At 71.2% G+C, this 56,160-nt stretch carries 51 protein-coding genes and 3 pseudogenes (1 of these 54 only partly in view); 16 read left to right on the plus strand and 38 right to left on the minus strand.

Annotation, left to right across the window (positions count from 1 at the left end):
- Positions 1–919 precede the first annotated feature (919 nt).
- Complete coding sequence (locus tag ACZ4MF_RS25265) at positions 920–1,264, plus strand: MerR family transcriptional regulator (RefSeq protein WP_467494203.1); 345 nt, start codon at positions 920–922, stop codon at positions 1,262–1,264.
- An 80-nt stretch (positions 1,265–1,344) separates the two neighbouring features.
- Here ACZ4MF_RS25265 and ACZ4MF_RS25270 read toward each other — a convergent pair.
- The 4 genes and pseudogenes from ACZ4MF_RS25270 to ACZ4MF_RS25285 all read right to left on the minus strand — a co-directional run.
- Positions 1,345–1,548 (minus strand): annotated as a pseudogene (locus ACZ4MF_RS25270) (DUF2267 domain-containing protein); the annotation flags it as partial.
- A 175-nt stretch (positions 1,549–1,723) separates the two neighbouring features.
- The gene (locus tag ACZ4MF_RS25275; RefSeq protein WP_467494204.1) at positions 1,724–2,941 is read right to left on the minus strand and encodes an alpha/beta hydrolase; all 1,218 of its coding nucleotides are present in this window, start codon (positions 2,939–2,941) and stop codon (positions 1,724–1,726) included.
- Positions 2,931–3,818 (minus strand): hypothetical protein, encoded by an 888-nt coding sequence (locus ACZ4MF_RS25280; RefSeq protein ID WP_467494205.1) that lies wholly within the window; start codon positions 3,816–3,818, stop codon positions 2,931–2,933. The genes ACZ4MF_RS25275 and ACZ4MF_RS25280 overlap by 11 nt, the downstream gene beginning before the upstream one ends.
- Positions 3,815–4,123 carry a PadR family transcriptional regulator gene (locus ACZ4MF_RS25285; protein ID WP_467494206.1) on the minus strand — a complete coding sequence of 103 codons (309 nt, stop codon included), beginning with the start codon at positions 4,121–4,123 and terminating at the stop codon, positions 3,815–3,817. The genes ACZ4MF_RS25280 and ACZ4MF_RS25285 overlap by 4 nt, the downstream gene beginning before the upstream one ends.
- Before the next feature lie 343 nt (positions 4,124–4,466).
- Between ACZ4MF_RS25285 and ACZ4MF_RS25290 the strand changes: the two genes are divergently transcribed.
- Positions 4,467–4,853, plus strand: a complete 387-nt coding sequence (locus tag ACZ4MF_RS25290; protein ID WP_467494386.1) for a hypothetical protein — start codon at positions 4,467–4,469, stop codon at positions 4,851–4,853.
- Positions 4,854–4,934: 81 nt separating this feature from the next.
- Here the strand turns inward: ACZ4MF_RS25290 and ACZ4MF_RS25295 are convergent, their stop codons facing one another.
- Complete coding sequence (locus ACZ4MF_RS25295) at positions 4,935–5,477, minus strand: hypothetical protein (protein WP_467494207.1); 543 nt, start codon at positions 5,475–5,477, stop codon at positions 4,935–4,937.
- A 295-nt stretch (positions 5,478–5,772) separates the two neighbouring features.
- Positions 5,773–7,149 carry a serine hydrolase domain-containing protein gene (locus tag ACZ4MF_RS25300; protein ID WP_467494208.1) on the minus strand — a complete coding sequence of 459 codons (1,377 nt, stop codon included), beginning with the start codon at positions 7,147–7,149 and terminating at the stop codon, positions 5,773–5,775.
- 105 nt (positions 7,150–7,254) lie between these two features.
- Here ACZ4MF_RS25300 and ACZ4MF_RS25305 point away from each other — a divergent pair, with 105 nt between their 5' ends.
- Together ACZ4MF_RS25305 and ACZ4MF_RS25310 are read left to right on the plus strand one after the other, a co-directional pair.
- Positions 7,255–7,950 carry a TetR/AcrR family transcriptional regulator gene (locus ACZ4MF_RS25305; protein WP_467494209.1) on the plus strand — a complete coding sequence of 232 codons (696 nt, stop codon included), beginning with the start codon at positions 7,255–7,257 and terminating at the stop codon, positions 7,948–7,950.
- A gap of 164 nt (positions 7,951–8,114) precedes the next feature.
- Positions 8,115–8,366, plus strand: coding sequence for an NUDIX hydrolase (locus ACZ4MF_RS25310; RefSeq protein WP_467494210.1), 252 nt, complete (start codon positions 8,115–8,117; stop codon positions 8,364–8,366).
- A gap of 380 nt (positions 8,367–8,746) precedes the next feature.
- Here ACZ4MF_RS25310 and ACZ4MF_RS25315 read toward each other — a convergent pair whose 3' ends face one another.
- Positions 8,747–9,262 carry an EF-hand domain-containing protein gene (locus ACZ4MF_RS25315; RefSeq protein ID WP_467494211.1) on the minus strand — a complete coding sequence of 172 codons (516 nt, stop codon included), beginning with the start codon at positions 9,260–9,262 and terminating at the stop codon, positions 8,747–8,749.
- 238 nt (positions 9,263–9,500) lie between these two features.
- Here ACZ4MF_RS25315 and ACZ4MF_RS25320 point away from each other — a divergent pair, with 238 nt between their 5' ends.
- A complete protein-coding gene (locus tag ACZ4MF_RS25320; RefSeq protein ID WP_467494212.1) occupies positions 9,501–10,034 on the plus strand; it encodes a hypothetical protein in 534 nt (177 codons plus the stop codon).
- 219 nt (positions 10,035–10,253) lie between these two features.
- Complete coding sequence (locus ACZ4MF_RS25325) at positions 10,254–10,430, plus strand: hypothetical protein (RefSeq protein ID WP_467494213.1); 177 nt, start codon at positions 10,254–10,256, stop codon at positions 10,428–10,430.
- A 188-nt stretch (positions 10,431–10,618) separates the two neighbouring features.
- Here ACZ4MF_RS25325 and ACZ4MF_RS25330 read toward each other — a convergent pair whose 3' ends face one another.
- A complete protein-coding gene (locus tag ACZ4MF_RS25330) occupies positions 10,619–11,416 on the minus strand; it encodes an AAA family ATPase (protein ID WP_467494214.1) in 798 nt (265 codons plus the stop codon).
- A 160-nt stretch (positions 11,417–11,576) separates the two neighbouring features.
- Between ACZ4MF_RS25330 and ACZ4MF_RS25335 the strand changes: the two genes are divergently transcribed.
- Entirely contained in the window at positions 11,577–12,260 is a 684-nt protein-coding gene (locus ACZ4MF_RS25335; protein WP_467494215.1) for an IS630 family transposase, read from the plus strand.
- Positions 12,230–12,619, plus strand: a complete 390-nt coding sequence (locus tag ACZ4MF_RS25340; protein WP_467494216.1) for a transposase — start codon at positions 12,230–12,232, stop codon at positions 12,617–12,619. The genes ACZ4MF_RS25335 and ACZ4MF_RS25340 overlap by 31 nt, the downstream gene beginning before the upstream one ends.
- Before the next feature lie 34 nt (positions 12,620–12,653).
- On the opposite strand, the gene ACZ4MF_RS25345 is transcribed toward ACZ4MF_RS25340, so the two are convergent.
- The 7 genes from ACZ4MF_RS25345 to ACZ4MF_RS25375 form a co-directional block, all read right to left on the minus strand.
- Positions 12,654–14,579, minus strand: coding sequence for an NHL repeat-containing protein (locus ACZ4MF_RS25345; protein ID WP_467494217.1), 1,926 nt, complete (start codon positions 14,577–14,579; stop codon positions 12,654–12,656).
- A gap of 191 nt (positions 14,580–14,770) precedes the next feature.
- A complete protein-coding gene (locus tag ACZ4MF_RS25350) occupies positions 14,771–16,018 on the minus strand; it encodes a glycosyltransferase 87 family protein (protein WP_467494218.1) in 1,248 nt (415 codons plus the stop codon).
- A 226-nt stretch (positions 16,019–16,244) separates the two neighbouring features.
- The gene (locus ACZ4MF_RS25355) at positions 16,245–16,886 is read right to left on the minus strand and encodes a DMT family transporter (RefSeq protein WP_467494219.1); all 642 of its coding nucleotides are present in this window, start codon (positions 16,884–16,886) and stop codon (positions 16,245–16,247) included.
- Positions 16,868–17,239, minus strand: a complete 372-nt coding sequence (locus tag ACZ4MF_RS25360; protein WP_467494220.1) for a copper resistance CopC family protein — start codon at positions 17,237–17,239, stop codon at positions 16,868–16,870. The genes ACZ4MF_RS25355 and ACZ4MF_RS25360 overlap by 19 nt, the downstream gene beginning before the upstream one ends.
- Positions 17,236–17,454, minus strand: a complete 219-nt coding sequence (locus ACZ4MF_RS25365) for a hypothetical protein (protein ID WP_467494221.1) — start codon at positions 17,452–17,454, stop codon at positions 17,236–17,238. Before ACZ4MF_RS25365 ends, ACZ4MF_RS25360 begins: the two co-directional genes overlap by 4 nt.
- Positions 17,455–17,809: 355 nt before the next feature.
- Complete coding sequence (locus tag ACZ4MF_RS25370) at positions 17,810–18,415, minus strand: hypothetical protein (RefSeq protein WP_467494222.1); 606 nt, start codon at positions 18,413–18,415, stop codon at positions 17,810–17,812.
- 484 nt (positions 18,416–18,899) lie between these two features.
- Positions 18,900–19,178: a hypothetical protein gene (locus ACZ4MF_RS25375; RefSeq protein WP_467494223.1), complete on the minus strand. Its 279-nt coding sequence runs from the start codon at positions 19,176–19,178 to the stop codon at positions 18,900–18,902.
- Between the two features lie 626 nt (positions 19,179–19,804).
- Between ACZ4MF_RS25375 and ACZ4MF_RS25380 the strand changes: the two genes are divergently transcribed.
- Together ACZ4MF_RS25380 and ACZ4MF_RS25385 are read left to right on the plus strand one after the other, a co-directional pair.
- Positions 19,805–20,008, plus strand: a complete 204-nt coding sequence (locus ACZ4MF_RS25380) for a cold-shock protein (protein ID WP_467494224.1) — start codon at positions 19,805–19,807, stop codon at positions 20,006–20,008.
- A gap of 194 nt (positions 20,009–20,202) precedes the next feature.
- Positions 20,203–20,541, plus strand: coding sequence for a nuclear transport factor 2 family protein (locus ACZ4MF_RS25385; protein ID WP_467494225.1), 339 nt, complete (start codon positions 20,203–20,205; stop codon positions 20,539–20,541).
- Positions 20,542–20,689: 148 nt separating this feature from the next.
- On the opposite strand, the gene ACZ4MF_RS25390 is transcribed toward ACZ4MF_RS25385, so the two are convergent.
- The 9 genes from ACZ4MF_RS25390 to ACZ4MF_RS25430 form a co-directional block, all read right to left on the minus strand.
- A complete protein-coding gene (locus tag ACZ4MF_RS25390) occupies positions 20,690–21,187 on the minus strand; it encodes a GNAT family N-acetyltransferase (RefSeq protein WP_467494226.1) in 498 nt (165 codons plus the stop codon).
- A 448-nt stretch (positions 21,188–21,635) separates the two neighbouring features.
- Positions 21,636–22,010 carry a hypothetical protein gene (locus ACZ4MF_RS25395; RefSeq protein ID WP_467494227.1) on the minus strand — a complete coding sequence of 125 codons (375 nt, stop codon included), beginning with the start codon at positions 22,008–22,010 and terminating at the stop codon, positions 21,636–21,638.
- Positions 22,011–22,101: 91 nt separating this feature from the next.
- Positions 22,102–22,533 carry a peptidase inhibitor family I36 protein gene (locus ACZ4MF_RS25400; RefSeq protein ID WP_467494228.1) on the minus strand — a complete coding sequence of 144 codons (432 nt, stop codon included), beginning with the start codon at positions 22,531–22,533 and terminating at the stop codon, positions 22,102–22,104.
- Positions 22,534–22,774: 241 nt separating this feature from the next.
- Positions 22,775–23,164 (minus strand): hypothetical protein, encoded by a 390-nt coding sequence (locus ACZ4MF_RS25405; RefSeq protein WP_467494229.1) that lies wholly within the window; start codon positions 23,162–23,164, stop codon positions 22,775–22,777.
- Between the two features lie 401 nt (positions 23,165–23,565).
- Positions 23,566–24,090, minus strand: coding sequence for a hypothetical protein (locus ACZ4MF_RS25410; protein ID WP_467494230.1), 525 nt, complete (start codon positions 24,088–24,090; stop codon positions 23,566–23,568).
- 148 nt (positions 24,091–24,238) lie between these two features.
- A complete protein-coding gene (locus tag ACZ4MF_RS25415) occupies positions 24,239–24,670 on the minus strand; it encodes a hypothetical protein (RefSeq protein ID WP_467494231.1) in 432 nt (143 codons plus the stop codon).
- A gap of 232 nt (positions 24,671–24,902) precedes the next feature.
- Positions 24,903–25,307: a hypothetical protein gene (locus ACZ4MF_RS25420; protein WP_467494232.1), complete on the minus strand. Its 405-nt coding sequence runs from the start codon at positions 25,305–25,307 to the stop codon at positions 24,903–24,905.
- A gap of 88 nt (positions 25,308–25,395) precedes the next feature.
- Positions 25,396–25,821, minus strand: coding sequence for a hypothetical protein (locus tag ACZ4MF_RS25425; protein WP_467494233.1), 426 nt, complete (start codon positions 25,819–25,821; stop codon positions 25,396–25,398).
- A gap of 308 nt (positions 25,822–26,129) precedes the next feature.
- Positions 26,130–26,636, minus strand: coding sequence for a hypothetical protein (locus tag ACZ4MF_RS25430; RefSeq protein WP_467494234.1), 507 nt, complete (start codon positions 26,634–26,636; stop codon positions 26,130–26,132).
- Positions 26,637–27,106: 470 nt separating this feature from the next.
- Here ACZ4MF_RS25430 and ACZ4MF_RS25435 point away from each other — a divergent pair, with 470 nt between their 5' ends.
- The gene (locus tag ACZ4MF_RS25435; RefSeq protein WP_467494235.1) at positions 27,107–30,043 is read left to right on the plus strand and encodes an AfsR/SARP family transcriptional regulator; all 2,937 of its coding nucleotides are present in this window, start codon (positions 27,107–27,109) and stop codon (positions 30,041–30,043) included.
- A 119-nt stretch (positions 30,044–30,162) separates the two neighbouring features.
- Here ACZ4MF_RS25435 and ACZ4MF_RS25440 read toward each other — a convergent pair whose 3' ends face one another.
- Positions 30,163–30,588, minus strand: coding sequence for a hypothetical protein (locus tag ACZ4MF_RS25440; protein ID WP_467494236.1), 426 nt, complete (start codon positions 30,586–30,588; stop codon positions 30,163–30,165).
- Between the two features lie 549 nt (positions 30,589–31,137).
- Between ACZ4MF_RS25440 and ACZ4MF_RS25445 the strand changes: the two are divergent.
- From ACZ4MF_RS25445 to ACZ4MF_RS25460, 4 genes and pseudogenes are all read left to right on the plus strand, one after another.
- Positions 31,138–31,626 (plus strand): annotated as a pseudogene (locus tag ACZ4MF_RS25445) (transposase); the annotation flags it as partial.
- Between the two features lie 188 nt (positions 31,627–31,814).
- Positions 31,815–32,834 carry an AraC-like ligand-binding domain-containing protein gene (locus tag ACZ4MF_RS25450; RefSeq protein WP_467494387.1) on the plus strand — a complete coding sequence of 340 codons (1,020 nt, stop codon included), beginning with the start codon at positions 31,815–31,817 and terminating at the stop codon, positions 32,832–32,834.
- Between the two features lie 90 nt (positions 32,835–32,924).
- Positions 32,925–34,721, plus strand: coding sequence for an RICIN domain-containing protein (locus ACZ4MF_RS25455; protein ID WP_467494238.1), 1,797 nt, complete (start codon positions 32,925–32,927; stop codon positions 34,719–34,721).
- A 306-nt stretch (positions 34,722–35,027) separates the two neighbouring features.
- Positions 35,028–36,338 (plus strand): annotated as a pseudogene (locus ACZ4MF_RS25460) (IS1380 family transposase); the annotation flags it as partial.
- Positions 36,339–36,509: 171 nt separating this feature from the next.
- On the opposite strand, the gene ACZ4MF_RS25465 reads toward ACZ4MF_RS25460, so the two are convergent.
- Positions 36,510–37,202 (minus strand): hypothetical protein, encoded by a 693-nt coding sequence (locus ACZ4MF_RS25465; RefSeq protein WP_467494239.1) that lies wholly within the window; start codon positions 37,200–37,202, stop codon positions 36,510–36,512.
- Positions 37,202–37,810, minus strand: a complete 609-nt coding sequence (locus tag ACZ4MF_RS25470; protein WP_467494240.1) for a hypothetical protein — start codon at positions 37,808–37,810, stop codon at positions 37,202–37,204. Before ACZ4MF_RS25470 ends, ACZ4MF_RS25465 begins: the two co-directional genes overlap by 1 nt.
- Before the next feature lie 270 nt (positions 37,811–38,080).
- Here ACZ4MF_RS25470 and ACZ4MF_RS25475 point away from each other — a divergent pair, with 270 nt between their 5' ends.
- Entirely contained in the window at positions 38,081–38,455 is a 375-nt protein-coding gene (locus ACZ4MF_RS25475; protein WP_467494241.1) for a peptidoglycan-binding domain-containing protein, read from the plus strand.
- Positions 38,456–38,554: 99 nt separating this feature from the next.
- On the opposite strand, the gene ACZ4MF_RS25480 is transcribed toward ACZ4MF_RS25475, so the two are convergent.
- The 11 genes from ACZ4MF_RS25480 to ACZ4MF_RS25530 form a co-directional block, all read right to left on the minus strand.
- Positions 38,555–40,291, minus strand: coding sequence for an immunity 49 family protein (locus tag ACZ4MF_RS25480; protein WP_467494388.1), 1,737 nt, complete (start codon positions 40,289–40,291; stop codon positions 38,555–38,557).
- A 124-nt stretch (positions 40,292–40,415) separates the two neighbouring features.
- Positions 40,416–41,936, minus strand: a complete 1,521-nt coding sequence (locus tag ACZ4MF_RS25485; RefSeq protein WP_467494242.1) for an AMP-binding protein — start codon at positions 41,934–41,936, stop codon at positions 40,416–40,418.
- Complete coding sequence (locus ACZ4MF_RS25490; protein ID WP_467494243.1) at positions 41,933–42,955, minus strand: NAD-dependent epimerase/dehydratase family protein; 1,023 nt, start codon at positions 42,953–42,955, stop codon at positions 41,933–41,935. Before ACZ4MF_RS25490 ends, ACZ4MF_RS25485 begins: the two co-directional genes overlap by 4 nt.
- Positions 42,940–44,655: a 2-isopropylmalate synthase gene (locus tag ACZ4MF_RS25495; RefSeq protein WP_467494389.1), complete on the minus strand. Its 1,716-nt coding sequence runs from the start codon at positions 44,653–44,655 to the stop codon at positions 42,940–42,942. The genes ACZ4MF_RS25490 and ACZ4MF_RS25495 overlap by 16 nt, the downstream gene beginning before the upstream one ends.
- A gap of 118 nt (positions 44,656–44,773) precedes the next feature.
- Entirely contained in the window at positions 44,774–47,203 is a 2,430-nt protein-coding gene (locus tag ACZ4MF_RS25500) for a non-ribosomal peptide synthetase (RefSeq protein WP_467494244.1), read from the minus strand.
- Positions 47,204–47,498: 295 nt separating this feature from the next.
- Positions 47,499–48,836, minus strand: a complete 1,338-nt coding sequence (locus ACZ4MF_RS25505; RefSeq protein ID WP_467494390.1) for a serine hydroxymethyltransferase — start codon at positions 48,834–48,836, stop codon at positions 47,499–47,501.
- Between the two features lie 86 nt (positions 48,837–48,922).
- Complete coding sequence (locus tag ACZ4MF_RS25510) at positions 48,923–49,609, minus strand: thioesterase II family protein (RefSeq protein WP_467494245.1); 687 nt, start codon at positions 49,607–49,609, stop codon at positions 48,923–48,925.
- 8 nt (positions 49,610–49,617) lie between these two features.
- Complete coding sequence (locus ACZ4MF_RS25515) at positions 49,618–50,946, minus strand: condensation domain-containing protein (protein WP_467494246.1); 1,329 nt, start codon at positions 50,944–50,946, stop codon at positions 49,618–49,620.
- A gap of 5 nt (positions 50,947–50,951) precedes the next feature.
- Entirely contained in the window at positions 50,952–51,800 is an 849-nt protein-coding gene (locus ACZ4MF_RS25520) for an SDR family oxidoreductase (protein WP_467494247.1), read from the minus strand.
- Positions 51,797–53,164, minus strand: coding sequence for an MFS transporter (locus ACZ4MF_RS25525; protein ID WP_467494248.1), 1,368 nt, complete (start codon positions 53,162–53,164; stop codon positions 51,797–51,799). Before ACZ4MF_RS25525 ends, ACZ4MF_RS25520 begins: the two co-directional genes overlap by 4 nt.
- Positions 53,161–56,160, minus strand: the 3' portion of a protein-coding gene (locus ACZ4MF_RS25530; RefSeq protein WP_467494249.1) for a condensation domain-containing protein. Its footprint extends 138 nt past the window's final position; the window shows 3,000 of its 3,138 coding nt (coding positions 139–3,138); the start codon falls outside the window, past its right edge; its stop codon occupies positions 53,161–53,163. Before ACZ4MF_RS25530 ends, ACZ4MF_RS25525 begins: the two co-directional genes overlap by 4 nt.

Consider the following 56,160-nt stretch of genomic DNA (forward strand, 5'->3'; position numbering starts at 1 on the left):
CCGCTACGAACGGAAAGCCGACCACTTCCTCGCCTTCACCAGCATTGCCTGCACCCTGATCTGCTACCGCAGACTCACCAAATGAGATGAGCTCTTAGAACAGGTCCAATTCGGACATCGGTGCGGCTGCTGGCACGCGGTCGGCGGCGCGCGTGACGGGCAACGTGACAGGGTGCGTGGCGCCCCAGGCATCACGCACGGTGAGCGTGGCACTGGTCGAAGGCACGCCGCCTCCCCTCCGTCCGGTCCCTGGAGCGGTACGCCCGCCCCGGCGTCGACGCGGTCGCACGGCACGTTGCCGAGCGCGACCCCGCCGCCCGGCGGAAGGGCTGATGTCTCCAAGATCGCTGCGGGTGGCTTCTGGGCTCACCTCTGCGCACAGCTCGATTGTGCCGCCGGCTCAGCGCGTGCCTGCCCGGGCTTCAACCCGGGACAGCACTCTTCCGAGTGCATTTGCGGAAGAAGCCGCACATAGGCTCGCAAGAAAACCTGTCGCGGTCATGGTAGACATTGGCTCGCCGCAAGGTTATTATTTCTGGCGTACTCAGGAAGTCGATGAGGTGCGGCAGAGATGAACTGCCGTGCATGCAGGTCAAGCAGGACGCGGCCCCCTCCCCCGTGGGGTTGCGAGCAATACCCGCGTTATCCAGCAGTACAACCGTGTCACCGAATGAGGTAAGGAGCAGACGCCATCGGGATCGCCCGGGCGAGGAAGAAGTCCGCCCGGGTACCGCAAGGCCCCGGATTGGAAGGTGGTCCCCGGTCACGCATACGCGATCCCCGCAGCCCCGCCCTCCCACGCGGACCTGCGGAAAAAGAAGGCCGGCACAGTTGGCCGGTAGATGGTGTTGAAAGCTCGGGGCCCGGGTGCCGTACGGCGCCCGGGCCTCCCGACGTGTCCCCCTGGAAGAAGAGGTCTATGCCCCTTGCCAGTCCCCGTCCCGTCGACAATCTCGACGATGACGACTACCCCGCCTACACGATGGGCCGGGCCGCCGAGATGCTCGGCACCACCCCCGCCTTCCTCCGCACCCTGGGCAAGCACCGCCTGATCACCCCGCTGCGCTCCGAAGTCGGCCACCGCCGCTATTCCCGCTACCAGCTGCGCATCGCCGCCCGCGCCCGCGAACTCGTCGACCAGGGCACTCCCGTCGAGGCCGCCTGCCGCATCGTCATCCTCGAAGACCAGCTCGAAGAAGCCCAGCGCATCAACGAGCAACCGCGCACCCAGGACGGCGAGGCCCAGCCGAAGACCACGGCCTGAAACTCCACACCGGGCGGCAGGCGGACGACACCGACCGCCGGCGAGCGAAGCCGACTTCATCAGGCTTCGACGGCACGCGCTCAGGCCGCCTGGGTGAGTTCGGCGCGGCCGAACAGCAACACGTAGCCGCCGGGGAGCCGGCGCAGCATGCGGGTAAGCAGGTCGGGGCCGGCCAGGGCGGCGACGACGGCGAGGACGGAGCCGGGGTCCCAGCGGGTGGTGGCCAGGGTCATTTCGCTGCCGGTGGCGAGATCTTTGACGAAGGCCCAGCCGGTCAGCGGCTGGATGATGTTTCCTAGCCTCGATCATTCATGAGGGGTCAGTTTGCTGACGGACCCTCATGAACGATCGAGGCTAGGCGTCTGAAACTCCCTCATGAAACGAACCGGGGTCGTGAGCAGCGACCTCTGGCGATGTCCGGAGCCGGCGGCACGGATATCCAAACTCCTGTGCGCAGGCTCACGACGCGGTGCGCTGTACCTCGACCTGGGGGTACGGCGAGGACCGGCCGGCCAGCAGCGGTTCCGGCAGGCCGTGGGCCACATGGTCGACGAACGCGGCCAGGTAGGCGTTGGTGATGGTCAGCGCGTCGTCGCTGTCGATCGACCCGAGCCCGACCACAGACCGGATCGGCGCGGCCAGGTAGTAGGCGCCGTAGTCGCTGAAGTTGAAGTGCTCGGCCCCGTTGAGCCGGTAACTCCAGACGGGACCGGTGCTGGCTGCCAGCAAGGCGCGGGCGGCGTCGCGTTCGGACTGCTCGTCGCCATTGCTCGGCCGGCAGGTTCCGGTGATGCAGGAGCTCTGGCTGGCCAGCAGCATCATCGGTTTGCCGAGTCCGGAGTGGACGACCGTGCCGAACTGGGTTCCGTCCAGGTCGGCTGCTCCGGCGCAGTGCGGGTCGTCGTGGCAGGCTTGCAGCGCGGCGGCTCCGCCGAAGGAGTGGCCCAGGTACATGGTGGTGGCCGCGTCGACGTGCCCGGCGAAGGGGCCGGTGGCGTCCAGCGCGGCGACCCGGGTTGCGGCGAAGCGGTCGTCGGCCGCCCATACGCTGACCAGCCGGTCGTTGGCCGGGCGCATGGCGGCCGCGTCGGAGTCCTGCGGGTTACCGGCCGGTGTCGCGTTCACCGGCCGTCCGTTCAGCACGGTCAGGTTCGCGCTGTAGGTGGGGGTGATCCCGGCCACCAGGTATCCGTGGCTGGCCAGGTTCTCCGCGAGCGTGGTGTACTGCGGCGCGGCCAGACCCAACCCGGGTTCGAGCACCACCACGGGGAACCGGCCGGCGGCGACGGGGGCGTCGGCGACGGCGTGCACCCGGATGTCGTCGAAACTGGTCTCGCCCAGCCCGGGCAGGCCGCCCATGTGCAGTCCCGACCAGGCGCCCGGGGCGTAGGGCGCGGGTGGCGCGCCGGGGGCGGGTACGGCCGGATACCACAGCCACGCGGACAGCTCCCGCGGCATGCCCGGGTGCGGGGCGAGTGGATCGGTGCGGGCGTGGTCGGTCCAGTCGGCCGTGGTCCGGCCGACTGGATAACGGCCGGTCGGGGCGGGCAGGGTGACCTGCTGCCCCTGCCGGACCGCCACATAGCCGATGTAGCCGCCGAGCGTCACCACCAGCACGGTCGCCAGGACGAGCAGGGTCTTCAGGGTTCGGCGTGGCCACCGACGGTCAGTGCGCATCGACGCTGCCCCGGGTACGTGCGATGGCGGCCCGCAGGCCGCGTGCGGAGGAGGTCGCCGCGACCACCAGCGTGACCGCCACGACCGTGCCGTAGCCGGCCAGTGCCGTGAACGCGGGCCGGTCGGCGAAGGTGACCAGGCCCCAGCCGACGCTGGCGGTAACGGCCACCGCCATGAGTGCTGTGGCGACCGCGCTGGCCACGGTGGCGACGCGCAGCCCCGCACCGCTCGGCGTGACGCGCCGCAGCGCGGCGGCCGGTCCGGCGGCGAAAGCCGCACCGGCGAACAGGCCGAGCCCGACCAGGACCAGAAACCCGGTGGGGCCGACACCCACCCCGTGGGTGATCAGCCGGAGGACCGCCGCAGCACCCAGGAAGGCCGATACGGCGACCGGTGGGACGAGCAACAGCACGCGGGCGCGGCGGCGTCCGGGATGGCATTGCGGGGCGCGGAGGACGGCAACCACCGGGGGCAGCCAGCCGACCGCGGTGGCCAGCGCCGACGTGGCCGAGGCCAGCGCGTAGACGTTGTACCACCCTGCGGCCGGGTCGGTGTGCCCGGTGACGTACCAGGCCCCGTCCCGAGTGGTCTTGGCGAACAGGACGGCACCGGCCGCCAGTGCCGTCCACGCGCACAGGGTCACCGCGACGGTGGTGCACATCCGTCCGGTCCGGTCGTGCAGGTGCCTGCTGGGACGGGCCCAGACGCGCACCGCCGCAGCCGCGACGTCGACCACCTGCCGAACCCCGACGCCACCGTCCTCCAGCAGGGCCGCGAACTCCGTGGCGTAGCGGTGGCGCCACACGGGCGGATACAACCCGACCAGCACGCGCACCCGCCAGTCGGGCCTGCCCTCGGCGGCGTTGGGGATTTTCACGGCATGGCCCCCGCGGCCCGGAGCCGGCGTAGCCCCAGATCGGCCACCCGCCGCATCTGCTCCGCCTGCTCGGCCAGCGTGCGCTGGCCGAGACCGGTGATCCGGTAGGGGCGGCGACGCCCCTGCGCGGGCAGCGCCTCGATCAGCCCGTCGGCTTCCAACCGGGCCAGCACCCCGTACAGAGTGCCGGGGCCGAGGACAACACCGACCGAGTCCGCGATGTCCTGAGTGATCGCGTAACCGTGCCTGGGTTCGTCAGCCAGGCTCGCCAACACGAGTACGGCCGGATCGGTCTCGGACGCCATGATTCCCCTCTCCGTCGACCTCCGCGAGAGGATATAACGCGTCACGATGTATCGCCAGGCATAGTAAGCGATCCTTGGTCGCAGGCTTCTGGAACGAGTCCCACGCTGTGGCGTTGAGGTACGCACGTGCCTCAACCGCACTCCAGTCCCTCGCTGCACAACCCGACCCACTCGCCGAGGCCGGCGTGACGCGCGTCTTCCCGGAGGAGATCTCCACGCGTGCCACCAAACGCCCGGAGCTGGAGGCCATCGTGAAACTCGCCGGGAGATCCGCCCCTCCGGCGTCACCGTCACCCTCGTCGTCCACGAACACAAACGGCTCGGCCGCGGCATCGAACTCGCCCTGCTCGCCGAGGAACTGAAGGCCAGCGACGTCGGCCTGAGTGTTCCTCACCGGCGAACTGAAAGGCTCGCACGACCCGTCCGGCATCGTGTCGCCGTGCTCGCGGCCATGTCGGGCATGGAGCGCGCGTACATCTGCGACCGCACCCTCGAAGGCCACGAGTCCGCCCGCAAACGTGCCAAAACCATCGGCGGCGCGGGCGTCACCGACGAAGACATACTGTCCATGGCCCTCCACCTGCGCGACCAGGAGATGAGCCTGCGCGACATCGCCAAGCGCCTCGTCATCACCACCGGCACGAAGAAGGGCCAGCACCCCTCGCCCGCCACCGTCATGCGGATGCTGCGCGAATACGACGAGCAGGCCGCCACAGCGGCGAGCGCGTGATCACCCGCTACTTTGCGGCTGGTGTCTGAGCTGGGACTCCAGGGCCGTGATCCCCGTGGGTTCAAGGAAACCGAAGGTCCTTCAGCCTGAAGCCACTGGTCCACCGGTCTGCTTCAGGCCGACGGGGCCCGTGGGTTCGGTTGGAACACGAGGTTGCTGCGCAAGCCGAAGAGCTTCGGCCGTGACGTCGGCGTCGACCTGTGCCGGTGTTCTGTCGCCGTATTCGAGGACGTCGTAGTCGTCGTCCAGTTCGGCGAGTCGCTCGGCCAGAGGCAGTTCGTGCCCGAAGCGCTGGTGGATCCGGAAGGCCAGCTCCCGTGGCGTCAGCTCGCCGGCCAGCATGCGGGCGGCAAGTGCTCGTGCGGCGGCTTCCTGTCCGGCAACGCTGCCCACTGAGCAGAAGGTGAGGCCCAGTTCGTCGAGTGCCGGGGCAAGGAGGTCGGGGACGTCGTAATCCGCCTCCGCGCGTGTGCACGCGGCCAAGATCCGCAGGGCAGGACTGTCGAGGCCGGCAACGAGTGCGTCACAGGCAGCAGCGACGACGTCGGTTGCGCGGATCTCGCCCATGCTCCAGAGAACCGCACGGTCCTGAAGTTCGCGGGCGGCTGTTTCGGTCGACGGCATCTGTCCATGGTCTCGTCAGTGGGTTGAGCAGGTCGAGTGGGTTTCACGGTGATGCCTGCTCGGCAGCTTCTGCCAGAAGCGCACGTGCTGAGTCCGCGTAGCGGATGGCGGTCTTCTCGTCGATGCCGAAGACGAGGGCGGGGTGGTGTCGGCGTACAGGCGGATGTGCGCCACCCCGTACGGATGAGAGTGCACCGACATGGTGGCGGAGTCGGGTCGTGTCCGTGAGCCGTCTGTCGTCGGTTCGGGGTGCCCGCAGGGGCGGCCGCTCGGGACCGCCTCTGCCTGCGCTGGATCAGGATGGTTCCGTGACCCGGTGGAAGAGGCGGCCGGCGAGGTCGACGCCTGTGACTGCGCCGTTGGCGTCGCGGGAGAAGTAGCCGCGCTGCCCCTTGAGGCCGCCTTCGGTGACGATGTACTCGTCGTCGGCGCCGGGAAGGAAGCCGATGTCCGCGGCCGGGTAGTCCGGGGGCATTTCCTCGTCCGATGCCTCGCGGATCTCCGGCTTGATGCCGACCGCCAGAGTGAGGCGGGTGCCGTCGGTGGCGATGTCGAGGTTCATGGCGTCGATCTCGTAGCGGCCGACGACCTGCTGGGCGTGTCCCTCGTCGTACGGGACCGGCTCCGCCGTCTTCTCGACGACGCCGAGGCAGTGCTCGATCGCCCACCGCACGACGGACTGGTTGAAGGGGTAGCCGTCCGGGCCGGCGTTGGCCAGGCAGACCACCGCGAAGTTGCGCTCGGGCACGATGAGCAGTTCGGCGAACTGGCCGTTGCCAGAGCCACCGTGGCCGATGGCGTGCAGGCCGTCCAGGTCGTGCAGGAACCAGCAGATGCCGAAGCCGTCGCCGAGCGTGCTGGCGCGCAGCCCGACCGTCTGCTCCCGCATGCGGTGCAGCTCCGCGGCGGGCAGCACGCCCTGGCCGTCGCCGAGTTGGAACCGTGCCCAGCGCAGCAGATCGCTCACTGTGGAGGCGAGGCCGCCGCCGGGGTTGTCGGCGCGCGCGCCTTCCTTGAACGCTGCCCAGGGCCGGGCGGGGCGCAGTTCGCCGTCGTCGCCGCGGTTGTGGCCCACGGCGAACTTGCGGACCATCACCTCGGACAGGCCGTACACGGTGTCCGCGAGGCCCACCGGCTCCAGGACGAGCGAGGCCATGGCCTGCTCGAAGGGCAGGCCCGTGACCTTCTCGATGATCCGCCCGGCCAGGTTGTAACCGGCCTGGCTGTAGGAGGCGCGGGTCCCGGGCGGTGCGATGAGCGGCAGCCGGGGCAGCTTCGCCACGAGGCCGGCCAGGGAGCGGTCGCCTTCGCCGTCGTCGATCAGGTTCCAGTCCAGGCCTGCGGTGTGGTTGAGCAGGTTCAGGACGGTGATCCGCGCCGCGGCCTGCTCGTCGGCGAGCTTCAGTTCGGGCACGTAGCGCCGTACCGGCGCGTGAAGGTCCACCTTTCCTTCGGCGGCCAGGCGCATCAGCGCGGTCGCCGTGAAGGTCTTGGACACCGACGCCAGAGGGAACAGTGTCTTCTCGTCGACCGGCATCGGGTTGCCGAGGCTTGTCACGCCGTGCGAGGCGTGGATCTCCCGGCCGTCCAGGAGCACCCCGACCGCGACACCGGGAACGCCGAACTCCGCGGCCTGCGCGTTGACGAACTCCGACAGCTTGTCCTGCAGCATTGCTCCCCCTCCGGGTACTTGAACTAAGTACGAGCGGCAGCGTAGACCGCGGCTCGAACAAAGTGCAAGCCTTGACGTGAACTAAGTTCAAGTAGGGTGGTGGGCATGTCACGAGACACACTGACCGCAGACCGGATCGTTCGTGCGGCCATCGATCTGCTCGACGACGAGGGACTGGACGGCCTCAACATGCGGAGCCTGGCGAAACGGCTCGGCTCGGCCGCCACGGCCGTCTACTGGCACATCAAGACCAAGGACGACCTGGTCCGACTCGCCAGTGACGCGATCTGGGACGAGGTCGAGCCGCCCGATCTCGACGCCACCGACTGGCGCACGGCCGCCACCAGTCATGCCACCGGCATGCACGCGATGCTCACCCGCCACCCCTGGCTCGTCCAGGCATTCGGCAGCCACCTCCTCCACGGGCCCGGCCAGGCCCTGCACAACGACCTCAGCCTCGCCATCTACGAAAAGGCGGGTTTCACCGCCGACGACGCTGACCAGGCGGCCGCCACCGTTCTCACCTTCGTGCTCGGCAGCGCGCTCGGCCCCGCCGCGCAGGTCTCGCTGAACCGCCGGCTGAGCAAGAACGGCGCAGACGCCGAGCAACTCATGGCCGACGCCATGACACGCGCCACCGAGACCGCCATGCAATTCCCGCGCCTGCGCGGACGCCTCGGCACCACGGCCGCCACGGAGTACGCCGCAGCGCCGGACAACACCTTCGCGTTCGGCCTTCAGTCCCTCCTCGACGGCTTCGAGGCCCGCCTCACCGCCGGTGGCGCCAGTCGGCCCGAGTGACCGCCCCGGACAACACCCGGCCGACCAGCCCAACGCCCCTTTTCCCGGCTCCGCGCCGACTCACGAGCAGGACGAGGCGAGGCAGACCGGGACACCGACGTGGCCTGCGCGGTGCACATATCTCTGTACTTGGTGGTGCACTCACACGAGTACCAGGACACCAGGTGGAGAAGTACCTCCTCACCCGAGTCTCCGCCGCCGACGTCGACCCGGCCCGGGCATCGCAGCCCGACAACATTCGCGAACACCGCTGGTGGACTCTCGCCGAACCGCGCGCCACAGGCGAGCCGGTCTACCCCCTCGGTCTCGCCGACCTGCTCACCGGCAGCCTGGCGCACGGTGCACCCCGGGCGCCCCGTCGTCCTGGCCGGATACGTCTTCCGCGCACCGCGCGGCACAGCACACTGCGGGCATGACTCAGCACCCCGCCCCGCTCTTCGCTGCCGTATGCCGCCGTACTCTGCGATGTCGACGCGTCCTGCGGCACTGGCCCGCTGACACCGAGATCGAACACGCTCACGGGCTACCCGCCGGCACACTCGCGGCCGCAGCCTTCGCCCCGGCTCGTATCCACCCCGCCATCACCGAAGAGAGCACCGACGGACAGTGGAGGTCCGCCGTGGCGGCCGACCTCGCCAACAGCTGCGGCTCGAAGGAACGGGCCCACGGTGCCGTAGCCGCCTGGAGCGATCGGGCTCCAGCGACCTGGGCCGAAGCGCGTCGGTCTCCCGAATGAGACTCCGCCATGCAGCGCAGCGATACGGCCGCGGCTCCGATGATGATTCACCGGACAGCCCTAATACAGGGCCTCGCCCATGGGGGAGGCGGCACCGATGACGTAGGAGCGGATCGACGCCAGGTACTCATCACGGGCCACCCGGCCGTCGCCGTCGGCGTCCAATGCGTCGAATGCGGCAGCAGCGTTTCCGGGCGCATTGTTCAGCGCGGTGCGCAGCATCGTGAATTCGGCCTTGTTCAGAGCGCCGTCCCCGTCGGCGTCGGCGAGGTCGAACAGGGCGCCCAGGGCGAACCGGCAGACGTTGTCGAACTTGTCGGCGCCGACCCATGCGTCGTATTCCTCGAAGGTCAGCTTCCCGTCGCCGTTCGCGTCCATCGCCGCCCATGCCTTGTGGGCTTGTTGGCGGGCGGCGACGACGAGCGGGTCGCCCTCCGAGCGTCCCGTGGCCTGGACGGTCCGGTCGACCCGGGAGAGGTAATCGCGCGCCGAGATGACCCCGTCCCCGTCCGCGTCCATCGTGGCGAAGATACGCCCTCGCGCGACGGTTGCGGCTGCAACGGTGGTATCGCCCACTGGAGATCTCCTCCTGCTCGTTTCCTGCTCGACGGGAGCTCGTCCGGCGCTTGCTACCCGCCGTGTTCCAGGTTCCATGCGACCGCAGCAGACCCTGTGAAGTCCGGCGGGAGTACAGGCGCGCGTGACCGCGCACCCCCCGATCCGTGCGCGGTCACGCGCTCAGAGACGCCGGGTGCGGGATGCCCACCTGGGTAGGCCAACGGCCGTTACTGGTACAGGACGTATGGGAGGGAACATGTTCGGCAGGCGTGGTGTCGCGGTGACCTTGGGGTCTGTGATGCTGGCGGGATCGTCGTTGGTGTGGGCACCGACCGGTCAGGCCATGACGGGCAAGGAGACGAGCGTCGGCTGCGTCGGGCACAGTGAGAGCCGTTACGACCCACCGCTCACGCTCCTGGCCCGGCCGACCCATGTTCACGCGGACATCACGTACACCTGCGGTGCCCACGGCCGGACCGTCCCCGCCACCGGCTCCTTCGACTCGGACGCACCAGCTGCCTCCTGCGTCGCCGTGTCAGGCGGAAGCGGGACGGAAACCGTCCGGTATGCCCACGGCGGCAGTTCGCTGATCGCCTACGACAGCGCCACGACCCTCCGCGTCGCCGGAGTCCTGGTCGTCATCCAGCGAGGCCGGGTCGTCGAGGGACGTGGCCAAGGACATCCCGTACAGCGCACTGTCACCGGGCTGCCCCGCGAACTGCCCACGGACTGCCTCACATCCGGCCTCCAGGGAGGCGGCAACGAGGTGCAACTGGAGATTGAACCGTAGTGCTCAGGCTATAGGGGTCGGCGTGCGAACTCTGAGTTCCAAGGTGGGCCGGTAACGGACAGTGGCTGATCCCGCGTCCGCCTCGCACCCCGACGTGAGCAGATACCGGACCGGCGACGGAATGGTCAGGGCGCTGTCACTGATTGTCACGGTTCTGGATGCGGACGTTACAGCCGGATGCGAGCCTGGGCCTACCCCCACTCAAGGAGTGAATCCCGCATGGGTATCAAGGACGAGATGCAGGGCAAGGCGCAGCAGGCCAAGGAGAAGGCCCAGCAGGCCAGGCAGCAGGCCCAGCAGCGTGGCCAGCAGGCGCAGGACAAGGTGCGCCAGCAGCAACAGGAGCGGGGTCAGCAGCAGTCGCTGGACGACATCCAGGACGAGCTCGACCAGTGACGTCCAAGGCGCCACAGCGATAGCCAGTACCCCGCCAGCCCTTCGCGTCCAAGTCTCCTTCTGGTGAGGGAGGCTTGGGCGTGCCGGTGTACTTCTGGTCTGCGTCGACCTATCGGACAGGCCCTAGCTGTGCTGTCCCGGGACGTTGGTGGAGGGGTGTCGGAAGGTAGGTCTGGACGCGTCGCACGTCAGACGAAGGAGAAGTGCGCGGCGGCTTCGGCGGGCGTGGTCGCTTGGCGACGTCCGGGGACATCGTGGACGCTGGTTGCGCCCTCGGAGCGGAGCTGGGCGGCACCGGCGTCCCGGGTCATGATGGCGGCGTAGGCGCGGACGTCCGCGGCGGTGAGGTCCGTGCGGCCTCGCTCGGTGTACTGCTGGAGGAGGTCGGTGACGTCCGGGTTGAATCGCAGCATGGTCACCGGGGCGTTGAAGCGCCCGGCGATGGCGATGAGCCGTGCGCGTGCCTGCGGCGTGACGTTCGTTGACTCGGCGACTGCGCTGTGCCCGGTGGCGAGCCGGGCGACGATCCTGCGGTCGCGTTCCTCGAAGATCCGTGCATCCGCCGCGTCGGATTCCGCTTCCGCGGGTGAGGTGCCGAAAAGCTCCGCGCGGATCTCGTCGCTGGACACCACGGCTTCCGCGTCGATCTGCCGGCGCGCGATCAGTGCCCGAACGAAGCTGGTCTTGCCCGAGGCTGGTGGACCGACGAGGACGACGAGTCCTGTCGGCACCCGGATGGCCGGCGCGAGAGCGTTGAGGTAGAGGTCGCCTGCGCAGTCGAGGGCTTCCTCCGGGGAGCTGGCGGGCAGTCCGCTGGGCAGGATGATGTCCCGGTAGCTGTCGTTGCCGGCCAGGTAGAGGGCGAAGCCCCAGGTGTGCGGTACGCCGGTGAAACGCAGTCGGCACAGCGGCAGGCTCTTTTCGCCGGGCAACTCGGCTGCTGCGTAGGCGAATCCGGTGCGGAAGCGGACCGTGATGGCGTCCACGTGGGGCCAGCATGCGCGGGCGTGGCGGTTCAGGGGCGCAGGTGGTGCTGCATCGATTCCGGGGGGTTCTTCGGCACGGGCCCATCCTGCCGGGTGCGGCGGCGACCCGCCATGATCGTTGGCCGTGGAGGGTGGGCGACGGGCGGGGACAGCGGTGGCGGTGGCGATCGATTCGCGGGTCCGCGAGCGGCTGGTGCGGACGGTGGCCTCGGCGAAGTCCGAGGTGCGGGCGGTGCTGCGGGCCCGGATCGTCCTCGCGGCGGCGGACGGACTCGCCAATGGTGCGATCGCCAGGGAGCTCGAGGTCAGCGTGAACACGGTGCGCAAGTGGCGCGGGCGGTCCGCGGCACTGGGCCCGGACGGCTTGCGGGACGCCGAACGGTCGGGGCGGCCGAAGATCTACGGGCCCGAGGTCCGCGTGGCGATCGTGGCCACAGCAACCAGCATGCCGCCGCATCCGGAAGCGACCTGGTCGCACCGGGCCGTCGCCCAGCATGTGGCCGGTGCCTGCCCGGTGTCGGTCTCCGCCTCCCAGGTCGGCCGGATCCCGGCCGGTCTGGACCTGAAGCCGCACAAGGTCCGTGGCTGGCTCACCCGCCGGGACACCCCCGACTTCTGGCAGCGAGCCTCCGCGGTGTGCGCCCTCCACCCTGATCCGCCGGAGGGAGCGGTGGTGCTCTCCATCGACGAGAAGACCGCGATCGCCGCCCGTTCACGCCGCCATCCTGGTCGTCCCCCACGCCCCGGTGAACCGCCCGGCAGGAGTCCGAGTACCGGCGTCACGGCACCGCCTCCCTCGTCGCCGCTCTCGACGTGCGCACCGGTGAGGTCCTCACAGAGGTGATCGCCCGCAACAACGCGGCGACCTTCACCGCCCTCCCGGACCAGCTCGACCAGGCGATCGCTCCTGGCCAGGCGATCCACGTCGTGCTCGACAACGGCTCCTCCCACACCGCCAAGCACACCAAGGCGTGGCCGGCCGAGCACCCGCGCCGGCACGTCCACTGGACCCCGCCACACGCCTCCTGGCTCAACCAGGTCGAGCTGTTCTTCTCCGCCCTGACCCGCCGGGTCGTGCGGCATGGTGACTTCACCAGCCGCGACGACCTGATCGAGAAGCTGGAGGCATACGTCATCGGGCACAACGAGACCGCCAAGCCCTACCGAGGGACCTACGAAGGCACCCCACTCAAGGCCGCCTGATCAACACCCCTCCGCAAACTTCCGCGGAGAAGCACTAGTTGGTGAAGTACAGGTACTTCCAGGATCCGTACGTCGTCGTGTTCACGGTGTCGCCGGAGGTGCCGTTGATGTACGAGGACCGGATCCGTGCCTTGATGCCGGAGTGGCCGGGGGCCGGGATGTAGACGACGGACCTGCCGTCCGTGCCCAGGCTGAAGTACTCGGAACCGTCCGCCTCCCACTTGCCGTTGACGTAGACCTGTAGTTCGAGGCGCTGCTTGCGGCCCGGGTAGTAGGTCATGGTCGTGGTGAACAGGGGTGCGACGTTCTTGTGGAACCAGTAGTAAGGGGTCGTGCCGATCTTCGCCGTCCTGTACTGCCGGGAGACCGCGAGGGAGACGGCCACGCGCGCGTACGCCGTGGACTTCACCGTCTTGGGCGCGGTGCGGGTGTCGCCCTTGAAGACGGCGGTGACGTCCGTGTCCCGGAGCATGTTGAGGGTGACGGAGAGGTTGCCGCTGGAGTCGACGGTGCCGCTCTTCAGCAGCTTGTTGGGCTTGTCGGCGCCGTAGGGGTTGGCCCAGATCTCGACCGTGCGGTTCTTGTGGGTCGGGCCGAGGTGCGCGGTGAAGGTGACGGCTTTGTTGTAGTCGTACACGTTGCCGTTGTTGTTCAGGGTCAGGCTCGGCGTCGCGAAGGAGACCTTGACCTGGGCGGTGGCGGTGGCCGCCGCGTGGGTGCCGTCGCCCGCGTAGGAGACCTTGTAGGTGGCGGTGCCGCCGGCCTGCGGGGTGTCGGTGAAGGAGTACGAGCCGTCGGCGTGCACGGTGGCGTCGGGCAGCGCCTTGCCGTTCGGGTTCTCCGCGTCGGTGCGGAGGACCTTCAGCGTGGTGCCGGCGGGCGGCTGCGTCGACGTCGACAGGGTGCCGGAGACGGTGAGCTGCCTGCCGCCGGTCGCGGTGGACGGGGCGTTCACCGACAGCGTGGGCTGCTCCAGCGTCGGATTGCCGAGCGGAGTGACGGCCCAGCCGCTGTTGGTGCCGACGAGGGCGAACAGCTCGGTGGAGTCCGGGGACCAGGCCAGCGGGGTCTTCGCCCCGTTGGAGCCGGTGTTGTAGGTACGGATCGGCACGGCGCCGTCCGGCCGGTAGACCGACACGGTGCCGCCGTTCGCCTGCGCGACCAGCCCGTTCGGGGCGATGTCGGCGTCGGTCCCGTTCGGGTAGGCGCCGTCGGCGGCGAACGCGCCGTTCGTGTACGCCTGCCGCTCGGTGCCGTTGACCAGCACGTGAGTGCCGCCGGGCACCAGGTCGATGTCGTGGATGCCGCTGTTGAGCGAGTAGTCGCCGTGGTAGTACGCGACCTGCTGCGGCGTGCCCGAGGAGACGTCGAGGACGGCCATCGAGTCGGTGGACAGACCGGTCTCACCGACGGCGAGGATGCCGGGCTGGCCGGGGTCGGTGTCGAGCAGCGCCTGGCCCCAGAGCTTGTTGGTGTACTGGCCCGTCGTCACCGTACCGGCGCCGGCCGGGTCGACCGAACCGAGGTTGCCGTCCCACTGGTCGCCGTACGTGAACCACACCTTGCCGCCGGACACGGCCACATGGGTCGGGCCGGTGGTGGTGGGCACGGTGTAGCGGGACCTGACGGTCAGGGTGGCCGCGTCCAGCGCCACGATCTGGTGGCTGCCCGAGGCGGCCGCGTACAGCGTGCTGCCGTCGTCGGACAGGGCGAGGTCGGTGACGTCGGTGATGCCGTCCGCCTCGCCGACCTGGTTGCCGTTGTAGTCGGCGGCGAAGACCTTGCCGGTCTCCGCGTCGCCGACGAAGACCCGGCCGGTCGCGCCGTCGACGACGAACCCGCCGACCGCGTACACGGAGGCGGGAGCCGCCGAGGCCGTACCGGCCGATATCACGCTCAGCGCCGCCGAGCTGAAGACGACCGCGAGCGCCGTCGCGGTCGAGATGCTGCGCCTTCGCACAGTTGTGTAACCCCCACGAGGAGTCCCGGCCTGAGACCGGGAGCCGATGGCGCCGCGCATCGCCCGGCCGTGACCGAAACGGTGCGGTGACGACCGGGGCGCGACTGCCAGCGGCAGCGTATGACATGGGTGTGACAGTCGATGAGCGGGAATGGTTGTGCGTCAGGAGGGACAGCCTGGATTGGGGTGGCTCAACCCAGCGGTGCCACCGCGTGGTCCGGGTCTGAGAACGCCGCGTCGTCAGGCGTCGCTTCCGGCTGCGGGGCCGTACTGCGCCAGAGCCGGCGGCAGGCCGAGACCGTCGCCGCCAGCAGCAGCCCGTCGCGGATCAGCAGTACGACGATGCCCGGCAGATCGCTGCGCACGACCTGGCCGAAGCCGACGGGGAATTCGAGCACCGTGAAGAAGCACGCGGCCAGGATGAGCAGCACCGGCCGGCGTTGGACGGTGGAGCGGCCGGTCAGGCAGAGCGCGCCGAGGCCGAGCAGCCAGATCAGGTACTGCGGGCTGATCACCCGGCTGGTGGTGACGAAGACCAGCACCGCGGTGAACGCGGCGTCGTAGAGCGCGGCGTCGCTGAAGGTGCGGGCGCGGACCCGCCACCAGAGCAGCCAGCAGAAGGCCAGCACCGCGCCGGCCAGTGCGATCCGGGCCGCGGTGGGCACATACGGGCCGAGGAACTCGAACGAGCCGTAGTGCAGCCGGGAGGTGCCGTGCCACAGGCCGAGCCAGCGCAGGACATGAAACGGCAGGGCGCCCAGCGACTCGATCTCGACGCCGCGCTGACGCTGCTCGGTGAGGAACGCGAACGGTCCCCGGGTGAACGCCAGGAACGCGGCGCCGACGCCGACGGTGGTGACCAGCGCCGCCCCCCAGGAGCGGCGGGTCGTGCGGCCCGGCCGCGCACCGGCGAGCACGAGTACCGGCCAGACCTTGACCAGCGCGCCGATCCCGGCCAGCACGCCCGCCACCCGGGGATGGCGCGCGGCGGCCAGCAGGGCGGCGACCGCGAGGGCGGTGACCATCACGTCGTAGCGGGCCAGCGCCAGCGGGCCCAGCACGGCGAGCCCGGCGACCCACAGCCAGGCGCCGGCCAGGTCCCGGCCGTGGGCCCGCCCGGCCCGCAACAGCATCGCCAGGACCGTCGCGTCGGCGGCGCAGGCGAGCAGGTAGAAGGCGTGCGAGTACGTGAGGAACGGCAGCATTGCCGGGGCCAGGAAGACCGCCGCCGCGGCGGGCGGGTACTGCCAGGTGACGTCGCCGATCGGAAAGCTGCCGGTCAGCAGCCGTTCGTACCAGCCGTGGTAGATGATGACCACGTCGGGGCGGACATCGTCACCGGGGAAGCGCAGGGCGCCGAAGAGCGTCAGCAGCAGTACGGCTCGCGTCACCGCCCAGGCCAGCACCGGCACCCATGTCCGTGAGCGACCCGCGGCCACCGTTGCACGCCACCACACCGTCACGTTCCAGCGCCTCTCCGTCAACCGCCTTGCACGGCTCACACTGCCGGTGCCGGCCCGCACGAAGGTGACAACACGATGAACATAGCGCTTCGTCTTGTTGGAGCACCCGGTGAATGGCTGCCGGCGGGCGACCACGCTGCCACCCGTCGCGGCGCGGCCCGGTTTCCGGTGCCGGCCGGACCGTGGTGGACGCGGCCCGTCCTCACCCGGGGTTGCAGGTGGAGGACTCGCGGGCAGGACGCTGGTCGTGGACGGGGTGGGGAGCAGTCCGGCGGCTGCCGCGTCGGCCCGCGCGTGCGGGCCGTCCCAGGCCGACTCCGGCCAGGACGAATGCCAGTCCGCACAGCTGCTGGACGTTCAGCGCCTCTCCGGCGACCGCGGTGCCGAGCAGCACGCCGGTGACGGGGTTGAGCAGTCCGACCAGGCCCACGGTCCCCGCGGGCAGGTGCCGCAGCCCGGTGAACCAGGCGGCGAAGGCCAGCGCGGTGGCGACCAGGGCGACGTAGCCGAACGCGAGGAGCTCCGGTGCGGAGAGTGCGGGCGCAGGGCCCTCCGCGGCTGCGGCGACCGGCAGCAGGAACAGTCCTCCGGCAGTGAGCTGCCAGGCGGTCGAGGCGAGCACATCGGCTTCGGTGTTCCACCGTTTGGTAAGGACATGACCGAAGGACGACACCAGCGCGGCCGCGGCCGCGGCGAGGACTCCCGGCACGCTCACCCCTCCCGCCCCCGTGGGCAGCATGAGACAGACACCGCCGAGCCCGATCGCGGCGCCGGCCAGCTGCGCGGTGCCGGGCCGCCCGGAGACCAGGGCCCAGGCGATGAGCATCATCGCCGGCGGGGACACCGATGGCCGTCCTCCATGTCGCGGACCTGCCAAGCCAAGGTGAGTCGCTGCCGCCCGGAGGCCTTCGGGAAGGCGACGTCGACGACACGGCCCTGCGGCTCGGCGCGACCGGGCCTGGACACCGCCAGCCGCCTGCCGTCCGCGGTGACCTGGACGTCGGGCAGATCGACCGCTTCGCTGAAGGTCAGCCGTACGGTCGCCGGGGTGTGGGCGAGCCGCGCGCCGTCCTTCGGAGCCGACGACTCCAACTCGGTGTGTGCCGACGCGGCCGGAGCGAGCAGCAGCACGGCCAGCAGAGCGACCAACACAGCGGCCGGCGTGACGGCGCACAGGGACAGCGCGCGAGGTCTCACCGCAGCACCTCCGGGATCACCGAGGGCGACGGTGCGATGCCGACACACAACGGGGAGAGGCCGGTGGCGGCGGACCGCGGCAGGAGGGCGGTGGCGGACGGCGACGGGGAGGGTGACGGTGCTGCGGACACCGTGGCCGAGGAGCGGACCGCGCCGAGCAGGCCGTCCAGCAGGCCGGTCACGGAGCTGAGCGTGTCGCTCAGCAGCGGCTGCACCAGGTGCACCTCGCCGGTCCGACAGCCACCCGACAGCGAGGACGGGGACGGGGACGGGGACGACGGAACGGGAGATGGCGTCGGCGAGGGGGAAGCGGAGGACCCGGGCATCGGCATGCCGCCCCCTTCGCCACCGCCTGCGCCGTTATCCGCCGCTACGCGTCAGTTGATCGCCCGTTTCATTGCCTCATAGTCGACCACCACCCGACTGTGAGAACGGACCTCCACACACTAATCCGCGCATCGCATTCCGTGAAGAAAAGGGAGGCACCGTGAATTCGAACGCACTCCGCATTTACTTCTTCACCGAATCAACGTGCATGCATATGCAGCGGCATCCCACCCGCCCCGCCCGTCAGGCCCGCAAGCCCGCCCGCCTGAGCGCCACTTCGGACAATGCGACGATGACCTCCTCGTCTCCGCGACGCCAGGCGTCGGCCAGGCCGCCCGGCGGGACCGGCACCGCTGCGAGGTCGCGCTGCGGGCCGGTCAGGGCGCGCAGGGCGAGCAGGTCGGCGCCGCCGGGGCCGTCGAAGAGGTGCCGGGTGGTGGCGCTGTGCCTGATCCAGCGCAGGCGCGGCGGGAGCCACAGCACCAGGACGAAGGCCACGGGCAGGACGATCAGGGCGAGCGCGGTCAGGTCGGCCACCTGGCCCACGACGTGCTGGAGCGACTGCCCGGCGTCGGACAGACCGTCACCCGCCCCGGCGGCGGCCTGGAGCGGCTTCTTCAGGGAGCCCCCGATCAGCGGCACCTGCGAGGCCGCGTCCCCGGCGGCCTGGAGGCCGGAGGCGAGGCCGTGGCCCGCGCTCTGCGCCTTGCGACCCGGCTCGGCCAGCCGCATGATCACGCCGTGCACGGTCATCGCGAACGCCACCGCGACCGCGATCAGGGCCAAGGCGACCAGGTCAGCGAGCACCTGGCGGCTCCGGCGCGCCGGAGTCTGAGCGTAGAGGCGCATGGGCGTACTCCTGTTCCGGTGATGGAGCGGAGAGGGCGGGATCCGGCCGGGCGGGCCGCCGTGTTCGCGGCGGGGCCCGGCCGGGCGCTGGACTCGACTCTTCCACCGGACCAGGCGGGTAAACGTCCCCGACGCGGCGGCCTTCGAAGCTCGTCCGGCGGAGATCGTCGAGGCCATCGGCGCGGGCGTTGCGCCGGCGGATGCAGGCGGTGATGGCGGCGTTCTGGTCCTCGTGGGTGCGGGGCCGAGCGCCGGGGGCGCTGCCTGCCGGGCGGGGGTGGCCGGTGGTCACCGGCAGTACTCCCCCTTGCTTCCCGTGGGCTCTGGCGTCGGTTCACGATCGCTGGGCCGAGCGCGTGCGTGGCCGCGAAATCCGTCCACCCGCTGCCCACCGCCCGGCTGTCCCGGGAGCCGCTCTCCGTGAGGTGATGGGCGACCTCAGCAGTACGCGGTGACGGACTCGGGGCACCGTTACAGCGCGCCGTCATTCAGGCCTTCGCGGTGTCCCCACCCGGGCGTGGTCGCGCCGGGCCCGGCGCGTGGCTCGCCGCATGCGCAGGACGTAGAGGGCCGTGGGTGGCGCCCAGCCCAGTTGCAGAGCCTGGCCGAGGTCGTCTCGATTGGCCCAGTGCTCGATCAACTGGCCGTCGGCGATGCGGCACCAGTGCGTCCGGGTGACGGCGAACGTCCTCCCGGTCGCGGGAAACGCCCCGGTGGGGGCGGCGTTCTCGCCATACGTGGCCTTCGGCCCCCTGAAAGTCACAGGGGTAGAGGGAAGCGCCGGGGTTCGTGCCGGCCCAGCCGGTCAGTCGGCAGCCGCCGGAACTCATGGCTGCCTGTGCGGACGGGGCGCCGATGAGCCCTCCCGCGAAGACAACAGCGGTTGCCGCGGCCGCTGTGGAGATCATGGCTATCGGTCGTCGGGCCTTGTTCCGTTTGAACATGGGTTCCTGCCTCCTCCGGGTGTTGGATCGACGGCCCCGAGAGGCTGTCCGAGAGACCGGATCCCCCGTGCTGGCCGGTGTGACGTAGATCCTCATGTGCTGAGAGGGAGGTGGAGCTGAGGATCCCCGCCGAGGAACCACCGCCGTGGCCATGGATGTGCACCCTCGCCGAACCGCCGCCAAGGGCCCCGTCCGGTCTGGTGAGGCCGACGCGGCCCGCTGCGCTGCCGTGACGCAGCCTGCGAGGCCAACTCTGTTTTCACTGGCCGAACATCACCCGCCGGTGTAGCGTCGTGATCAGCAGTCGTGGTTCCGAAGTCCCGTTCGCCCGTGATCGCCATCGCGGGCGTTTTTGCTGTTCAACGCCTCTCCGGACCAGGGCGATCACCTCCGGACCCCGCACGGTGCGGGGCCCGATACGAGTCCTCTCGAAGGAGACAGGCACATGGCTACCGGCACTGTGAAGTGGTTCAACGCGGAAAAGGGCTTCGGCTTCATCGAGCAGGACGGCGGCGGCCCCGACGTCTTCGCCCACTACTCGAACATCGACGCCAGCGGCTTCCGCTCCCTGGAAGAGGGCCAGAAGGTGACCTTCGACGTCACGCAGGGCCAGAAGGGCCCCCAGGCGGAGCACATCCGCCCCGCCTGACAACGCCACGGAGAGCCCCGACCGGTGGATGCACCGGTCGGGGCTCTCCCGTCGCGCCCCCTCCAGACCTGCGCCGGCCTGGGTGGCGGGGCGTCGTCTGTTGTACGGCAGTGGGTGGCGGCTCTATGCCGAGTCGGACATTCCGTTCGTCGGTGTAGGCGTCGTACTCGGCTTGGTTGAGGATGCGGACCGGCATGCGGGTGCGAATGGGCGCTATGCCGTCCGCGACCGGCGCCGTGTTACCAGGTGCCAGCGCTGTCAAGGCGCCGAAGTCCGGTGACAGCAACGGCCTCTTCGACCTGCTCACGCCGGATGCGACCGTGAGCGACGACGGCACGGATCGCGATGTTCGGAACTGGCTCCAGAGCGAGGCCTTCGGCAGCAACGGCCGCATGGACGTCGAATCGGTGGCGGACGGCGGGACCGCCTTGGTGGCCGACTACACCAATGACCGCTGGGGCGCGATCCGCACCGCATGGCGCTCCACGGTCTCGGATGACAGGATCACCCGCTTCGGGACCGGGCAAGCCTGAGCAGGTCCCATCGCCTGGCCGGCCGTGGCCGCTCAGACGTGTCCGGTGGCATGGCTGCCGGGGTGCGCTGGTCGTCCTGCGGATGTTCCTCCAGGTACATCACGCCGCATGTGGTGACCTTGGCCTACTCGATGGCCGGATGTGGAGATCAGACGGCGGCCAGGCTCTTCGCCATGACCCGCTCCCTGGCAATGCCATCGGGCAGAAGATCGCCGGACTCACCCGTGCCCATGAAACCGTGCCGCTCATAGAGTGCGGTTGCCTTGCGGTTGTCCGGCATGACGGACAACCGCAGCGTCGTGGCACCGCGCTCCACCGCCCACCGCTCGACCGCCTGGATCAGGTAGTCACCCACTCCCTTGGCCCGAGCCGTGGGGTCGACCCACATCGAGATCAACTCCACGGTCTCTGCTCCCTCGCCCGGCACTCCGCTGGCCATGCCCACCGGAAGGCCGTCGAGGAGCGCGACGAGATCGTGCGCGCCAGGAATCGACAGACGGGCACGCCAGCGTTCCTCACGGTCGCCGGAGCCCTGCCACTGGGCCAGCGTCGATCCAAACGCGTGGGGCGCCTCAGCAAGCGCGGCCAGTCGCAACTCCCGCCAAAGGGGCCAGTCGTCTGATTCCAAAGTGCGTAGTTCAAGCATGATCCAGACCCTGCCCGCCCGCCGGGCGGGCAGCAAGTTGATTACCACCGGGCAAACGAGGTCGTTCAGCCCTGCGACCAGCCGAAACCGGGGAGCAACGGTGACTCACGCACCCGCAGACCACGGGCGCGGCCCGGCGGAAAGGTATGCGTTGGGGGGTCGCTCCGGCGTTCGTCTCACTGCTGTACAGGCGGTGACTTCGGCCTCCGGCGCGGCGGCCGGCATCCGCTGTGCGCCTTCCCGAACCATCTCGTCCAGCAGCGAACTGCCGCTTGGCGTGGTGCCGTTCTCGTTGACTACCGTAAGCACCGGCGTGTCTCCCCGACCGACGCGGCAACGTCGGCCTTGCTCGATGACCTGTCGATCGGTCCATCGGGAAGGTACGCCTCCTTCCGTCAGGAGTGGTCCACGAGTACCGAGCATCGCTCCGAGGCGGCGCTCGATGGCTTCAGTTGCAGATGCCGAGGGTGCCCCTGGGGTCGGCGGGGTCGTAGACGATGGCACAGATCTTGTGGCCCGGACCGTCGTACCACCAGTCGGAGCCGGCGCCGTTGGAGCTCCAGAGGTACCCGCCGTTATCCGTCAGAACGAACGTGCACTGGCCGTTGTCGGTGGCTGTCGGGTTGAGCTCCTGCTCGTCATGCCAAGCACCATTGACGTATTTCAGTTGGATCTCCTGGTCGGCGGTGCAGTTCGGCGTGTGGATCCAGTGGTCGCCCTCGTTGGCGGCGAAAGCGGGCGTGGACGCGAAACACAGAGCGATCGCGGCACCGACGCCGAGGACGGCAATGGCGGATCGCAGGGACGTACGGCAAGTCAGCATGAAGCGGCTCCCTCTCAGGGGCGACGCGGCCCGACGGCCGGCGAACTGCACCACAGCAACACCGTCGGCGGTGGTTCTGTCGGAGCGCCCGTCAGTTGATGAACATCGCGATGTCGTTGTTGTAGGCGGCGCTGGGCAGACTTCCGGCGTATCTCGGGGCAATCGGTATTCCGCAGTTCATGTTGTCGGGCGGGGGAGCGGGGACGCAGATGTTCCAGGAGTAGGAGGTGTTGTTCACGACCGAGGCCGCGTTCTTGTAGACGGTCTGGCCGTAACCCGAGCCGTTGCCCCAGTCCCGGAAGGAGAACTGGCCCAGGTCGCTGAACGAGCCGGGGCTCCAGTGCTCGAACGATCCCCAGCCCGCGCCGGGTGAGTTGTAGTACAGGCAGAAGGATCCGCCGGGGCAGGCCTCGGCGCCGCCCGGTCCGGCGGCGTAGGCGGGGGTGGTCGTGCCAAGCAGCGTGGCGGCCGCGGCGGCCGCGAGGACCGATGCAAGCCTGGTGATGCGGCGGCTCGGTTTCATGGTGCGCTTGTCTCCTTCTGGTCTGTGGCCATGGTGGTGGGCGTGGCTTCGTCGTCAGCCGGACCTCGCACGTCGGGGTCGCGGCATCCTCCGCGGGCAGGTGGGGGTGCGGTGCTCCTGGTGCCGCGTCGCACCCCGCACATGCCGGTAGCAGGCATGCCGTGCTGGTTCATGAGCCGTACATCGACCACTCGGCGTTGGCGATGCCGATCGGGAGGACCGTGGTGGCGGGAGGAGCGGATCAGTTGCCGAGGTAGATCCAGTCGGTGCCGAACGTCCACAGATTGCCGGAGCTCGCGTAGACCTGGATCGCGTCCTGGCCGCTGTCCTCCCCGTAGATGTAGTCGCATGCTCCGGGCGCGAGTTGGGGGGTGGTGTGGTCCGTGGGTGTGATCGCGCGGCCGGTCTGGGCGTCCTTGATCCAGAAGTGGAAGCTGTTCGCTGAACCCTGGTGGTTGCACAGGGAGGCGTCGACCCACGGTGTCTCGGCCACCGTGTTGGTGCCCGTGATGGTCACGCCGTGGAGAGTGTAGGAGTCGCTGCCGGTCGCGGCGGACGCGGCGGTGCCGACGCCGATGATCGCGGCGGTGGCCAGGGCGGTCACGGTGAGGCTGGCACGGGTCTTCCGCATGTCGTCCGGTCCTCGGCTTTCCTTTGTCGGGTATGTGGTGCCGTTGACGGCGCAGTGCGACAGGTTGGTCCAGTGCGCGCTGAGGTGGAGGGTGTGGGCCCCTGAGCCTCGGCGGAGCGTGACGGGGCCGCCGGCGTGGACGGCGTCGCACTGGGCGGCTGCTGTGGCCTCATGACTGGCGTCCTGCCGGCGAGGCGCGGACAGCCTGCGGCCTCGGAGCTGCCGGCCCATGCCGCGCCGTCCCGCCGTGCTGCCGTGCCACCGCGTCCGGCCGGGTGTCCGCTTGGCTGCCGCGCGCCTTCCGCTCTGGAGTTCTCCTTGCGGGGGACGGCGATCAGCCGCTTCCTTTGCCTTCCTGCTCCAGGCCGGGAGCGGGAAGGCAGAGGCGGTCGCCGAGAGCGCTAGCCGTGGCAGCCCTGGCTGTAGCTGTAGGCGCCGCCGTCGCCGTAGTTGTAGCCGTTGGTGTAGTCGTGCCAGCCGGAGCCCCAGTCGCCTTGGCACGTGTTATAGGCCCAGTTCACCCCGGCTACGAACTGTTCGGTCGGATGCCCATAGATGCTGGTGGGTTCGGACCAGTAGTCCGAGGACGAGGTGTTGTTCGGGTAGGGGGTGGTGATCACGACGTTCTGAGCGGTGCTGTCGGCGTTCCTGCCGTTGTCCACGAAGAGGGTGACGTTCCATCCGGAGTGGCTGGCGAGGAAGGAGCTGTCGACGTGGAAGTGCGCTCGGGTCGTGTGGCAGCCGGAGGAGTACATCAGTTCCACGTAGCCGACGTAGCCGTACAGGTCCACGTCGCTCCTGGTGAGCGAGGAGTAGGAGCAGCTGTCCGCATGGGCGGCCGTCGCGGTCACGGTGGGTGCCGCGAGGGCGGACACCGCAAGGGCCGTACTGACAGCAAGAGCCTTCAGGGCTCGGGCCGGGTTCACGGGGATTCAGATCCTTCGCATGGCGGGCAACGAGTAGGGCGGCCGCGGCTGCGACCGGGGAGGTTCGAGGCGGACGCCTGCCCGGGGGTGCGCGGATGCGGTCGCGGGCAGGCGGTGCGCACGGCGCGGGCCGTGACAGGCGGGCATGTCAGTTGTAGACGTTGCTGCACTGGGTCTCTGCTCCGGTGCTCATGTCCTGGACGCAGACTTGAACCTCCAGCAGGCCGCCGGTGTCCGTGGGTCCGTGCCACCATGTGGGGGTGTCGGCCCCGGTGTTGGGGGCGTAGGCGTCGGCGTTGCGGTAGGACGAGCCGGAGCCGGGTGTTTCGTAGGCGTTCCACTGGATGATCGAGATCCGGCAGTCGTCGTATGCGTGGTCCCAGGTGTGTCCGGTGACGTGGTTGGCGTCCCAGGTTGTCCAGCCGTAGCAGTTGCCGGACCACGCCTCCCAGTTGGAGCCGGCTGCCTGGGCGCTCGGCGCCAGCAGGAACCCGGTGGTCAGGGTCGCGAGGGTGCACAGGGCGGCTGCGGCGGTTCGCCGGCCGCCTCGCGACCGGCGCTGGTGCGGTTGACGGGGCATGAATTCCTCCTCCTGTGATGCCTTGCGCGATCGGCGCCGGCCTTGTCCATCGGCTGCGCAGCCTGCGGTTCATCGGCTCGGTGAACACGTGCCGCCACAGCCGTGCCGACTGCTGGGGGCTTGAGGGTGCGGGCCGCTCATGCGTTCAGGACCGCGGGTTTGGAAGCAAGTGGGTGTGGACGAAACCGGATTCACCGGCTCGCGTCAGCCTGGGCTGCGGGCGTGGCACCTGTCAGCCGAACCAGCCGGTCGACTGGTCGGCGACGCGTCTGCCGGACTCCGTGATCCACGCCTCCAGCCTGTACGCCGGTGCGTGGGCGTACCAGGGGATGCTGATGCTGTAGGTCTGCCCGGGCTCGGCCAGCGTACCGCCGGTGCCCGCGTTGCCGGCCTCGGCGTACCAGCTGTCGTCGGCCTGGTAGAAGATCCGCACATCCGTGCTGGCGAAGGTGCCGTCCATCCTCTGGGAGAAGACGGCGGTGGTGACGTCGAAACAGGTGTACACCTGCCAGCCATAGGCACTCGTGACGGGGGTGCAGTGGGTGTCGTCGGCGCTGGCGCTGGTGGCACCGAGGCCGACCAGACTTCCGGTCGCCAGCGTCAGGGTCGCCGCGGCGGCGGCGAGTCGTGTGCGCATCCTTGGGTGTCCCCTTGCTCGTGCGAGCAGGGATCGCCCGCAGTCGTCGGTACGAGTTCGTCGGTACGAGATCGTCAGTACGAGATCGTCAGTACGAGAAGCAGAAGCTCGCGTCCCAGATGCTGTTGGGCGCCGAGGTGTTGGGGGTTCCGCCCCACAGCCAGCACGAGTCACCCCACGGGGCCGGCTGGTGCTCCGGAACCCAGCCCGTGGAGGCGAACTGGGAGTAGACGCCCTCGTCGTCCCAGGGCATGGACCTGGCATCGCCAAGGTGGTCGAGGAACGCCCAGGTGGAGGCCGGACGACCGGTCTGGTTCAAGGTGACGACACACGCCTGGGTACCGTCCGTCGATTCGATCAGCTCCGACGTGTAACCACCCTCGGTATGGCTCTGGATGAGCCGCCCCTGGCAGACGTAGTTGGCCGCCTGGGCCTGGGAACCCGTCGTCACGACACCGGCGGCGGCCAGGGAGAGCGCGGCGACTCCCGTGGCGAGTGCACGGATGTGCTTCATAGCTTCCTTCCGGAACCTGGTCTCGGGTCCCTGGTCTCGGGGGTCAGGTGGCCTCGGGGTCAGGTGGCCTCGGGGTCAGGTGGCCTCGGACGTCATGGACCAGTCGTGGTGGTGCAGGATGCCGGGCAGCGCGTCGGCGTGGTCTCGGTGCCCGTGGGAGCGGCGGCCCGAGCCTGCCCGGTCATGCCGGTCAGCATGGCCCCGGTGTCGAGGGCGACCGGGCCGGCCGGGAGCTTTCGCATCATCAGAGAGCCCTTGACGCAGTGATCCGCCCCGACGCTCAAGGGGTGCCACGACCGGCCGACCGCTCAGCACAGCCACCGGCCGCTGCCGTTCGGACCCCCGACGACGGTTCCGTTGGAGAAGTCCCAGGCGGCGGTGACCGCTTCGAGTTCGTTGCAGTTGTAGGTCCAGTCGACGTCCGCCTGGAACTGCTCGGTGGACTGTCCCCAGATCGACACCGAGGGAGAAGGGAGGTCGGTCTGCGAGGTGTTCTGGTACGGCGTGTCGACGGAGAACCCCTGCGTCGTCCGGATGGCCACCCGCGCGTTCCAGCCCGAGTGCGAGGCGGCGAACCCGGAGTCGATGTGCATGACCGCCTCGACCCGATGGCAGCCGGAGGAGTACCTCATCTCGACGTATCCGATGTACCCGAGGTTCCCCGTACCGATGTCGTCGGTGTTGAGTCGCATGGAGTAGCTGCACGCATCTGACGCGGCCGCAGTGGCCACGCCGGCGCTGACGGCCACCGATCCCGCCGCGGCGACGGTGACGGCAGCGACGGCGGCGGCGAGGCGCCGCAGTCCGGATCTCATGATGCCGGGTTCATCCCCTCTGAAGTGGCCGGGCGGAAGCCCGCGTTGACGTCCTGGTGTCCGCCTGCCAGGTGCGAGACGACGCGGGGACGGTCGAGCGCTGCACGGCTGCACGGTCGGCCGGCACCGCGTCCGATGGCGATGGTGATGGCGGTGACTCATCCGATGGTTCAAGGGCGTACTGCCTCGGCTGGGCGTGGCCGCCCAGCCGGTGAGAAGCAGCGGTCCTTGCGGCCCGTCGGTCAGCCATGGGCCCGGGCCGCGCCGGTGGAGGCGACGGTGGCGACGGCCGTCGTCACGGCCGCCGCTGCTGCCTGACCGGGCGTTTCATCGCTGTTCCTTTCGTCGCGCGGGAATGGCTGAGTGCCCCACGGTGACGCTATGGACACGGGTCCGCCGACCGTCCTAGATTCGTCCTAGTGCCAGGTCAGCCAGGGGATGGGCGCTGATGGTGAAGTGCCGGGGGGAACATGAGATTTGGTGTGCTGGGGCCGTTGCACGCCCAGATCACCGGGCGCGAGGTCCGATTAGACGGACCGCGGCAGGCCAAGATGCTGGCCGCGCTCCTGGTCGACGCCAACAACGTCGTCGCCATGGAACGACTCGTCACCGTGATGTGGGACGAGGAGGCACCCGCCACCGCGGTCCGTCAGGTCCAGGACGCCCTCTCCGGGCTGCGCCGCAACCTCGCCGCGTGCGGAGCACCAGGTTCCTTGATCAGCACGCGGCGCGGCGGCTACCAGATCCACCTGGCCCCGGATCAGCTCGACCTGCTGGAGTTCGACCACGAGCGACACCTCGCCGAACGGCACAAGGCCCCTTTCGAGACAGCTGTCGCGCTGCGGCGCGCGCTCGCCTGCTGGCGCGGAAACGCCTTGGTCGACATCTCCAGCCGGGTCCTGGAGATCGACGCGGCACGGCTGAACGAGAAGCGCGCCGCCACGCACAAACGGTGTCTGAGCGTCGAACTCGACCTGGGGCGTCATCGTGAGGTCGTGGAGGAGCTGACCGCCCTGCTGCGAGAGCACCCCTACGACGAGCACGTCGCCGAGCACCTGATGGTCGCCCTCTACCGGTGCCAACGGCAAGGCGAGGCACTGCAGGTGTACGAGCGGCTGCGCCGGACACTGGCAGGAGAACTCGGCGTCGACCCCACCCCGCCGATCCAGGCGCTGCATCGGCGCATCCTGGTCGCCGATCCCGCCCTGGCGGCCCCTGCTGCTGCGAGCGGTCCTGCGGACACCCGACCGGAGAGTCCCGGCGCGGCGGCCACCGAACCGGTCATGGCGATGCCGGTGCGGCAACTTCCGCTCGACGTACCGGACTTCGTGGGCCGGGCGGACGCGCTGGCCGAGCTCGCCCGATTACTCGACGGGACGGCTCCGAACCGGGCTCCGGTGGCCGTCGTCGTGGGCGGTCCCGGTGTCGGCAAGTCCTGTCTGGTGACGCACGCCGCGCGGCTGGCGAGCGCCGCCTTCCCCGACGGCCAGCTCTACCTCGACCTCGCCGGGACATCGGACGAGCCGCGGGACCCGGCGCTGATGCTGGCCGAGGCACTGCGTGCCCTCTCGATCGCCGGCAGCGCGATCCCGAACGGGCTGTCCGAACGGTCCGCGCTCTACCGGTCGTTGCTGGCGGACCGCCGGATGCTGGTGGTGCTCGACGACGCCGGTCACGCCGGCCAGGTGCTGCCCTTGCTGCCCGGGGCCGACGGCTGCGCCGTGCTGATCACCAGCCGCACTCTGCTGACACACCTTCCCGGCGCCCGGCACATCGACCTGGACGTGCTGAGCCCGGCCGAGGCGCGGGAGTTGTTCACCGGCGTCGTCGGGCGGCGGCGGGTCGAGCGGGAAGCGGGGGAGGCCGACGCGATCCTCGACTGCTGCGGCAACCTGCCGCTGGCGATCCGGATCGCCAGCGCCAAGCTGACCGGCCGCCCGGCCTGGTCGCTGCGGGTGCTGCGGGAACGGATCGAGGACGAGTCCCGGAGGCTGGCCGAGCTGAGGATCGGGGACCTCAGCGTGCGAGCCAGCGTCGAACTGAGCCTGCGGCTGCTGCCGGCCGACGCGGTGCGCGCGCTGAGCCTGCTGGGCCTGCTCGGCCCATCCACCCTGCCCGGCTGGGTGGTCGGCCCGCTGCTGGACCGCTCGGACGCCGAGGAGGTGCTGGAGACCCTCGTCGACGCCAGCCTGGTGCGGCTGACCGCCACCGACGCCCTCGGCGAGCCGCGTTACCGGCTGCACGACCTGATCAGGACCTGTGCCGTGGAGATCGCCGCCCCGCTGCCGACGCAGGACAAGCGGGACGCGATCATCCGGGTGCTGTCCGTCTGGCTTGAGCTGATCGGGCGCGGCACCGACCGGCTGCCGGCGGCCGGGCTGCTGGCGGCCGCGCCGGGTTCGGCGCCGCGCCGCTCGCTGCCCGATGCGGTCGTGGACCGGCTGATGGCCGACCCGGTCGGCTGGTTCGACGCGGAACGCGACAACCTGCTCGGCGCGGTGAAACTGGCCGTGGACTGGGGCCTGGACGAGCTGGCCTGGGAACTGGCGGCCGGCGCGGCGACCTACTACGACCACCGGTGTCTCTATCAGCACTGGCAGCACGGGCACCGGCTCGCGTTGGCCGCGGCCGAGGCCGCCGGCAACATGCGCGGCGCATCGGTGCTGCTACGCGGTCTCGGCCAGCTGCACATCTACCAGGACGAGTTCGACCGGGCCACCCGGGCCCTGGAGTCCTCCCTCGGGCTGTGCCAGGACGGAGGGGACAAACGCGGCGAGGCGCTGTCGGTGGCCATGCTGGGTACGGTCAGCCGGGTGCAGGGCCGTGACGACGAAGCCCTCGAACGTGTCGAGCACGCGCTGGCCATCGCGGCCGGTGAGGGCGACCGGCACATCGAAGCGCAGCTGTCCTGCTCCATGGCCGTGATGAAGCTCATGCAGGGCAAGCTCGACGAGGCGGAGTTCTGGTTCGACGGGGCCTTGAGCCAGGCCAGGGAGCTGGGCGACGGGCATCGCGTGGCCGTGGTGCTGCGGCGGTTCAGCCGGCTGCACGATCGGTGTGGTGATCCGGACGAGGCGCTGCGCTGCCTGTGGCAGGCGTTGGCCACCTTCGAGGAACTGGGCGACGAGCGGTGTGTTGCGTACACGCTGCTGGAAGTCGGCCGCGTGTACGCCGGCCAGCACGACCGGGACCGGGCGAGCCCGGCGTTGGAGCGCGCGGCGGGCCTGTTCCACCGGCACGGCGACCGCCAGGACGAGGCCACCTGCTGGCAACTGATCGGCGACCTGTACGCCGCCGCCGGCGTTCACGACCTGGCGGACCAGCACCGAGAGCGGGCGCTGCGGCTGTGGCAGATGATCGGCGACATCAACCAGACGAAAGCTCCGGCGCGGCCATCGTCGCCGTAAGGTGGTCATGTCCCTGACCAGAGACGTCTGTCCGATCAGTCACCCGTAACTCCCGCGCGACGGCCTCGGTCTTCTGCACCGGCGGATCTGCATCCTCGACGATGACGGCCTGTCCGCGGTCAGGGGGCGGTCCTGAAGGGGATGGGACGCCCGGTGAACCTGTCGGTCAACGTCCTGTCGCCAAGTGGAGCGTCCAGACGGACGCTGATCTTCTCACCGGCGTTGTGGCGACAGGCGACCTCGTCGCCACGTCCTCCCCACAGAGGCCACGTGCGTTTCAGCAGCAGTGTCACGGTGTGAGTGGATTCACGGGCTTCGATGCGCGGGCGGTTCTCGCACGAGCCCCAGCTCTCGACCGCGTTGATCGTACGACCGTTGTCGCTCACGATGACGCTTTCCCCTCGCGAGCTGTCCGCCACCGAGGCGTCTTCACTGTGCGAACGCTCCAAACGGTTCCAGAAGTGCAGTCCCACCATGACGAAGACTGCCAGGACCAGGACAGAACAGCCCATGCGCCGGAACAGTTGGGATCTACTTCCGTACACAGCAGTCTCCTCCGTGGGCAGATCCGCGACAGGCTTGCCAGTTGGCCTTCGCCGGCCCGTCGTACAGCTTGCCGGTGACCTCCGGCCCGGGAACGTCGATCGCACTCTGCTCAGCCGTCGCCCGCGGCCGGGGCGATGCCGCAACGGATCCTGTGTCACGTCGTCGAGGGGACGCTGATCCGCCTGGACATCGAGCACACCTCTGCTTTCGTTGTTTCGCCGGCTGTGTCTTCTTGGGTGTGTGCACGTCGCGGCGGAACGCGGGCGGGAGTGAGCCTGTCCGGAGGGCTGGGTGCCTCCCAGGGACGGAGCCGGTCGGCGGTCCTCGGGTGTGCAGGGCCCCGCCGCACAGGTTGAAGATCAAGCTAGCCTCGCGCTTTCATGAAGCGGGCTGTCCGGCAGGCGGCCAGGAAAGCAGAAAGTGCCTCTGACCAGTAAGAATAAGGATTGTCGAGGTCCTTGTTCCTGCCACCGCCGGAGGCACTTCCCAGGTGAAGCACTCTATCGCGTCCTATCCCCGCGTCCGTGTCCAGGACGACGGCCGCCGGGTCGGTCAAGACCGCGCACACCGTCCCGACGAACACCCTGGGAATCGACGCCGGCAAGAAAATCGTCGGCCGCAAACGCAGCATCGTCGTCGACACACTCGGCCTCTTACTCCTGGTCATGGCCACCGCTGCGAGCGTCTCCGACAACAAAGCGGGCAAGCAGCTGCTGACCCGAACCGCGGCCACCCATCCCAGGATCAGCAAGGCGTGGGTCGACACAGGCTACAAGAACCAAGCCGTCGAACACGGCGCGAGACTCGGCATTGATGTCGACGTCGTCCCACGCGACACCCAGGTCAAGGGCTTCTCCGTCCTGCCCAGGCGATGGGTCGTGGAACGAAGCCTCGGATGGATCATGATGCAGCGCCGCCTCGCCCGCGACTACGAAACCAAACCCGAACACTCCGAGAGCATGATCCGCCTCGCAGCGATCTCCGCCCTCGCCAAACGCGCAACCGGCGAAACCACCCCAACCTGGCGAGACGCATAAACCGCAATCACCCGCGAACTACACGAACCAGACGTGCTCTCAAGCCGGGCTCACTCCCATCGAAACCGGACCCGGGTACGACAGCGACCGCTGTGGGCCGAACGGGTGAGGGAACCGGTGCGTTCAGATACCCCGTCATCCTCAAGGGGGGCCTTTGACCAGCGGCTTAAGAAGCGGTGAAGAGACAGTTGTTGGACGAGATGGTGTTCCGGAGCGAAGACGTGTCCGCGGCGGACCGGTTCGACTACTGGACCGAGCTTTTGGGCCGTACCCACGCGCCCATGGACCTGCGCAGCGACCACACCGACGACTTCCGGGCCTCCCAGCGCGTGCTGGACCTCGGCGCCGTCACCGTGTGGTCCGCCACGTTCCAGCCGCTGGTGTTCCAGCGCACGCCGAAGCTGATCCGGCAGTCCGACCCCGAGGCCTACCACCTGTCACTCGTCGTACGCGGGACCGGGGCGGGCGTGTGGCGGCACCGGGAGACCGCGTACAAGCCGTACGACCTGTTCATCAACTCGTCCTCGTTGCCGAACGACGTCTACAGCACCGGAGACCTGGTCCGGACCGTGGCGCTGGAGGTTCCCAAGGTGCTGCTGCCGCTGCCCCGCGACATGGCCGCCCGGATCGTCGGGGCGCCGGTGTCGGCCCGGGAAGGCATGGGTGCCCTACTGGCCCAGTTCCTCACCCAGTTGATCGCGGACCCGGCCGCGTACCAGCCCTCCGACCGGCCGCGGCTGGCCGCCATCGTGACCCCTCTGGTCGCCGCGCTCTTCGCCCATCTGCTCGAAGCCGGCGACTGCCTGCCGCCGGAGACCCACCAGCGGGCCCTGACCTTGCGCATCCAGGCGTTCATCCGGGAGCACCTGCACGACCCGCACCTCACCCCGAGCGCCATTGCCGCCGCGCATCACATCTCCACCAGCTATCTGCACCGCCTCTTCCAGCACGAAGACGCCACCGTCGCCGCGTGGATACGCCGCCTGCGCCTGGAGGCGGCCCGCCGCGACCTCGCCGATCCGGCGCTTCGCACCACCCCCATCCACGCCATCGCCGCCCGTTGGGGATTCCCCCGCGCAGCCGACTTCAGCCGCGCCCACCGCGCGGCCTACGGCACCACGCCCAAGGACCACCGGCACCAAGCCCTCCACCAGGCCCAGATGCCGGAAGTCCACCCATTGCCAAGGGGGGTGTGGACTGATCGCTAACGACTCTTCGGCGGGATTCCGAGATCCTCCACTCATACGGCTGGGGCTTCACGGGGGTGAGCGTCAGCCACCGAACGAGAACGGGGAGACATGACTGCGAAGCAACAGGGCCGTCGCAGAGGACGGATCACAGCGGCGCTGGTCGCTCTGACGTCGCTGGCGGCGCTGATATCGGGCACTGAGCAGGCGGTCGCCGCCGACCCGCCCGTAATTGCCGACGAGGGCCAACCGTTCAAGAGCGAGGACGCATCCGGCTTCGTTCTCCATCCGCGGGAGATGCCAGGTGTTGACGAGGGCGAGACAGCACGGTCGGTGATCGAGGGGGCCGAGGCGAAGGGCGTCGTGTCGAGGGTGTCGCCGCTGAGCGTGGCCCAGTCGCGGCAGCATGTCGGCCGCCCCCTGTGCCACACGACCGGGATCAACGGCACGCTCGAGTACAACGGCTTCTGCTGGGACGAGACGGACGACAACACCAGCGCCTATGACCCGGCCGGGGGCTGGCATCCGCAAGGGTTCACCGCCTCGCACGACGCGGACTCGAGCGGCACCATCGACGGTCACCACCTCTACATGGCGTCCTGGTACTGGGGCCACGGCCTCATAGACGAGGACCGGAGCAAGAAGGCCCGTATCTCCATCCTGGAGTCGACCGGCACGGACTGGAGCTACGGGCACGTGCTGCTCGTGCAGCCGACCGGCAGTCGGGCCAACCCCAACTTCTCCACGGTCGACGATGTACACGCCGACGGCATGGTCTGGTACGGGAACAGGCTGTTCGTGGCCAACGGCGGCGAGTTGCAGATCTACGACCTCGACCACCTGTGGATGGTGAACTCCATCTCGAAGGAGTCGGGTATTTCGGGCGGCACATCCTCGGCCGAGTACCACCAGTGGGCCCTGCCCATGGTCGCCCGTTACTCGAACCGCACCAAGGCCGAGCAGGGCGGTCTCTCCAAAATGAACTGTAATGACAGAAAGGATCAGAACGGCGATCCGGTACCGGTTGCCTGCCTGAACTCCTTGAGCCTGGACCGCAGTGTGTCACCGCCGCGCCTGGTCTCCGGACGCCACGGGGGACCCGACCGCACCGACCCGGTGGATGTGATCCGCTGGCCGATCGAAGACCTCGGTGAGGGCGGTACGTCCCCCGTCATGGCGACGGCCGCCTACGCCGCTCCCATTCACGGCTTGCAGGGCGTGGCCACCGACGGAACGTACTACTACATATCGGCCATGTGTGACACGAAATACATGGGAGTCACCGACCCCACGAACTCAGACGCCTACTACTGCATCTGGCAGGCCAAGCCGAACGACAAGGTGTCGATCCTCACCCGCGATGCGCCCCTCACCCAGAACCTGTCCTACTCGTTCTCCTCGGGCCGGCTGTGGGGCATGAACGAGGTCACCGGCAAGCGCGTGGTCTTCTCCCTGCTGCCCCGGAGAATCGACGACGCCCAGTACCTGTACAACGACTACAGCAAGTTGTGCGCGGGCGCGGGCAGCGAGATCTACAACGGTTCGAAGGTCATCCAATGGGGCTGCAAGACCGAGGACAAGGCCCGGGACGAACACTGGCTCCCCGAGAACACCACCGACTCCAACGGCGCCCGCGCGTACTTCCTGCGCAACACCTACTCCGGCAAGTGCATGGGCCCGGCCTCCAGCCTGGCCAGCGGGGCGGGCATGATCCAGTACACCTGCAACGGCGCGGTGGACGAGAAGTGGTGGTACGACCAGGACACCCACGAGCTGCGGAACGTCTACTCGGGCAAGTGCCTGGGCCTGGGCTCCGCCGCCACAAAGGGCTCCCAGCTCATCCAGTGGCCCTGCAACGGCGCCCAGGACGAGCGCTGGACCATCTCCAAGTCCGCCCCCAACGTGTGACCTGGACACCCGCCTCCGACGGCCCGCCGGGAAACCCGGCGGGCCGTCGCGGTCTTAAGGCACTTCTGCGTACCGGCGATTCGGGCATTTTGCGGTCTGCCGTGCCGATTCAAGGGATGGCGGGTGTCGGCCGGAGCGGGTGGGCAGGGTGATGTCGGCGCGCGATCCCGGGTGCGGGTACGTCCTGGGTGGTGGAGTGCCGTTGGTCTTGGGGAGGGGACGGCGTGGGACTGTTCTCGCGGAGTGCATCGGATGGCGACGGCGTGCAGGAACACTGGCTGCTGCAGGGCGAGGCCGGGGAAGTGGCAGGCCGGGGCGGTGCTGCTGGTCGAGACGGTCCGCAAGACCGGTCTGGATGCAGCGATATCGGCGGCGCTCGTGCCGTGGCGCAAACCGTGAGCGGTGCACGATCCGGGCAAGATCCTTCTGGATGTCGCGCTCGCGGTGGCGCTGAGCGGGGACTGCCTGGCCGATGTGGGCATGCTGCGGGCCGAGCCGGCTGTGTTCGGGCCGGTGGCCTCCGACCCCACGGTCTCCCGGCTGGTCAGCAGGCTGGCGTCGGGTGGGCAGCGGGTCCTGGCCGCGTTGCGCACCGCCCGGGCTGAAGTACGCGAACACGTGTGGCGGTTGGCCGATGACGCAGCGCCGGACGCGGGCGGGCAGGTGATCGTGGACATCGACGGAGTCCTCGTCCTGGCGCACTCCGAGAAGCAGGACGCCGCCGCGACCTGGAAGAAGACGTTCGGGCACCACCCGCTGATGGGGTTCGTCGACCACGGCCGCGGCGGGTCCGGCGAGCCGGTCGTGGGCCTGCTGCGACCCGGCAACGCCGGCTCCAACACCGCCGCCGACCACATCGACGCCACCAAGCCGGCCCTGGCTCAGCTGCCGAAACGGCTCCGGCGGGGGCGTCAGACGCTGATCCGTACCGACTCCGGTGGCGGCACCCACGAGTTCGTCGCCTGGCTCACCCGGCGCGGGCGGTGGCTGTCGTACTCGGTCGGCATGACCATCACCGACGCCATCCACCAGGCCGTCCTGAAGGTCCCGGCCTCGGCCTGGACACCGGCCGTGGAACCCGACGGCGACATCCGCGACGGCGCCTGGGTCGCCGAACTCGCCGGCGACTGCCTGACGGGCTGGCCCAAGGGACTGCGGCTGATCGTGCGCAAGGAACGGCCGCACCCCGGCGCCCAGTTGCGTTTCACCGACGCCGACGGCATGCGTCTCACCTGCTTCGCCACCAACACGGCCGACGAGGCGATCGCCACCCTCGAACTGCGCCACCGCCAGCGGGCCCGTGCCGAGGACCGCATACGCGCCGCCCGCGCCACCGGCCTGCGCAACCTCCCCCTCCACGACGCCGCACAGAACCAGATCTGGCTGGAGATCATCCAGATCGCCCTCGACCTGCTGGCCTGGATGCCCCTGCTCGCCCTGACCGGCAAGGCCCGCCTGTGGGAGCCCCGCCGCCTGCGGCTTCGACTGTTCTCCACCGCCGCCCAGCTCGTCACCACCGGCCGCCGCCGCTACCTCCGCCTCGCCAAGCACTGGCCCTGGACCGACGTGATCAACGAAGCCCTGGAACGACTCCACGCCCTCCCGAACCCCGGCTGACCAGCCTCTTCCCGTCCCTACGAGCAGCACCACCACACCGGAGCAGTGGAACCCGGCGCACACCCGACGCGACAACCGGGCCATCAGCCTGCCCAGACTCCGAAAATCCCCATCAACACTCACCACAAAGGGTCCGTCAGCAAGCTGACGGACCCTCATGAACGATCGAGGCTAGCGCCGCTTGCGCTTCTTCGTGCTCCGGTTGTCGGCGCTCGGCCCGGCACCGCTCGGCCGGCTGGGCGCCGCCGGGTTCGGCGCGGCCTCGCGCAAGCCGATCCGGCGAGTCTGCCAGACGGTCAACTCCCACAACCCGATCGCGACGCCGACTCCTACGACGCCGATGGGGAGGGAGCTGAAGTCGGCACCGGCGGGCTGCGGGGCCAGCCAGCCGCTCGGGTCCACCAGCAGGTCCTCGGTGGTGCCCGCGTCCTCCGTGCCGTTGCAGCCCATGCCGACGATGTCGGCGTGGGCCATCGGCCTGCCGTCGGTCCGCTTCAGCCTGCAGTGGTAGACCGGGCCGGTCTTGCCCCTGGTGGCGTACACCGAGGTGATCCGCACCTCGGCACGCTGTCCCCGGCCCTGCATCAGCGCGGCCCGGGAGACCAGCCCGGAGCCGAGCACGACGGCCAGCCCGATGGTCAGCCCGGCGAAGAACACCCACCCCCTGGTCGCGGTCGCCATCAGCACCGCGATCGCGAGGGCCACGGTCAGCACACCGAGGATCAGCGCCGCCGGAAACCAGTCCGGGCCGGTGCCGAGCACGCCGATGCCCACCATCGGCAGGGGGACGAGCGCGGCTGTGCGGGCGAGCCGCCGCACCACGTGCGGGGGCCAGGCCACGTTCTTCCGGGTCCCGGGCGCCATCAGCGGCCCTCGAACCGGCGCAGCCCGGCCCGCCGGGAGAGCCAGACCAGCAGCTCGAAGAGCACCAGTACCACCGGCAGGGCCCACGCGGCGATGTCGACCCCGCTGTAGTCCGTCCCGGCCGGCTCCGGCGCCGTCCAGCCGTGCGGGTCGACAAGCACGTCCTCGGTCTGCCCGACTTCCATCGGCCCGCCGCAGGAGTCGTTGCCCAGCTCGGCGTGCTTGAGCGGCTTGCCGTCCACCCGCCCCAGAAGGCAGGTGTACTCCGGCCCGTGCTTGCCCTGGTACGTCTTCACCGAGGTGACCCGCACCTCCACCCGCTGCCCTTGGTGCGCCATCACCTCCGCCTGCAGCACCGGCCCCGGCCCGGACAGCGCGGCGATCCCCACGATCACCCCGCCGACGATCAGCCACCCGTTCGGCGCTGCGATGATCATCAGCGAGAGAGTCGCGATCAGCGCGAAGGTCCCGAGGACCAGTCCGAACCCGCTCCAGTCCGGATCGGCGGCCAGCAACGACAGCCCGACGATCACCGGCGGCCCGAAAAACGCCGTCGTGGTGAGGCGGCGGACCTGCCGGGACGAGGTGGCGGTGGCTGTTCGAGGCACGGCGTCAGTGTGACGAACGGGGTCGTCAGGCTGAAGGGCGGGGTCCGTCACCACAGTCGTCGCCCTCGATGAGCACCTGCCGGGTGGTGACGTACGCGGCAAAGAGCAGCATTTCGACGGCAGTTCGGGCGGCACCGAGGACGCCGGAGCCCCTCGGATGTTCATGGCTCCGGGTTGTGGCCCACCTTGCGGAGGCTGCGCCGGAACCGCAACTCGTGAGGCGGCGGTGGCGGCGTCATCCTGCCGTCCTGGCCGAACATCACCGACGGTATGACGGGGCCCAGCGTGCAGGCCGCGCAGTATCTCCTGCGCCACCACGGTGCCTCGATCACCGCCGACGGCCAGTTCGGGCCGGCCACCCTCGCCGCGACCAAGACCTTCCAGTCCGCACACGGCCTCGGCGTGGACGGCCAGATAGGCCCCCAGACCTGGTCCGCGCTCATCGTCCAGGTCCAACAGGGCTCCACCGGCGACGACGTCCGCGCCGCCCAGGTCGAACTGAACAAGTTCGGCTACGGCCTCGCCGTCGACGGCAGCTTAGGCTCCGGCACCGACAGCGCCGCCCGGGCCTTCCAGTCCGCACACGGCCTCGGCGTGGACGGCCAGGTGGGACCGCAGACCTGGCAGATGCTCGTCGGCAGCTGACCGCCGCCCCCCTCCGGTGGCGAGTGTGCGAGGCGGGACGGCGTGACGGCGACGTTTCGTTCGCCCCGCACTCGCGGGCGTACTGGCGCGGACCGGCTCCTAGAAGGGCTCAGCGGCCCGCAGGAGACCCTGCGGAAGGTAGGGGGACTCGACGCGGATGGCCCAGCCGCGACGGCGGGCGTGGCAGGCCAGGGCGAGGATGTCGAGGTTGAGGGAAGCATCCGGATCGTCGGCGCGGTCGGCGACCTGGTAGTGGTCGCGGTGGGCTTCGAGCGCGTCGGCCAGGGCCAGGTTGAAGCTCTCCTCATCGCCCTCCACGAGCTGCGACAGCAGCACGGCCGGCGGCATGGCGAAGCCCCAGTCCTCGGCCTTCTCGGCCTGCTGCAACGCCCGCTGCGCGGCCGGCTCGGGGTCGGTGCCCTTGAGGTAGGCGTGGAGGGCCTCGCGGTAGGCGCTGAAGGCGGAGCCGTCCGGGCGGGCGAAGGCGGGGCCGGTGAGGACCAGCGGGGCGAGGTCCTCGCGTGCGCCGGTGATGAGGGCGAGGGCAGTGGCCCGCTGCCAGTTCCCGGCGCCGGCTTCCTCGTCCCGCTCGGCCGGGTAGCGCAGCGTGCGACCGTCGATGGTCACCTCGGCCTCGGTGCCCGGTTCCGCAAGGGCGATGCGGAAGAGGGCCGCCCCCGACCGGGAGGCCAGCCGAAGGTTCGCGAGCTGCGCGTCCGTGACGCCGTCGGGGTTCCCCGCGCGCCACTTGAAGAGGCGCTCCTGATCGCCCATGACGCTGCGCAGCCTCCGGACGGCGAGGGGTTCTCCGTCGACGGGTGTGAACGCCTCCTGGATGTGTACCTCGTACATGGCCTCGATCCGCGGGTTCACCGTCCGCTCGCGGACCGGCCGCTCGACCACCAGCGGGCCCGCGGCGAGTGCGGCGACCGCGTCCGGCCGCCGGTCCCGGCCGAACCCCGCGACCCGCGGGCCGCGGGTCTCGAAGCCGGTGACCAGCGCGTGCGGAAGGTAGTCGGTGCGGACGGCGGGCGCCCAGCCCAGGGTCCGGTACGCGAGCGCGGCGAGGGCGATGGGGACGAGCGGGAGAAGGCTGCTCGGGGAGGCCGCGGGACCGTGCAGGGTGGTGTGCCTGGCCAGGAGGTCGGCCAGCGCGGCGTCGAAGGTCTCCCGGTCCTCGGCGGCCAGGGCGCGCAACGTGTGCAGCGCCGCGCTGTCCGGCCTGTCGAGGAGGGGCGCGCCGGTCTCCTGGGCACGGGTACGGACGCGGTTCAGGGCCGCGTCGACGGCGGCGAGCCTGGCCTGCGGGCTCGGCGGGTACTCCTCGTCGTCGCCGGTGTCGTCCAGGACCACGGCCGTCAGTCCTGTGGCGAGCTCGCCGACGGGCGTTCCCTGCGCCTGCTCGGCGAACTTCTGCCGTGCGAAATGGAAGGCCTCGCCGTGCCACTTGGCTTTGTCCCTGAGGACCGTCAGGCAGAGCGCGTCGATCCACTCCCCGGGCGTGACGCTCTCCTCGGGGGCTTCCTCACCCGGGTCGTAGCTCATGCCGAAGTTCACGTACTCCAGGAAGACCTGGAAGCTGCAGTGCGGGTGGTACGCCGCGTAGGCGACGGCGCCGGCCGCGGCTTCGGAGGCGTCCTTGAGGGCGGCCCTGGCCTCCGGGGTGTCGAGGCCGGGTGTCTCGACGGAGAGGGCGCCCAGGTAGTCGAGGAACCCCTCGGCGATCGACTGCCATTCGCGGGTGGTCATCCGGCCGGCCCGCGACATGGACCGCACCTGGCCCCCGATGCGGTTCGTGAAGTCCTCGCGCGCTGCCGACACGACGGCCCCGCCCACCTGGTGACGCTCTATCCGCACTGCCCTGCTCCTTGATCGAAACTCCGCGACAGCCTAAGCGCGGGATCTGACAGGGCAGCGGACGCGGCTGCGAGCCGCCCGGCTCGCAGGACACGAAGTCGGTTCAGCGGTCTGCCGGTTCGGCTGTCAGTTCGGCTGTCAGTTCGGTTGTCAGGGCGCGGCGGTCGAGTTTTCCGTTGATGTTGAGGGGGAGGGTGGTGCGGTGGGTGAAGCGGTGGGGAACCATGTAGCGCGGGAGGCGGGTGGACAGGGCCTGGCGGAGTTGGGCGGGAGGGACGGGGGTGCCGGTGTAGGCGGCTTCGAGGCGGGTTTGGCCGTCGGGGCCGTGGAGGGCGACGACGGCGGCCTGTTCGATGCCCTCCTGGTCGCGCAGTACTGCCTCAGTTTCGCCGATCTCCACTCGTTGGCCCATGATCTTGACCTGTTGGTCGATGCGTCCGAGGTGGACGAGCGTTCCTCCGTCGAGGGTCTGGACGAGGTCGCCCGTGCGGTACCAGTCCTTGTCGCCGGGGAGGTAGTGCTCGGATGGCTCTGCGGGGCGCCCGGCCGGGGTGAGGAAGCGGCCGTTGTTGTCCGCCGGGTCGAGGTACCCGGTGAAGCGCTGCACTCCGCGTACGCACAGCTCGCCGGTCTCCGCGGGGTTGCCGGCCTCGTCGAGGACGAGGCAGTCGAGGTGGGGGTAGACCGGGCCGATCGGCAGGGTGCCGTTGGCCGTGACCGGCCAGTCGGCGATGTGCTCGGGCAGCCTGTACTGGGTGCAGACGATGGTCACTTCGGTGGGGCCGTAGAGGTTTTCCAGGACGCTCTGTGGTGCGGCGGCGCGCCAGGCCTTGGCCTGTTGGGTGGTGAGCTGTTCGCCGCCGAACAGGCTCCAGCGCAGGGTGGGCATCGAACCGGGGGCGAGGCCGCCGGTGAGGTGGGCCATGGTGATGACCGACGGTACGGAGAACCAGTGGGTGATGCCTTCGCGGGCGACGAACCGGGCCGGTTTCGCCAGTTCCTGGCGGGGCGGGACCACCAGCGTGGCGCCCGAGCCCCAGGCTGCGAACAGTTCGAAGACGGACGGGTCGAACGCGAGGCCGATGTTCTGGGCCATGCGGCAGCCGGGGCCGAGTGCGTAGCGTTCGATCACGTAGCGCAGGAAGGCGTCGATGCTGCGGTGTGTCACCGGGACGCCCTTGGGTACGCCGGTGGAGCCGGAGGTGAACAGGAGGTAGGCGGTGTCCTCGGGGGTGACGGGGGCGGGCGGCGGGGCGTCGTGGGGCGGTGGCGCGGTGCGCAGGCGGGTCAGGAGGTCGTCGGACAGGGTGAGGTCGAGGGCGGCCGCGTGCGCGATGGCGGCCGAACGGGCCGGAGGAAAGGCCGAGTTGAGGGGGACCACGGCCGCGCCGAGGCGCAGGGCGGCGAGGTAGCCGGCGTAGGTCAGCGGTCGGGGTGTCGTGGTCAGGCCCACGCGGGCCGGGGCCCTGCCGCCGTGGAGGGCCAGGATCCCGGCGGCCAGGACGCCGGCCAGGGCGTCGAGTTCGCGGTACGTGAACGTCTCGGCGCCCACCTTGAGCGCGGGGCGGCCGGGGTGTTCGCGGGCCGACCGCGCGAACCACTCGTGGAGCCCGAGGGGGGTCATCGCAGGTCCTTTCGGGTGTGCCGGGCCCGGAGCACGGCGGATTCCTTGTCCGCGTCGATGCCGAGCGGGGTCTTCCCCTGGTGGTAGGGGGCGTCGGCCGGTCCGCGTGCGCGCAGCCAGGCCCAGGTGTCGGTGACCGTGTCGGCCAGCGGGCGGCAGCGCAGGCCGGCGGCGGTGGCGCGGGCCGTGGACGCCGACCAGACTCCGGCCATGGCCGGCTGGTCGGGGGCCCAGAACGGCAGCTCGGTCCAGGGTCCGACCTCGTGTTCCAGGAGGACGTCGTCGGCGGTCCAGGCGAGTCGGGCACCGGCGCCGGTCACGCGTGCGCAGGTGCCGAGGAGGGCGCCGAGGGTCTCGGTGCCCTGGGCGCCGGCGACGAGGTAGCGGCCCTCGTCGCCTGTCTCCAGCAGCCGGATGCCGAACGCCGCGATGTCCCGGGCGTCGATCAGCTGGACGGGGCGGTCGGGGTGGCCGGGGGTGAGGACGTCGCCGCCGCGTGCCATGCGTTCGAGCCACCAGAGCAGTCGGCCGGGGGTCTCGTGGGGGCCGATGATGAGGCCGGGGTTGAGGATCACCGTGCGGCCGGTGAACTCGGCCTCGACGGCCCGTTCGCAGCCGGCCTTCAGGGCGTTGGCGGGTACGTCGTCGACGGCGGCGTCGGGCGCGCAGGGGTGGCGCGGCGAGTCCTCGTCGACAGGGCCTGCGGGCCAGTCGGCGTAGGCGTGGAAGGAGGAGACGAAGAGGTAGGCGTCGGCGTGGCCGCTGAGCGCGCGGGCCGACAGGCCGACGGTGCGGGGGTGTTGGCCGCCGGCGTCGATCACGGCGTCCCAGGGGCCCTGTCCGGCGAGCGCGGTGAGGTCGGCCGGGTCCTCGCGGTCGCCGCGGATGCTGTGAGTGCCGGGGAGGTCCGGGCCCGACTTTCCGCGGTTGAACACGGTGACCGTGTGGCCGCGTTCGACGGCGTCCGCCACGAAGGCCCGTCCGAGGAAGACCGAGCCGCCGATTACGAGAATGCGCATGTGGGTTCCTTGCCCGTGGAGGGATCGGCCGTCGCGAGAGCGGCGGCCGCCGCGTTGGTCACCGCGGCCAGTTGCGCCGCGGCCGGGTCGGTGTCGATCCCCGCGCCGAAGCCCGTGCGCCCGTCGGTGGTGACCTGAACGTAGGCGACGCAGCCGGCGCCGGAGGAGGTGGGGTGGGTGTGCAGGGAGTCGAGGGTGACGGTCCGGCCGGTGGCGGTGAGTGCGGCGGCGTGGGCCGCGGCCGGGGTGGGGCCGGTGCCGAGGAGGCGGGTGGCCCGGCCGGTGGAGTCGACGGCGAGGGCGTCGAGGGTGATGCGGCCGTCGGTCTCCTCGACGCGGAACTCCTTGATGTGCAGGGCCGCTTCCTGCCGGGTCACGTAGCAGCTGTCGAAGAGGGCGCGCAGGTCGGCGGCGGTCAGCTCGGCGCCCTGGCCGTCGGCGATGCGCTGGACACGGCGGGCGAAGTCGACGCGCAGGGGGCGCGGCAGATCGAGTCCGTGGACGGACTTGAGGAGGTGCGCCATGCCGGACTTGCCGGACTGGCTGTTGACCCGGACCACCGACGCGTAGGAACGGCCGATGTCACGCGGGTCGATGGGCAGGTACGGCACCTGCCACGGAACGGCGGCCGGGCCTGCGGCGGCTTCGGTGCGGCGGTCCATCTCGGCGAGGCCCTTGGCGATGGCGTCCTGGTGGGTGCCGGAGAAGGCGGTGTGCACGAGGTCGCCGGCGTACGGGTGGCGGGGCGGGACGGGCATACGGGTGGCGAATTCGACGGTTTCGCGGACCGCGTCGAGGTCGCTGAGGTCGAGCTGCGGGTCGGTGCCCTGGGTGAGGAGGTTGAGGGCGAGGGTGATCAGGCAGACGTTGCCGGTGCGTTCGCCGTTGCCGAAGAGGGTCCCCTCGATGCGGTCCGCCCCGGCGAGCAGGGCCAGTTCGGCGGAGGCGACGGCCGTGCCCCGGTCGTTGTGCGGGTGGACGGAGAGGATCACGCCGTCGCGGCGGTCGAGGCTGGTGTGCATGTGCTCGACCTGGTCGGCGAAGACGTTCGGGGAGTCGGTCTCGACGGTGGTCGGGAGGTTCACGGTGACGGGGCGGTCGGGGCAGGCGTCCCACAGGCCGGTCACGGCGTTGCACACGTCGAGGGCGAAGTCCGGCTCGGTGACGTTGAAGGTCTCCGGCGAGTACTGGAAGCGCAGATCGGTACGGACGGCGTCGGCGCGACGGGCGATGTGCCGCGCCGACTGCAGGGCCATGGCGCGTACCTCGTCGCGGGTCATGCCGAAGACCGTCTCGCGCCACAGGCAGGCGGTGGCGTTGCACAGGTGGATCATGGCCCGGTCGGCGCCTTCGAGTGCCTCGAAGGTGCGGTCGATCAGCTCGGGGCGAGCCGGGGTGAACACGGAGACGGTGACGTCGTCGGGGATGAGGTCCTGCCGGACGAGTTCTCGTACGAAGGCGAAGTCGGTCTCGCTGGCGGAGGGGTAGCCGATCTCGATGTCCTTGAACCCGATGCGCACCAGCAGGTCGAACATCCGGTGTTTGCGGTCCGGGTCCATGGGGGTGGCGAGGGCCTGGTTGCCGTCGCGCAGGTCGACCGAGGCCCACAGCGGGGCCCGGGTCAGCGTCCGGGTGGGCCACGTGCGGGCGGCGGGGTCGACGGTGGGGCGGGGGCCGCGCGCATAGCGGGTGTAGGGCATGGCCGAGCCGCGCTGGGGGTTCCAGCGGGGCTGGCCGGGGCCGGGGTCCAGGTGCGGGGTGCGCGCTGCGGGGGCGGCCGGGAGCGTTCGGTCTCGGTCGGTCACGGTCCTGGTCTCCTCAGGGGGCGGGCGGGGGCGTGCGGCCGGCGGCGGTGAGGCGGGCGGCGAGGGCGCGGACCGTCGAGTGGCGGGCCAGTTCCGGCCAGCGCAGCCCGGTGTCGATGCGGGCCAGGCAGCGCAGCGCCGACATGGAGTCGCCGCCCAGGGCGAAGAAGTCGGCGTCGCGGCCGACGGGCCCGGTGTTCAGGACGTCGGCCCACACCGCGGCGATGTGTTCCTCCCAGGGGCCCCTCGGGGTGTCGTCGGCCGACGGGGGCGCGGTGGCAGGGGTGCGGGCGGCGAGGGCGGCGATCGCCTTGCGGTCGAGTTTGCCGTTGGCGTTGAGCGGCAGCGCGTCGAGGACGAGGACGGATGCCGGGACCATGAAGGCGGGCAGTGACCTGGCGAGGTGGGCGCGGAGTTCGGCGGCCTGGGGCGCGGTGCCGGGGTGGGGCACGGCGTGGCCGATCAGGCGTGGTCCGCCGGCCTCGGAGCGGGCCAGGACGACGGCTTCCCTGACGTCGGGGTGGGAGCGCAACACGGCCTCGATCTCGCCGAGTTCGATGCGCAGGCCGTTCACCTTGACCTGGAAGTCCTTGCGGCCGAGGAGTTCCAGGACGCCGTCGGGGCGGTAGCGGGCGAGGTCGCCGGTCCGGTAGAGGCGGTCGTGGACCCCGGCGTACGTCCAGTCCAGGAAGCGTTCGGCGGTGAGGTCGGGGCGGTCGAGGTAGCCGGCGGCGAGACCGGTGCCGGCGAGGTGGAGTTCGCCGGCCACGCCGGGGGGCACCGGGCGCAGGGCGTCGTCGAGTACGTAGGTGCGCTGGTTGGCCATGGGGCGGCCGTACGGGATGCTGGTCCAGGCGGGATCGGTGGTGGTGACCTCGTAGAGGGTGGAGTGGATCGAGGCCTCGGTGGCCCCGCCCATGACGATGAAGCGGGCGTCGGGGGCGAGCGTACGGACGCGGTCGGGCAGGGAGACGGGGACCCAGTCACCGCCGAGCATGACGAGGCGCAGGGCGTGGAGGGCGTCTTCGCCGGTGCGTTCCAGGTGCTCGACGAGGAGTTCGAGGAGGGCGGGCGCGGAGTTCCACACGGTGATGCCGTGCCGGGCGCACAGGTGTGCCCAGTGGGCGACGTCCTTGGCGTGGTCGGGTTCGGGGACGATCACGGTGCCCCCGGCCGCGGTGATGCCGAGGAACTCGTAGACGGACATGTCGAAGCTGGGTGAGGACAGGGCGAGGACCCGGTCCTTCGGGCCCGCCTGGAAGCGGGAGTTGAGGTCCGCGAGGTTGTTGACGACGCCGCGGTGGCGCAGCGCGATGGGCTTGGGTGCTCCGGTGGAGCCGGAGGTGTGGATGACGTAGCAGAGGTCGTCGGGTCCGGCCGTGACGGCGGGCGCCTGGCCGGAGGCCGGGGCGGGGACGGGAGCCGGGGCGTCGAGGAGGCCGTCCACGAGGAGGGTGGGCCGGGTCGGGCCGTGGGCCGGGGCGGGCAGGACGGCGGCCCGGACGGTGTCCGTGACGACGGCGGTGCAGGAGGTGCCGTCCAGCATCGCGGCCAGCCGCTGCTCGGGGTAGTCCGGGTCGAGCGGGACGTAGGCGGCGCCCGCCTTGAGGATGCCGAGGACGGCGGCGAGGAGTTCGGCGGAGCGCTCCAGGCACAGGCCGACACGGGCGCCGGGGCCGGCACCGGCCGCGCGCAGCCGCTGCGCGAGGCCGCTCGCGGCGGCGTCGATCCGGGCGTACGTCCAGGCGCGCTCTCCCTGGACGACGGCGGTGGCGTCCGGCTGCGCCGTGGCCCGGGCCTCGAACGCCCAGTGCAGGCAGGTGTCGTACGGCAGGTCGGTGGCGGTGTCGTTCCAGTCGACCAGGATCCGCCGGGTCTCCTCGGGGCCGAGGAGGGCGAGCCGGGAGACGGGGACGGCCGGGTCGTGGGCCGCGTCGGCGGCCAGCGTGCACAGCTGGGACAGGGTGCGGGTGGCGGTTTCCGCGGTGAACAGCCTTGGGTCGTAACGGAGTTCGGCGTACCAGGTGCCGTTGTCCAGGGTGGTGGCCAGGTGCAGCTCGGCGTGCGGGGCGCTCGCCACGGTGGCGTGGTGGGCGAGCGCGACCAGGGGGCTGCCGAGGTCGGCGGGGAGCGCGAGGGCCTCGTCGGCGAGGGCGGCCAGGGTGGTGGCGGGGGTGACGTGGTGGCCTCGGATGCCGTCGGGGACGGCGAGCGCGATACGGTCCTGGCCGGTCAGCCGGTGCAGGAGCGCCGCGAAGCAGGCGGCGAGCAGGTCCGCGGTGAGGCCACCGGGAGTGGAGAAGGGCAGCGCGGCGCGGACCAGGTGGGTGGCCCGGGGTTCGGCGCCCGCCCGGCGCGGCCGGTCGGCGGGGACGAGGACGGGGGGCCAGTGGGTGTCGGCCGAGGCGGTCGAGGCGGTCGTCACAGTAGGGGCGGTCGTCACAGGTCAGCTCCTGTCCGCGGGGCACGCGGGTGCCCGACCCCGGCGGGCGGGCCGGCCGGGTGCGGGATCGGGGGGTGGGCGCGGGCGTCGAGGGCGGTGCCGGAATCCCGCCCGGCCGACAGCGCGGAGACGCGTCGGCTCGTGTTCGCAGGGCGGCTCCCGTCCACAGAGGCACTCGGGTACCCCGCCCCGGCCGGCGGGCAGGCCGGGTGCGGGATCACGGGACGGGCGCGGGCGTCGAGGGCGGTGCCGGAGCGCAGCCCGCTCGGCGACGGAGACACACGTCGGCTCGCGTTCACAGGGCGGCTCCCGTCCATGGGGGGCCGGACGGAACGGCTGCGGCGTACGGGAGCGGGTGGCGGGCGCACAGGGCGTGGACGCGGTCCCTGAGGTGGGCGCGCCGGTGCGGGTCGATACGGAACTCGGTCTCGCTCAGCGGTGTCGTGGCGGTGAGGACGGCGTGCAGGAGGGCGGCGCACCGGGCCATGTGCTCGGGGCCGAGGCCGCGTTGGGCGAGGATGTTGCTGCCGAGCCGGATGCCGCTGGTCACCAGGGGCGGACGGGTGTCGTCGGGGATGCGGTTGCGGTTGACGAGGATCCCGCACTGTTCGAGGGCACGCTCCGCCACGACGCCGGTGAGACCGGTCTCGCGCAGGTCGAGCAGGACCATGTGGTTGTCGGTGCCGCCGGTCAGGACGCGGTGTCCGAGGCGTTCCAGTTCGGCGGCGAGCGCGCGGGCTCCGGTGACGGTGCGGTGTGCGGTCCGGGCGAAGGCCGGTTCGGCGGCGAGGGCGAAGGCGCGCGCCTTGGCCGCGATCGCGGCGGGGGCGGGGGTGCCCTGGTTCTGCGGGAACACCGCCCGCTGCATCAGCCGGGACAGCGGGGTGCGTCCGTCGGGGCCCGGCGTCTGGTGGTCCCGCCCGCTGAGGATCAGGCCGCCGCGCGGCCCGCCGAGCTGCTTGTACGTGCTGGTGGTGGTGAGGTGGGCGTGGTCGATGGGGCTCGGGTGCTCCCCCGCCGCGACCAGGCCGGCGATGTGCGAGATGTCCGCGAGGAGATAGGCCCCGACCGAGTCGGCGATGGCGCGGAACCGGGCGAAGTCGAGGGTGCGCGGGTAGGCGCTCGCCCCCGCGATGAGGACGGTGGGCCGGTGCTGCGCGGCGAGGTCGGCGACCTGGCCGTAGTCGATGCGGCCCGCGGCGTCCAGGCCGTAGGCGACGGCCCGGTAGTGGCGTCCGGTGACCGAGGCCGGGGAGCCGTGGGTGAGGTGGCCGCCGGAGTCCAGGCCGAGGCCGAGCAGGGTCCCGCCGGGCGGCATGAGCGCGGCGAGGACGGCGAGGTTGGCCGACGAGCACGAGTGCGGCTGGACGTTGGCGTACTGGGCCGCGAACAGCTTCCTGGCCCGGCGCACCGCGAGCCGTTCGACCTCGTCGAAGTGGGCGGCGCCGGGGTGGTAGCGGGCGCCCGGGTAGCCCTCGGCGGTGACGTTGGCGAGCGCGGAGCCCGCGGCGGCCAGCACCGACGGGTCGGCGACGGAGGCGGAGGCGACCATCGCCAGCGTGTTGTTCTGGTCGCGGACCTCGGCGTCCAGGAGAGCGGCCAGTTCGGGGTCCCCGCGGCGCAGGGCGCTCAGACCGGCACGGGCGAGCGCGGCGTGGGTGCCGTGGGCGCCGTGGGCGCCGTCCTCGGCCTCCAGGACCGGCAGGGCGGATACGGGACTCAGGGGCACAGCTGCTCCTCGATGACGCGCCACAGCTCGGGCATGTGGTCCAGCAGGTAGAGGTGGCCGCCGGGCATCTCCAGCTCGGTGTGGTCGACGCTGGTGAAGTTCTTCCAGTCGGTGCTGGACTCGGCAGTGGCCACGGTGTCCGCCGTCCCGCGCAGCACGGTGAGCGGGACGGGCAGGGGTCCGGCGACGGGGTTGCGCGCGTCCCCGTACTCCTCAAGGAGGCGGATGTCGGCGCGGATCACCGGCAGGAGCAGGGCGCGCAGTTCGGGGTTGTCGAGGGCCTCGAAGCCGCGCCGGGCGTCCTGTTTCAGCGAGGCGACGGCCTCCTCCTCGTCGTCGCTGAGGGCGGTGTAGCCGCGCTGGCTCGGGCTGCGGGCGCCGCTGACCAGGAGGCGGTCGGGCAGCGGGCCGCCGCTCTCGTGCAGGTGCCGGGCCACCTCGAAGGCGAGGAGCCCGCCGAAGCTGTGTCCGAAGAGGGCGAACGGCTCTCCCCGGGCGGCCTCGACGGTCCGGCCGGCGATGTCGGTGACGGCCTGGGCGAAGGTCGGGTAGAAGGGTCTGGAGAACTGCTCCTCGCGGCCGGGCAGTTGGAGGGGGACCGCTTGGACGCGGTCGTTGGAAAGACCCTTCCACGGGCGGTAGAGGCCGGCTCCTGCTCCGGCGTAGGGCAGGCACATCACCCGCATCATCGAGAGCCCCTGTCGTCGGTGGTGGCGGTACTGGCGGACGTACTGGCGGAGGTGGTGGCGGAGGTGGTGGTCGCGACGGCGGTCAGTTCGGCGAGCCGGCGCCGCACGGCGTCGGCCAGCGCCGGCAGCCGCTCGCTCCACAGGCCGCCGGCGGGCGCCTGGAGGACACCGGCGAGCCGGTTCCCGGGCAGTTCGCCGAGCTGGAACTGGATCTCGGCCTGTGCGCCGAGCGGGACCACGGGTACGGTGCGCAGCCGCACGGGTCCGGCGTCGTGGACGGGGCGCGGCCAGCTCTCGTACGCGAACAGCGCCTGGTAGAGCGGGAGCCGGCGGCCGGGCCTGCCGCGCACGGCGCCGATCAGCCGGTCCTGCGGCAGGTCCATGTGGAGCAGCCCGTCGGCGAAGGCCTCCCAGACACGGGTGCAGGCTCCGGGGTCGGCGGGGCGGCGGACGCGGACGGGCAGGGTGGTCAGCAGGCAGCCGATCGCGGCCGCCTGGTCCGGGGTGCGGCTGGAGACGGGGGTGCCGATGCAGAAGTCGTCGGCGCGGCTGAGGTCGTGCAGGGCCTGCGCGTACGCGGTGAGCAGTACGGCGATGGGCGGGCAGGCCAGGGCGCGGCCGGCCGCCTTGGCCGCCGCCGCGGCGCCCTCGGGGAAGGCGACGGGGTGGCCGACCGGGCCGGCCTCGGCGAGTTCGCGCTGCGTGGGCCCGTCGTCGGCGCCGGGCAGGTCGGGCACGCCGGCCAGCGCGGTGCGCCAGTACACGGTGAGTTCGGCCTCGGCCACCGGGTCGGGGGGGCGCGGCGGGGCCGGGGGCGCCGGTGCGGGCTCGGGGGCCCCGGCGGCGGCGCGGGCGTAGGCGCCGGCCAGGTCGGCGGTGAACACCTCGTGGGAGAGGCCGTCGTGGACCAGGTGGTGGGTGAGGACGTACAGGGTCGCGCCCGGGGCGCCGTCCCCGTCCGGGGACAGGCCGAGGACGACGTGGCGGCCGGCGGCGATGTCGAGCAGGGCGGTGCGGGCCAGCCGGGCGGCCGCGGTGTCGAAGTCGGCGCCGGGCGGGAGGTCGGTCAGCGGCGGGGCGAGGGGCGTCACGGGGGCGCACCTGAGGTCCCCGCCCGCCGGCGTGAACACCGAGTGCAGGGCGGGGTGGCGGGCGACGACACGGCCCGCGGCCTCGGTGAGCAGCGCGCGGTCCACCGTGCCGTCGACGCGTACGGCGCTGAGGATCCGCCAGGCGGGCGAGCCGGGGGCGATGCGCTCGGCGAACCAGAACTGGCGCTCGGTGGCGGTGGCGGGGCGTCCCGTCGTGGCGGGTGCGGTGGTCATCGGCGTCACCGGACCGTGTAGCCGGCGTCGACGGTGAGGGTGGTGCCGGTGACGTGGCGGGAGCCGTCGCCGGCGAGCCAGAGGGCGGCGGCCGCGACGTCGGCGGGGTCGACCAGGCTGTTCATCGGCTGGTCGGCGGTGAACAGTTCGGCGTGCTCGGCGAGCGGGACGTCGAGGGCGCGGGCCACCTCGGAGAGCATGCGGCCGTCCATGGCGGGTTCGTCGCGGATGTTGCCGGGGCAGACCGCGTTGACGCGCACGTTGTGGGAGGCGTAGTCGAGGGCGGCGGCCTTGGTCAGTCCCACGAGGCCGTGCTTGGCGGCGACGTAGCCGGCGAAGTTGCGGTAGCCGACGAGGCCGGCCACGGAGGCGATGTTGACGATGGTTCCGGCGCGGCGTTCGACCATGGCGGGGGCGAAGACCTTGATGGCGCGCCAGGCCCCGCCGAGGTCGATGTCGATCATGAGCTGCCAGTCGGCCTCGTCGGTCTGGTCGACCGGGCGTCCGGAGGGCGCGACGACACCGGCGTTGTTGACGAGGACGTGCGGCGCGCCGAACCGGTCGTGGACCTCGTCGCGGAGCGCGGTGAGGGCGGCGAGGTCGCGGACGTCGGCGGCGAACGCCAGGGTGTCCGCCCCGCGTCTGCGGCAGGCGTCGGCGGTGTGGTCGAGCTGGCTGCGGGTGCCCAGCGGGTAGGGAACGCCGTCGACGGGCCCGGCCACGTCCAGCAGGACGAGGTCGGCGCCGGCGTCGGCGAAGGCCAGGGCGATGGCGCGGCCGGCGCCGCGGGCGGCGCCGGTGACGACCGCGGTGCGCCCTTCGAGGGCGCCGGCCGGTGCGGGGGACGCGGTCATCGGACCCTCGCCTCGTTCCCGGGCTCGGACGGGTCGGCGGCGGGGTCGGGCGCGGTGTCCCGGTCCGTGGCCGCCGGGGTGTCGCCGGAGGGGTCCGCGGGGCGCTCGTCCATCGCGTGCAGGGCCGGGCGGCGCCAGCTGACGGCGATGAGGACGAGGTAGACGAGGGAGAAGCAGAGCATCGGCCCGTGCAGCCCGGCGACGTCGACGAGCCAGCCCGCGGTGAGCACGCCGAGCGGCGCGGAGGTGAGGGCCATCGCGCCGGTGAGGCCGAAGACACGGCCGCGCAGTTCCTCGGGGACGCGTTCCAGCATGACGGTGGAGAGCATCGGGTTGAGCGGGCCGCCGGCCACGCCGGTGAGGAAGCAGATCACGGTCACGCCGAGGGCGCCGGGTTCGAAGGAGAGCATCGCGCGCAGTACGGCGACGACGGCGAAGCAGCCGAACAGGGTCAGGCGCCGGTGGGACAGGACGGTCCGGCTGAGGGGACCGTACAGGAGGGTGCCGACGATGGAGCCGACGCCGACGGCGCCCAGGAACCAGCCCATCGCGGCGCTGCTGTGCAGCACCCGCTGTGCGTAGACGGGCAGGAAGAGCGGGGTGAAGGCGTCGTCGAGGAAGTTGGTGACGACGACGAAGGCGGTCATGGCGCTGATCACCGGCATGGTCCGCAGCAGGGCGAGTCCCTCGCGCAGCTGGCCGAGGAAGCCGGGGGCGACCGGACTGCCCTGCGCGGCGGGGGACTTGGCCGGTGCGGCGACGGGCACCCCGAGGGTGACGAGGGCCGCGGCGGCAAGGAAGCTCGCGGCGTCGACGTACATGCCGACGGCGGAGCCGGTGGCCGCGATCAGCACGCCGGCCAGCGGGGCACCGGCGACCAGGCCCAGGCGGGGCGCGGCCTGGTACCAGGAGTTGACGCTCTCCAGGCGGGCCCCGGCGGCCTCGATGACCGGTTTCAGCAGGGTCATGCGGGCCGCCGTGGCGGGGGTGGCGACCACCGTGCGGACGAACAGCAGCGCGAACAGGAGCGGGACGGGCAGCTTGCCGACGGCGTCCAGGAGGGGGACGAGGAAGACGAGCAGGCCGGCCAGGAGATCGGAGAGCACGCTGAGGCGACGGCCGCCGAACCGGTCCACGAGCACGCCGCCGACGGCACCCGAGAAGATCATCGGCAGGGCGCCGACGAACCCGGCGAGACCGGTGGTGGCGACGGAACCGGTGAGGTGGAGGACGAAGAGGGGGACGGTGACGATGGTGATCGCGTTGCCGAAGGCGGACAGGTACTGGGCCGCCAGGAGCGCGACGAGCGGTCCGCGGCGCCGGCCGGCGGCCGGTGCGGCCTGGGCGGGGGTGGTCTCGGTCATGCCTCCTCCCCCGCTGTCGCCGGCCGTCCGCCGGTGCCGCGCGCGGTGGCGCCCCGGCGTTCGCGTCGTTCCCGGCTGAGCCGGGCGAAGAGGCGTTCCATGCTTTCCTCGGTCACTCCTGTCACGCCCGGTACTCGGTCCGGGTCCTGGGGACGGTCCGCGGGGGCCACGAGGCGGGCCAGTTCGCCGGCGGCCGACTCGGCCGCCGCACGGACCGCGGCCTCGTCGACGGCGCCCGGGTTGAACAGCCAGCGCAGGACGGCTCGGCCGTCGTGCACCGACACCGCCACGTCGACGTCGACCTCGCGCTCGGTGTCCGGGTTGCCGGGGAACGCGGTCTGCGCGGACGCGGTGAAGGGGCCGCTGCCCGCGCCGACGGGGTCGGCCAGCTCGCCCAGGTGGTTGACGACGACGCGGGGCCGCGCGACGGCCGAGAACTCCGCGCGAAGACCGGGGTCGGCGGCACAGCCGAGCAGGCCGAAGGTCTTGCCCGCGTCGGGGACGAGGTGCAGCGCGGCGGCGGTGGCGCGCAGGTCGTCGGCGGCGTCGGCGCCGGTGAGCGGGACCCGGAAGGGGTGGGCGGCGGAGTAGAAGCCGACGGCACGCTCCGGGTCCCAGTCGGGCAGCGCGGGCAGCGGGTCGCGGCCCAGGCCGATCAGCCAGACCGACGGCTGCTCGTGCGGTGCCCAGGGGCGCAGCGCACGGGCGACGGCGGTCAGCGCGGCGGGCAGCAGCGTGCCGCGTGCCTGCGGCGCCAGCGGCACGGAGACCTCCAGCGCCTGTTCGCCCTCGTAGGTGTTGGCGCCGCCCCGCCGCCAGCGGTACGGGCCGGTGCCGGCGAGCTGGTCGCGCCAGTACGGGGCGTGCGCGGCCGGGTCCAACTCCCGTATGACGGCGGCGTGTTCGGCGTACGCGGCGGTCTCCGCACGCGGTGCTCCGCCCTGGTAGAGGTCCGCGAGATCGCTGATCAGGACGGTCCAGGACATGCCGTCGACGACGAGGTGGCTGGCGGTCAGCACGACGCGGTCGGGCTCGCCCGGGGTGCCGGGCAGGTGGGCGACGGCGAACAGCGGGCCCTCGGCGCGGTCGAAGGCGGCACGCTGGGCCGCCATGATCTGCCCGGGGTCGGCCCCCGGCGCCTCGGCCGTCCAGTGCCAGCGCGCGCCGGGGACGAGCATTCGCCCCCGCACGGTGTCGGTGAGCGTGGGATGGGCACGGACGAGGTCCTGGGCCGCGCGGTGCAGCCGGTCCGCGTCGAGGGGGGCCGCGGCGGTGAGGACATGGCTGTGCGTGAAGTCCTCGACCCGGGCCAGGCCCCGGCTCAGGAGCATCTCCTGCTCGGGGCCGAGCGGCCCGACGGGCGGCGTGGGCCGCGGCGCGGCCGGTGCCTGGTGGAGCCGGGCGGCGAGCGCGGAGGCCAGCCCGGCCGGGGTGGGCCGGGTGAAGACGTCCTTGAGGGCCACGGTGAAGCCGTCGGCGCGCAGCCGGTGGGCGAGGCGCACGGCGAGCATCGAGGTGCCGCCGCTGGTGAAGAAGGTGTCGTCCGGTGCGGCGGCGCCGGTGCCGAGGACCTCGCACCAGGCGGCGGTGACCCGCTCCAGCGTCCGCCGCGCCTCGGGGTCCGGCGCCTTGGTGGCGGGGTCCGCGGCGCCGAGCAGGGAGGCGACGGGGGCCGGGGGCGGCGGCAGCGGGCGGCGCAGCGGCTCGTCGGGGCGGTACGCGAACTGCTCGACGAGCTGCAGCAGCCGCTCGGCCAGGGCGGCGACGGTGGCGTGTGCGAAGAGCGCCGTACGGTACTCGATGCGGCCGTAGACGATGTCGTCCACCCGCCACCAGGCAGTGGTGAGGTCCATGGTGGAGATGCCCTCGGGCACCGCGTTGGCGTAGACCTCCGCGCCGGGCAGCTCCAGCGCCCGGGAACCGTCGATGTCCAGCTGCACCAGCATGGTCTGCAGCAGCGGGTACCGGTCGGCGGCCCGGTCCGGGGCGCTGGCCGCGACGATCTCGCCGAACGGCACCTCACGGTGGTCGGCGACGGCGGCGGCCGCCGCCGCGGTGGCCGCCAGCACGTCCCGCGGCGTCGGCGCCTCGGGCAGCCGGATCCGCAGCGGGATGCTGGTCAGCAGGAACCCGATGAGCGTGTCGGCCCCGGGTTCGGCCCGGGTGGACGTGGGGATGCCGATCACCAGGTCGCGCTGGCCGGTGCGTTCGTACAGCAGCGCCGCGTAGGCCGCGGTCATGGCGGTCGCGGGGGTGGTGCGGGCCTCGCGCGCGCGGTCGAAGAAGGCCTTGCCGACCGTGCTGTCGAGCGTGAAGTTGTGGTGCTCGCCGGCGTGGTCGCCGGTCTGCGGGCTGTGGTCGTAGGGAAGGGCCAGGTGCTCGGGCACGCCGTCCAGGAAGGTGCGCCAGAACTCCCGGTGGCGTCGGCCGTGCGGGCCGGCGAAGTGTTCCCGCTGCCAGTGGGACCAGTCGCCGAACTGCACCGGCAGCTCGGGCAGGCGCGGCTCGCGGTCTTCCGCGAACGCCCGGTAGAACTCCAGGAGTTCGTCGTTGAGCTGGACGTAGGAGTGCTGGTCGACGAAGGAGTGCGGCATGGTCTCGACGATCTGGTGGTCGCCGTCGGCGACCTTGGCGACCGCGAGGCGCAGCACGGGGTCGGCGGCCAGGTCGAAGGGGCGGGCCACCTGGGCCGCGATGAACTCCTGGCGGCGGCGTTCGGCGTCCTCGGGCCCTCGGGGTGCACCGCCCGCGGTGAGGTCGGTCCAGGTCAGGTCGGCACGGCGGTCGGGGTGCAGCCGCAGGACCGGGCGGCCGTCCTCGGACTCGGCGCCGCAGCGCAGGAGTTCGTGACGCTGCGTCAGGGCGTCGGCGGCGCGGGTGAACAGGGCCTGGTCGAAGTCGCCCAGGACGCGCAGCCCGTAGCCCAGGGTGTAGGTGGTGGTGCCGGGGTCGAGCTGGTCGAGGATCCAGAGGCGTTCCTGGTCCATGCCGAGCGG

It is taken from the genome of Streptomyces sp. NPDC025793, from assembly GCF_055558375.1.

Bases quoted from the DNA above. Each gene is read 5' to 3' on its own strand.
- ACZ4MF_RS25380 (WP_467494224.1), top strand. From the start codon at position 19,805: ATGGCTACCGGCACTGTGAAGTGGTTCAACGCGGAAAAGGGCTTCGGC.
- ACZ4MF_RS25305 (WP_467494209.1), top strand. From the start codon at position 7,255: ATGTCACGAGACACACTGACCGCAGACCGGATCGTTCGTGCGGCCATC.
- ACZ4MF_RS25495 (WP_467494389.1), bottom strand. From the start codon at position 44,655: ATGCCCTACACCCGCTATGCGCGCGGCCCCCGCCCCACCGTCGACCCC.
- ACZ4MF_RS25435 (WP_467494235.1), top strand. From the start codon at position 27,107: ATGAGATTTGGTGTGCTGGGGCCGTTGCACGCCCAGATCACCGGGCGC.
- ACZ4MF_RS25485 (WP_467494242.1), bottom strand. From the start codon at position 41,936: ATGACCCCCCTCGGGCTCCACGAGTGGTTCGCGCGGTCGGCCCGCGAA.
- ACZ4MF_RS25390 (WP_467494226.1), bottom strand. From the start codon at position 21,187: ATGCTTGAACTACGCACTTTGGAATCAGACGACTGGCCCCTTTGGCGG.
- ACZ4MF_RS25300 (WP_467494208.1), bottom strand. From the start codon at position 7,149: ATGCTGCAGGACAAGCTGTCGGAGTTCGTCAACGCGCAGGCCGCGGAG.
- ACZ4MF_RS25525 (WP_467494248.1), bottom strand. From the start codon at position 53,164: ATGACCGAGACCACCCCCGCCCAGGCCGCACCGGCCGCCGGCCGGCGC.
- ACZ4MF_RS25325 (WP_467494213.1), top strand. From the start codon at position 10,254: ATGGGTATCAAGGACGAGATGCAGGGCAAGGCGCAGCAGGCCAAGGAG.
- ACZ4MF_RS25415 (WP_467494231.1), bottom strand. From the start codon at position 24,670: ATGCCCCGTCAACCGCACCAGCGCCGGTCGCGAGGCGGCCGGCGAACC.
- ACZ4MF_RS25425 (WP_467494233.1), bottom strand. From the start codon at position 25,821: ATGAAGCACATCCGTGCACTCGCCACGGGAGTCGCCGCGCTCTCCCTG.
- ACZ4MF_RS25370 (WP_467494222.1), bottom strand. From the start codon at position 18,415: ATGCGCCTCTACGCTCAGACTCCGGCGCGCCGGAGCCGCCAGGTGCTC.
- ACZ4MF_RS25400 (WP_467494228.1), bottom strand. From the start codon at position 22,533: ATGAAACCGAGCCGCCGCATCACCAGGCTTGCATCGGTCCTCGCGGCC.
- ACZ4MF_RS25520 (WP_467494247.1), bottom strand. From the start codon at position 51,800: ATGACCGCGTCCCCCGCACCGGCCGGCGCCCTCGAAGGGCGCACCGCG.
- ACZ4MF_RS25510 (WP_467494245.1), bottom strand. From the start codon at position 49,609: ATGTGCCTGCCCTACGCCGGAGCAGGAGCCGGCCTCTACCGCCCGTGG.
- ACZ4MF_RS25285 (WP_467494206.1), bottom strand. From the start codon at position 4,123: ATGGCGTCCGAGACCGATCCGGCCGTACTCGTGTTGGCGAGCCTGGCT.
- ACZ4MF_RS25465 (WP_467494239.1), bottom strand. From the start codon at position 37,202: ATGGCGCCCGGGACCCGGAAGAACGTGGCCTGGCCCCCGCACGTGGTG.
- ACZ4MF_RS25320 (WP_467494212.1), top strand. From the start codon at position 9,501: ATGTTCGGCAGGCGTGGTGTCGCGGTGACCTTGGGGTCTGTGATGCTG.
- ACZ4MF_RS25515 (WP_467494246.1), bottom strand. From the start codon at position 50,946: ATGACCACCGCACCCGCCACGACGGGACGCCCCGCCACCGCCACCGAG.
- ACZ4MF_RS25295 (WP_467494207.1), bottom strand. From the start codon at position 5,477: ATGCCGTCGACCGAAACAGCCGCCCGCGAACTTCAGGACCGTGCGGTT.
- ACZ4MF_RS25265 (WP_467494203.1), top strand. From the start codon at position 920: ATGCCCCTTGCCAGTCCCCGTCCCGTCGACAATCTCGACGATGACGAC.
- ACZ4MF_RS25475 (WP_467494241.1), top strand. From the start codon at position 38,081: ATGACGGGGCCCAGCGTGCAGGCCGCGCAGTATCTCCTGCGCCACCAC.
- ACZ4MF_RS25430 (WP_467494234.1), bottom strand. From the start codon at position 26,636: ATGAGATCCGGACTGCGGCGCCTCGCCGCCGCCGTCGCTGCCGTCACC.
- ACZ4MF_RS25405 (WP_467494229.1), bottom strand. From the start codon at position 23,164: ATGCGGAAGACCCGTGCCAGCCTCACCGTGACCGCCCTGGCCACCGCC.
- ACZ4MF_RS25275 (WP_467494204.1), bottom strand. From the start codon at position 2,941: ATGCGCACTGACCGTCGGTGGCCACGCCGAACCCTGAAGACCCTGCTC.
- ACZ4MF_RS25455 (WP_467494238.1), top strand. From the start codon at position 32,925: ATGACTGCGAAGCAACAGGGCCGTCGCAGAGGACGGATCACAGCGGCG.
- ACZ4MF_RS25395 (WP_467494227.1), bottom strand. From the start codon at position 22,010: ATGCTGACTTGCCGTACGTCCCTGCGATCCGCCATTGCCGTCCTCGGC.
- ACZ4MF_RS25385 (WP_467494225.1), top strand. From the start codon at position 20,203: ATGCGGGTGCGAATGGGCGCTATGCCGTCCGCGACCGGCGCCGTGTTA.
- ACZ4MF_RS25420 (WP_467494232.1), bottom strand. From the start codon at position 25,307: ATGCGCACACGACTCGCCGCCGCCGCGGCGACCCTGACGCTGGCGACC.
- ACZ4MF_RS25490 (WP_467494243.1), bottom strand. From the start codon at position 42,955: ATGCGCATTCTCGTAATCGGCGGCTCGGTCTTCCTCGGACGGGCCTTC.